This is a genomic window from Halomonas sp. (assembly GCF_014859505.1).
Taxonomy (GTDB): Bacteria; Pseudomonadota; Gammaproteobacteria; order Pseudomonadales; family Halomonadaceae; genus Halomonas.
Genome location: NZ_JACUUD010000011.1, coordinates 1 through 46,678, shown reverse-complemented (window position 1 = coordinate 46,678; position 46,678 = coordinate 1). Strand labels below are relative to the sequence as shown.

General features: G+C 66.9%; 48 protein-coding genes. 23 read left to right on the top strand and 25 right to left on the bottom strand.

The window, feature by feature from the left end:
* Positions 1-195 precede the first annotated feature (195 nt).
* The 4 genes from IBX53_RS03165 (at position 196) to IBX53_RS03150 (ending at position 3,193) form a co-directional block, all read left to right on the top strand.
* The gene (locus tag IBX53_RS03165; RefSeq protein WP_290905243.1) at positions 196-1,221 is read left to right on the top strand and encodes a DUF3549 family protein; all 1,026 of its coding nucleotides are present in this window, start codon (positions 196-198) and stop codon (positions 1,219-1,221) included.
* Positions 1,222-1,246: 25 nt separating this feature from the next.
* A complete protein-coding gene (locus IBX53_RS03160; RefSeq protein WP_290905246.1) occupies positions 1,247-1,684 on the top strand; it encodes a RimK/LysX family protein in 438 nt (145 codons plus the stop codon).
* Positions 1,685-1,724: 40 nt separating this feature from the next.
* Positions 1,725-2,633 carry a 30S ribosomal protein S6--L-glutamate ligase gene (rimK, locus tag IBX53_RS03155; RefSeq protein ID WP_290905239.1) on the top strand — a complete coding sequence of 303 codons (909 nt, stop codon included), beginning with the start codon at positions 1,725-1,727 and terminating at the stop codon, positions 2,631-2,633.
* A 113-nt stretch (positions 2,634-2,746) separates the two neighbouring features.
* Positions 2,747-3,193, top strand: coding sequence for a hypothetical protein (locus IBX53_RS03150; RefSeq protein WP_290905237.1), 447 nt, complete (start codon positions 2,747-2,749; stop codon positions 3,191-3,193).
* Positions 3,194-3,226: 33 nt separating this feature from the next.
* On the opposite strand, the gene IBX53_RS03145 is transcribed toward IBX53_RS03150, so the two are convergent.
* From IBX53_RS03145 to IBX53_RS03110, 8 genes are all read right to left on the bottom strand, one after another.
* Positions 3,227-3,964: an ElyC/SanA/YdcF family protein gene (locus IBX53_RS03145; RefSeq protein ID WP_290905234.1), complete on the bottom strand. Its 738-nt coding sequence runs from the start codon at positions 3,962-3,964 to the stop codon at positions 3,227-3,229.
* A 14-nt stretch (positions 3,965-3,978) separates the two neighbouring features.
* Complete coding sequence (gene sufT, locus IBX53_RS03140; RefSeq protein WP_290905231.1) at positions 3,979-4,551, bottom strand: putative Fe-S cluster assembly protein SufT; 573 nt, start codon at positions 4,549-4,551, stop codon at positions 3,979-3,981.
* A gap of 8 nt (positions 4,552-4,559) precedes the next feature.
* Positions 4,560-5,816: a cysteine desulfurase gene (locus tag IBX53_RS03135; RefSeq protein WP_290905226.1), complete on the bottom strand. Its 1,257-nt coding sequence runs from the start codon at positions 5,814-5,816 to the stop codon at positions 4,560-4,562.
* 26 nt (positions 5,817-5,842) lie between these two features.
* The gene (gene sufD / locus IBX53_RS03130) at positions 5,843-7,213 is read right to left on the bottom strand and encodes a Fe-S cluster assembly protein SufD (RefSeq protein WP_290905221.1); all 1,371 of its coding nucleotides are present in this window, start codon (positions 7,211-7,213) and stop codon (positions 5,843-5,845) included.
* The gene (gene sufC, locus IBX53_RS03125; RefSeq protein ID WP_290905217.1) at positions 7,210-7,962 is read right to left on the bottom strand and encodes a Fe-S cluster assembly ATPase SufC; all 753 of its coding nucleotides are present in this window, start codon (positions 7,960-7,962) and stop codon (positions 7,210-7,212) included. Before sufC ends, sufD begins: the two co-directional genes overlap by 4 nt.
* Before the next feature lie 81 nt (positions 7,963-8,043).
* On the bottom strand, positions 8,044-9,486 hold the full coding sequence (gene sufB / locus IBX53_RS03120; RefSeq protein WP_290905213.1) for a Fe-S cluster assembly protein SufB: 1,443 nt from the start codon (positions 9,484-9,486) through the stop codon (positions 8,044-8,046).
* A gap of 68 nt (positions 9,487-9,554) precedes the next feature.
* On the bottom strand, positions 9,555-10,019 hold the full coding sequence (locus IBX53_RS03115; protein ID WP_290905211.1) for an SUF system Fe-S cluster assembly regulator: 465 nt from the start codon (positions 10,017-10,019) through the stop codon (positions 9,555-9,557).
* Between the two features lie 203 nt (positions 10,020-10,222).
* Positions 10,223-10,567: a zinc ribbon domain-containing protein YjdM gene (locus IBX53_RS03110; protein ID WP_290905208.1), complete on the bottom strand. Its 345-nt coding sequence runs from the start codon at positions 10,565-10,567 to the stop codon at positions 10,223-10,225.
* A 180-nt stretch (positions 10,568-10,747) separates the two neighbouring features.
* On the opposite strand from IBX53_RS03110, the gene IBX53_RS03105 reads away from it, so the two are divergent.
* The 3 genes from IBX53_RS03105 to IBX53_RS03095 are packed head-to-tail and all read left to right on the top strand — an operon-like array spanning position 10,748 to position 13,420.
* The gene (locus IBX53_RS03105) at positions 10,748-11,668 is read left to right on the top strand and encodes a complex I NDUFA9 subunit family protein (protein WP_290905205.1); all 921 of its coding nucleotides are present in this window, start codon (positions 10,748-10,750) and stop codon (positions 11,666-11,668) included.
* A 56-nt stretch (positions 11,669-11,724) separates the two neighbouring features.
* A complete protein-coding gene (locus tag IBX53_RS03100; RefSeq protein WP_290905203.1) occupies positions 11,725-12,768 on the top strand; it encodes an SO_0444 family Cu/Zn efflux transporter in 1,044 nt (347 codons plus the stop codon).
* A gap of 13 nt (positions 12,769-12,781) precedes the next feature.
* Positions 12,782-13,420 carry a DsbA family protein gene (locus IBX53_RS03095; RefSeq protein WP_290905201.1) on the top strand — a complete coding sequence of 213 codons (639 nt, stop codon included), beginning with the start codon at positions 12,782-12,784 and terminating at the stop codon, positions 13,418-13,420.
* A gap of 30 nt (positions 13,421-13,450) precedes the next feature.
* Here the strand turns inward: IBX53_RS03095 and gloA are convergent, their stop codons facing one another.
* The 3 genes from gloA to IBX53_RS03080 all read right to left on the bottom strand — a co-directional run bounded on the left by gloA (position 13,451) and on the right by IBX53_RS03080 (position 16,270).
* Positions 13,451-13,984 carry a lactoylglutathione lyase gene (gene gloA, locus IBX53_RS03090; protein ID WP_290905199.1) on the bottom strand — a complete coding sequence of 178 codons (534 nt, stop codon included), beginning with the start codon at positions 13,982-13,984 and terminating at the stop codon, positions 13,451-13,453.
* A gap of 76 nt (positions 13,985-14,060) precedes the next feature.
* A complete protein-coding gene (locus tag IBX53_RS03085) occupies positions 14,061-15,644 on the bottom strand; it encodes a GMC family oxidoreductase (RefSeq protein WP_290905197.1) in 1,584 nt (527 codons plus the stop codon).
* A gap of 59 nt (positions 15,645-15,703) precedes the next feature.
* Positions 15,704-16,270, bottom strand: a complete 567-nt coding sequence (locus IBX53_RS03080; protein WP_290905194.1) for a twin-arginine translocation signal domain-containing protein — start codon at positions 16,268-16,270, stop codon at positions 15,704-15,706.
* Between the two features lie 251 nt (positions 16,271-16,521).
* On the opposite strand from IBX53_RS03080, the gene IBX53_RS03075 reads away from it, so the two are divergent.
* Positions 16,522-16,806: a ribbon-helix-helix domain-containing protein gene (locus IBX53_RS03075; RefSeq protein ID WP_290905191.1), complete on the top strand. Its 285-nt coding sequence runs from the start codon at positions 16,522-16,524 to the stop codon at positions 16,804-16,806.
* A gap of 101 nt (positions 16,807-16,907) precedes the next feature.
* Positions 16,908-18,065, top strand: coding sequence for a histone deacetylase (locus IBX53_RS03070; protein WP_290905189.1), 1,158 nt, complete (start codon positions 16,908-16,910; stop codon positions 18,063-18,065).
* A gap of 111 nt (positions 18,066-18,176) precedes the next feature.
* Here IBX53_RS03070 and IBX53_RS03065 read toward each other — a convergent pair whose 3' ends face one another.
* Both IBX53_RS03065 and IBX53_RS03060 read right to left on the bottom strand, forming a co-directional pair.
* Entirely contained in the window at positions 18,177-18,689 is a 513-nt protein-coding gene (locus tag IBX53_RS03065; protein WP_290905187.1) for an Hsp20/alpha crystallin family protein, read from the bottom strand.
* Positions 18,690-18,938: 249 nt separating this feature from the next.
* Complete coding sequence (locus IBX53_RS03060; protein WP_290905184.1) at positions 18,939-19,697, bottom strand: VIT1/CCC1 transporter family protein; 759 nt, start codon at positions 19,695-19,697, stop codon at positions 18,939-18,941.
* A gap of 159 nt (positions 19,698-19,856) precedes the next feature.
* Between IBX53_RS03060 and IBX53_RS03055 the strand changes: the two genes are divergently transcribed.
* Both IBX53_RS03055 and IBX53_RS03050 read left to right on the top strand, forming a co-directional pair.
* Positions 19,857-20,306 (top strand): GNAT family N-acetyltransferase, encoded by a 450-nt coding sequence (locus tag IBX53_RS03055; protein WP_290905182.1) that lies wholly within the window; start codon positions 19,857-19,859, stop codon positions 20,304-20,306.
* Positions 20,307-20,441: 135 nt separating this feature from the next.
* A complete protein-coding gene (locus IBX53_RS03050) occupies positions 20,442-21,686 on the top strand; it encodes a M20/M25/M40 family metallo-hydrolase (RefSeq protein ID WP_290905179.1) in 1,245 nt (414 codons plus the stop codon).
* A 57-nt stretch (positions 21,687-21,743) separates the two neighbouring features.
* On the opposite strand, the gene IBX53_RS03045 is transcribed toward IBX53_RS03050, so the two are convergent.
* Together IBX53_RS03045 and IBX53_RS03040 are read right to left on the bottom strand one after the other, a co-directional pair.
* Complete coding sequence (locus tag IBX53_RS03045) at positions 21,744-22,637, bottom strand: ribose-phosphate diphosphokinase (RefSeq protein WP_290905177.1); 894 nt, start codon at positions 22,635-22,637, stop codon at positions 21,744-21,746.
* Positions 22,638-22,664: 27 nt separating this feature from the next.
* Entirely contained in the window at positions 22,665-24,242 is a 1,578-nt protein-coding gene (locus IBX53_RS03040; RefSeq protein WP_290905175.1) for a thymidine phosphorylase family protein, read from the bottom strand.
* 179 nt (positions 24,243-24,421) lie between these two features.
* On the opposite strand from IBX53_RS03040, the gene IBX53_RS03035 reads away from it, so the two are divergent.
* On the top strand, positions 24,422-25,366 hold the full coding sequence (locus IBX53_RS03035; RefSeq protein WP_290905172.1) for a 2-dehydropantoate 2-reductase: 945 nt from the start codon (positions 24,422-24,424) through the stop codon (positions 25,364-25,366).
* Positions 25,367-25,372: 6 nt separating this feature from the next.
* Here the strand turns inward: IBX53_RS03035 and IBX53_RS03030 are convergent, their stop codons facing one another.
* Positions 25,373-25,852 carry a YbhB/YbcL family Raf kinase inhibitor-like protein gene (locus tag IBX53_RS03030; protein ID WP_290905170.1) on the bottom strand — a complete coding sequence of 160 codons (480 nt, stop codon included), beginning with the start codon at positions 25,850-25,852 and terminating at the stop codon, positions 25,373-25,375.
* 71 nt (positions 25,853-25,923) lie between these two features.
* Between IBX53_RS03030 and IBX53_RS03025 the strand changes: the two genes are divergently transcribed.
* Positions 25,924-26,388 carry a flavodoxin family protein gene (locus IBX53_RS03025; protein WP_290905168.1) on the top strand — a complete coding sequence of 155 codons (465 nt, stop codon included), beginning with the start codon at positions 25,924-25,926 and terminating at the stop codon, positions 26,386-26,388.
* A 79-nt stretch (positions 26,389-26,467) separates the two neighbouring features.
* Here IBX53_RS03025 and fadA read toward each other — a convergent pair whose 3' ends face one another.
* A complete protein-coding gene (gene fadA, locus IBX53_RS03020) occupies positions 26,468-27,646 on the bottom strand; it encodes an acetyl-CoA C-acyltransferase FadA (RefSeq protein ID WP_290905165.1) in 1,179 nt (392 codons plus the stop codon).
* A 31-nt stretch (positions 27,647-27,677) separates the two neighbouring features.
* Positions 27,678-29,858 carry a fatty acid oxidation complex subunit alpha FadB gene (gene fadB, locus IBX53_RS03015; RefSeq protein WP_290905162.1) on the bottom strand — a complete coding sequence of 727 codons (2,181 nt, stop codon included), beginning with the start codon at positions 29,856-29,858 and terminating at the stop codon, positions 27,678-27,680.
* 151 nt (positions 29,859-30,009) lie between these two features.
* Here fadB and IBX53_RS03010 point away from each other — a divergent pair, with 151 nt between their 5' ends.
* Complete coding sequence (locus IBX53_RS03010; RefSeq protein WP_290905159.1) at positions 30,010-31,158, top strand: DUF5924 family protein; 1,149 nt, start codon at positions 30,010-30,012, stop codon at positions 31,156-31,158.
* A gap of 72 nt (positions 31,159-31,230) precedes the next feature.
* Complete coding sequence (gene slyA / locus IBX53_RS03005; RefSeq protein WP_290905156.1) at positions 31,231-31,680, top strand: transcriptional regulator SlyA; 450 nt, start codon at positions 31,231-31,233, stop codon at positions 31,678-31,680.
* 3 nt (positions 31,681-31,683) lie between these two features.
* Here the strand turns inward: slyA and IBX53_RS03000 are convergent, their stop codons facing one another.
* Positions 31,684-32,214, bottom strand: a complete 531-nt coding sequence (locus tag IBX53_RS03000; protein WP_290905153.1) for a preprotein translocase subunit YajC — start codon at positions 32,212-32,214, stop codon at positions 31,684-31,686.
* A 130-nt stretch (positions 32,215-32,344) separates the two neighbouring features.
* On the opposite strand from IBX53_RS03000, the gene IBX53_RS02995 reads away from it, so the two are divergent.
* On the top strand, positions 32,345-32,803 hold the full coding sequence (locus tag IBX53_RS02995; RefSeq protein ID WP_290905151.1) for a universal stress protein: 459 nt from the start codon (positions 32,345-32,347) through the stop codon (positions 32,801-32,803).
* A gap of 54 nt (positions 32,804-32,857) precedes the next feature.
* Here IBX53_RS02995 and IBX53_RS02990 read toward each other — a convergent pair whose 3' ends face one another.
* Positions 32,858-34,789: an ATP-binding cassette domain-containing protein gene (locus tag IBX53_RS02990; protein WP_290905148.1), complete on the bottom strand. Its 1,932-nt coding sequence runs from the start codon at positions 34,787-34,789 to the stop codon at positions 32,858-32,860.
* A 138-nt stretch (positions 34,790-34,927) separates the two neighbouring features.
* Between IBX53_RS02990 and IBX53_RS02985 the strand changes: the two genes are divergently transcribed.
* Together IBX53_RS02985 and IBX53_RS02980 are read left to right on the top strand one after the other, a co-directional pair.
* A complete protein-coding gene (locus IBX53_RS02985) occupies positions 34,928-35,818 on the top strand; it encodes a TatD family hydrolase (RefSeq protein WP_290905144.1) in 891 nt (296 codons plus the stop codon).
* 2 nt (positions 35,819-35,820) lie between these two features.
* Positions 35,821-36,309 (top strand): hypothetical protein, encoded by a 489-nt coding sequence (locus IBX53_RS02980; protein WP_290905140.1) that lies wholly within the window; start codon positions 35,821-35,823, stop codon positions 36,307-36,309.
* A 7-nt stretch (positions 36,310-36,316) separates the two neighbouring features.
* On the opposite strand, the gene IBX53_RS02975 is transcribed toward IBX53_RS02980, so the two are convergent.
* Both IBX53_RS02975 and IBX53_RS02970 read right to left on the bottom strand, forming a co-directional pair.
* Positions 36,317-38,509, bottom strand: coding sequence for an alpha-ketoacid dehydrogenase subunit alpha/beta (locus tag IBX53_RS02975; RefSeq protein ID WP_290905137.1), 2,193 nt, complete (start codon positions 38,507-38,509; stop codon positions 36,317-36,319).
* A gap of 68 nt (positions 38,510-38,577) precedes the next feature.
* Positions 38,578-39,141, bottom strand: a complete 564-nt coding sequence (locus IBX53_RS02970) for an elongation factor P hydroxylase (RefSeq protein ID WP_290905133.1) — start codon at positions 39,139-39,141, stop codon at positions 38,578-38,580.
* A gap of 115 nt (positions 39,142-39,256) precedes the next feature.
* Here IBX53_RS02970 and IBX53_RS02965 point away from each other — a divergent pair, with 115 nt between their 5' ends.
* From IBX53_RS02965 to IBX53_RS02955, 3 genes are all read left to right on the top strand, one after another.
* Entirely contained in the window at positions 39,257-40,723 is a 1,467-nt protein-coding gene (locus IBX53_RS02965; RefSeq protein WP_290905128.1) for an MATE family efflux transporter, read from the top strand.
* Positions 40,704-41,735, top strand: coding sequence for a DUF3080 family protein (locus tag IBX53_RS02960; protein ID WP_290905124.1), 1,032 nt, complete (start codon positions 40,704-40,706; stop codon positions 41,733-41,735). Before IBX53_RS02965 ends, IBX53_RS02960 begins: the two co-directional genes overlap by 20 nt.
* 146 nt (positions 41,736-41,881) lie before the next feature.
* Positions 41,882-42,595, top strand: coding sequence for a hypothetical protein (locus tag IBX53_RS02955; RefSeq protein ID WP_290905121.1), 714 nt, complete (start codon positions 41,882-41,884; stop codon positions 42,593-42,595).
* A 16-nt stretch (positions 42,596-42,611) separates the two neighbouring features.
* Here the strand turns inward: IBX53_RS02955 and tusA are convergent, their stop codons facing one another.
* Positions 42,612-42,875: a sulfurtransferase TusA gene (tusA, locus tag IBX53_RS02950; RefSeq protein ID WP_290905118.1), complete on the bottom strand. Its 264-nt coding sequence runs from the start codon at positions 42,873-42,875 to the stop codon at positions 42,612-42,614.
* Between the two features lie 44 nt (positions 42,876-42,919).
* On the opposite strand from tusA, the gene IBX53_RS02945 reads away from it, so the two are divergent.
* Positions 42,920-43,210 (top strand): antibiotic biosynthesis monooxygenase, encoded by a 291-nt coding sequence (locus IBX53_RS02945; RefSeq protein WP_290905115.1) that lies wholly within the window; start codon positions 42,920-42,922, stop codon positions 43,208-43,210.
* A gap of 62 nt (positions 43,211-43,272) precedes the next feature.
* On the opposite strand, the gene rlmM is transcribed toward IBX53_RS02945, so the two are convergent.
* Both rlmM and IBX53_RS02935 read right to left on the bottom strand, forming a co-directional pair.
* Complete coding sequence (rlmM, locus tag IBX53_RS02940; protein WP_290905112.1) at positions 43,273-44,343, bottom strand: 23S rRNA (cytidine(2498)-2'-O)-methyltransferase RlmM; 1,071 nt, start codon at positions 44,341-44,343, stop codon at positions 43,273-43,275.
* Positions 44,340-44,756: a DUF2721 domain-containing protein gene (locus IBX53_RS02935; RefSeq protein WP_290905109.1), complete on the bottom strand. Its 417-nt coding sequence runs from the start codon at positions 44,754-44,756 to the stop codon at positions 44,340-44,342. Before IBX53_RS02935 ends, rlmM begins: the two co-directional genes overlap by 4 nt.
* Before the next feature lie 297 nt (positions 44,757-45,053).
* Here IBX53_RS02935 and gdhA point away from each other — a divergent pair, with 297 nt between their 5' ends.
* The gene (gene gdhA / locus IBX53_RS02930; RefSeq protein ID WP_290905107.1) at positions 45,054-46,406 is read left to right on the top strand and encodes an NADP-specific glutamate dehydrogenase; all 1,353 of its coding nucleotides are present in this window, start codon (positions 45,054-45,056) and stop codon (positions 46,404-46,406) included.
* Positions 46,407-46,678 lie beyond the last annotated feature (272 nt).

Genomic DNA, 46,678 nt, shown 5'->3' with positions numbered 1-46,678 from the left:
CGGCATTGTGCATCGTTCACAGTTTCCCTGAACGGGGCTGTGGATAAACTCTGGAAAGGACGCTCGAACCCACGCCCCATGGGCCTCTGGCTCCATCGTTCAAGAATTGACCAAACACAGGCGTCGATCACTCAGAAGCTGCTGACAGCGGCGCAGCGCCAAGGTAGAGTGCACGGTTCGAAGACGGGAGAGAGCATGCAGCCCATCAACACCTTACATGACTTCTTCGTGCACAGCGGCGCCGTGGTTCGCCTCTATCACCTGGGCCGGCGCGTCGAACCCTGCGAGATGGCGACCCTGGCGGCCTTCGAGGCCGGCGAGCGGGCCTGGCCGGCTCCCTGGCAGGGCCAGGCACGCCTGGGCCTGGTGTTCCGCCTGGGCGACATGCACGACCCGCTGATCTGGTTCCTGGCCCTGCCGCTCGACGAGCAGGGCCTGCTGGTACCGGCGCCCCGCGACGCCTTCCTGCAGCGCCTGCTGGAGACCCTGGGTCGCAGCGTGGCCAGCGTCGGGCGGGAGGAAGGCGATGCCGAGGACAACCTGATGAAGGACAACCCCCTGGCCTTTACTCCCTCGCTGCCCTTCCAGGCCCTGCTGCACGCCCGGGCCAGCCGGGATCTGGGCATGACGGCCAGCCAGCACCTGGAGCCGGCGGAGGCCTACCTGAGCGGTCAGCAGGAGATCGACTGGCAGGCCCTGGGCCTGCAGGGGTTGGCCGATTTCGTCGTGCGCATGGATGCCGATGACCAGGTCCACCTGGCCAATCGGCTGCCGGCTCTGCCTGGCGAAGTGCTCACCTCGCTGTGCTACTGTCTGGAGCATGTGGCCATCGGTGCCGACCTTGCCCGGGCGCTCCGCGATCGGGGCGAAGCGGCGGCACGATCCGGCGACATCGAGGCGTTCTCCGCCTGCGTCCGCGCCGTCGCCGGTGCCGAGGGCCAGCTGGCCGGAGCCTGGTACGACGAACTGCTGGCCGATGCCGACGCCTGCGGCCCCGATCTGCTGGCGGCCATGGCCGGGCGCGGCTGGCATCATCTGGAGGACGCCGAACGGCTGCCGAGCTTCCTGGCGCGGCTCGCCGGCTGCGAGTGCGCCGACTTCATGAGCGTGGCCCGCGACCTCGCGCTGGTGCCGCGGCTGCGGCTGCCGGTGCTGATGACCCTGCGCGAGGCCGCCCCGGAGAGCCCCATCGGCCGGCGCCTGGCCTCCCTGACCCGCTGACAGGCCTGGAAGGATTCCCATGAGCATAAAAGAACTGCCCTACACCCCCAAGGCGGTGATTGGCCGCCGTGAGATGGTGGAACTGCCGGAGATGCACCTGACTCTGTGCGCCAAGGCGGATACCGGCGCGCGCACCTCTGCGCTGCACGCCGAGGATATCGAGTCCTATGAGGAGGAAGGCCACCTCTGGGTCAGCTTCACCACCCGCAGCGGCGGCCCGGACACCCCTCCCCATGTGTTTCGCATGCACCTGCATGATCGCCGCAAGGTGCGCAGTTCCAACGGCCAGGAGGAGTGGCGCTACGTGATCCGCACCACCCTGTGCCTTGGCGACCTGGAGTTCCCCGTGGAGTTGAGCCTGACGGACCGTCGCAACATGCGTCACCCCATGCTGCTGGGCCGCCGTGCCCTGCGCCGCCTGCTGGTGGCGCCCGGCGCCGCCTTCCTGCACGGCGAACCCTGAAGCGAACGCCACCCCGACCCCCGGCCACTGGAGCCCTTCGATGCATATCGCGCTGCTGTCACGCAATCGCAATCTCTACTCCACCCGCCGCCTGGTGGAAGCCGCCGAACAGCGGGGCCACAGTGCTCGGGTGGTCGACACCCTGCGCTGCTACATGAGCATCACCTCCCATCACCCCTCGATCCATCTCAAGGGCGAGGAGCTCGAGCCCTTCGATGCGGTGATCCCACGCATCGGCGCCTCGGTGACCTTCTACGGCTGCGCGGTTCTGCGCCAGTTCGAGATGATGGGCACCTATGTGATCAACGACAACGTGTCCATCACGCGTTCCCGAGACAAGCTGCGTTCGCTGCAGCTGCTGTCGCGCAAGGGGCTGGGCCTGCCGATCACCGGCTTCGCCCACTCGCCCGACGACATCCCCGACCTGATCACCATGGTCAAGGGAGCTCCGCTGGTCATCAAGCTGCTGGAGGGCACACAGGGCATCGGCGTGGTCCTGGCCGAGACCAACCAGGCCGCCGAGAGCGTGATCCAGGCCTTCATGGGGATGAAGGCCAACATCATGGTGCAGGAGTACATCAAGGAGGCGAAGGGGGCCGATATCCGCTGCTTCGTGATCGGCGACAAGGTCGTGGCGTCCATGAAGCGCCAGGCCGCCGAGGGCGAGTTCCGCTCCAACCTGCACCGCGGTGGCACCGCCAGCGTGATCCGCATCACCCCCGAGGAGCGCTCCACAGCGATCCGAGCCGCCAAGGCCATGGGCCTGCGCGTGGCCGGCGTCGACCTGCTGCGCTCCAACCACGGGCCGGTGATCATGGAGGTCAACTCCTCTCCCGGTCTGCAGGGCATCGAGGCCGCCACCGGCAAGGACATCGCCGGGCTGATCATCGAGCATATCGAGAAGAATGCCGCACCGAGCCGCAAGGCGCCGCCTAAGCCCAAGGGGTAATTGCCAGGTCGGCGCCAGCCAGGCCCAATAGTGGGAAGCTTTATTCCTCTCCGGGGGTAGTAAAACAGTGTTTTCCCGGCCACAATCTGCGTCACCGGAGGAGGTGACCGCTCATGTTTCTCGATAATCGCCAGGTGGCGATGGACAGCGCCCTCGAGGCGCTTGCCGACAGCATCGACTATTTCCAGGACAACCTGGAGCGTCTGCGTCCCACCCTGCGTGACGCCCTGAAGCCCCACTATGAGGTCAGGAGCCGGTCGATGCGCGAGTTGCAGGAGCTGTCGCGCAAGCACCTCAGCATGCTGCCCCGCGACGCCGATGTGGAGCGCGACGACTACATGTGGCTATGGAGCCGACTGAAGAGCTTCGTCGGCAACGAGAGTCAGGTGGTGATCGGCGAGCTCCTCGAGCAGGAGCGGGTGCTGATGCAGGCCCTCTCGACCCTGTACACCCATCCCCTGCCCGACGAAATCGAGCCGGTGATCGAGGAGTGCCTGAAGGGCTGCCGCGCGCTGATCCGCGAGCTCTACACCCTGCAGAAGCAGCGCCAGCGCAGCTGATTCACTCGCTCCTCCCTGCCGAAGCTTCGCTGTTTACCCCTCTCTATCGCCCGCTGCCGGGTCGCCTGCAGCAGGAAATAGCCAGGCCTCCCAGGAGCGCGGCGCAATCTCCAGCGGTTCCAGTGGACCCAGGAAGTAGGGCTCGCGCCCCCAAAGATAGAGATCCCCCAGGGTCGCCACCCGCGCCACCCACTCCCGTGCCTGAAGGCGCCACTCTCCGCTCAAGGTTCGCGAGGGCGACGGCACCGCGCAGCCGGCGACTTCCAGCCCCAGGGCATCGGCGATGAACAGCGCCCGCGGCAGATGCCAGGCCTGGGTGATCAAGAGCGCTTGGTCCACGCCGAACACCTCCCGGGCCCGGGCCAGGGTATCAAAGGTACTGAAGCCGGCATAATCGAGGGTCATGTCCGAATCGGGGACCTGACGGCCACGCAGGTCGCGCCACATGGTGACGGGTTCATTGTAGAAGCGGGTGCGGTTGTCGCCGGAGAGCAGCAGATGGTCGACGCGCCCCAGGCGCAGCAGCCGCGCCGAGGCGCTCATTCGCGCATCGAAATAGGGGTTTCGCACGCCGCTGCGGGTCCAGTGGGAGGTGCCGAAGACGATGCCCACCCGATTGCCGCCGCACAGCGGAAGCGTATGCTCGATGCGCGAATGGGTCTGCCCCAGCACCCATAGATTGGCTATCACGAACAGCAGGGCCGCCAGCAGCGCGGAGGCCCCAAGGGTCATCAGCAGGCCTCGAAAGGCCTTCCCCACCGCCTGCTTCATGACAGCTCCCCAGACTAGAACATGCCGAGCTCGAGCCTGGCCTCGTCGCTCAGCATCTCGCGGCTCCAGGGCGGGTCGAAGACGATCTCGGTATGCACCTTGCTGATCTGCGGAGCGCCGAGGATCTTGTTGCGGGCGTCGGCGGCGATGACGTCACCCATGCCGCAACCCGGTGCGGTGAGCGTCATGCGAATGGTGACGATGCGCTCGCCGGTGATCAGCCGCTCGATGCGGCAGCCGTAGACCAGCCCCAGGTCGACGATGTTGACCGGAATCTCCGGGTCGAAGCAGGTACGCAGCTGGTCCCAGACGAACTGCTCGATCTCCTCCTCGGAGGCGTCCTCGGCGAGGGTCGGCCGCGGCAGAGCCTCGAGCCCCAGGGCGTCGAGGTTGGCCCCCTCGATCAGGTAGAGCCGCCCCTCGAAGCCCACGCTGACCGAGCTGCCCTTGGCCTGCATCACGCTGACGATGCTGTCCTCGGCCAGGGTCACGGTCTTGCCGAAGGGGATGGAGATTGCCTCCACGTCCCGCTGGAGTGGCAGGGTCTGTCCCTTCTCGAGGGTGGCTATCTGCTCGATATCGCTCATGGGGGTCCTTATCGCACCATGCCGATGACGCGGGTGAGCGCCTCGGCAAAGACATCGATCTCGTCCAGGGTGTTGTAGGCAGCAAACGACGCCCGGCAGGTGGCATCCACCCCGAACTGGGCCAGCAACGGCTGGGCGCAGTGGTGGCCGGTACGGATCGCCACGCCGAGTTGATCGATCAGCAGGCCGATATCCTGGGCGTGGGCCCCGTCCACCACGAACGACAGCACCCCCGCCTTGCCGGGAGCAGTGCCGAGGATGCGCAGGCCGTCGATGCGCGACACCGCTGCGGTGGCGTGCACCAGCAGGCGATGCTCCCAGGCGCCGATGGCGTCGAGGCCCACGCCGGACACCCACCTGAGCGCCTCGCCCAGGGCGATCACCTCGGCGATGGCCGGGGTGCCGGCCTCGAACTTGTGGGGAATCTCGGCGAAGGTGGAGCCATCCTCGAAGGAGACCGTCCTGATCATCTCGCCACCGCCCTGCCAGGGAGGCATCGCCTGGAGCAACACCGCCCTGCCGTAGAGCACGCCGACCCCTGTCGGCCCGTAGACCTTGTGGCCGGAGAACGCATAGAAGTCGGCGTCGATATCGCGCACGTCCACCGGCTGGTGGGGCGTGGCCTGGGCGCCGTCGACCAGGATCAGGGCACCCTGCGCGTGGGCGATGGCAGCCATCTCCTTGACCGGGTTGACAGTGCCGAAGGCGTTGGAGATGTGGTTCACCGCCACCAGCCGGGTGCGCTCGCTGAAGAGCTCGCGGTATGCCGCCATGTCCAGCACGCCGCGCTCGTCCACCGGGATCACCTTGATCACGAACCCCAGTTCGCTGGCCAGCAGCTGCCAGGGCACGATATTGGAGTGGTGCTCCAGGCGCGAGATCAGCACCTCGTCGCCGGCCTTCAGGTTGGCGCGGCCCCAGGCGTTGGCCACCAGGTTGATCGCCTCGGTGGTGCCGCGAGTGAAGATGATCTCGCGGCTATCCGCAGCATTCAGGAAACCGCGCACCGTCTCCCGGGACCCCTCGAAGGCAGCGGTGGCCTCATCGGCCAGGGTGTGCAGCCCGCGATGAATGTTGGCGTTGTAGCGACCGTAGTAGTCGTCGAACGCCGCGATCACCCGGCGAGGGGTCTGGCTGGTGGCCGCGTTGTCGAGATAGACCAGCGGCCGGCCGTGCACCTGGCGGGCGAGGATCGGAAACTCCTCACGGATTGCCGCCACGTCCAGGGTGGGCGCGTCGACGTCGCGGGTAGCCAGTTCGTTCATGGCATGTTCCTCCTCAAGGGGCGCGCTCACTCATCACCCAGGGCCACGGCGGTTTCCACCAGCCCCGCCAGGTTGAAACGCTCGGGCAGCTTGCCGGCCACCGCCAGCTCGACTCGCTCGGCCACGGCGTCCAGGTCGACCTCCTCGAGCACCTCCCCGGCGAAGGCCAGGGTCAGCAGGCCACGGGCGGTCTGGCGATCGATGCCGCGGGTGCGCAGGGCGAAGATCGCCTCCTCGTCGAGCTGGCCGGTGGTGGTGCCGTGGGAGCACTTGACGTCGTCGGCGTAGATCTCGAGCTCCGGCTTGGCATCGATCTCGGCGCGATCGGAGAGGAGCAGGTTGGCGTTGCTCTGGTAGCCCTCGATCTTCTGGCTGTCTCGCTTGACCACCACCTTGCCATTGAACACGCCATGGGCGCGGTCATCGAGGATGCCCTTGTAGTTCTCGTTGGAGTAGGTGTGCGGCGCGTTGTGGTTGGCCAGGGTGTGGCTGTCCACGTGCTGGCGGCCCTGGCCGTAGAACAGCCCATAGAAGTTGGCGGTGGCACCCTGGCCGTTGAGCTCGCTGATCAGGTCGGTGCGAACCAGGCCACCGCCGAGGTTCAGGTTGAACGAGGTATAGGTGCTGTCGCGGCCCTGCTCCACGTGGATGCTGGCCACGTGCAGGTCGGCCAGCGGTGCTTCCTGCAGCTTGTAGTGGGTGAGGATCGCTCCGCGGTCGAGCATGATCTCCTCCACCAGGTTGGTGAAGTTGGCCGCCGACTCATCGCCGATGTGGTGCTCGATCACGGTGACCTGGCTGCGCCCGGCCGCCTGGATCAGGATGCGTGGGTGGCTCATCACCGGCCGCTCACCGGCGCGGGAGAGGAACTGCAACACGATCGGCTTCTCCACCACGGTGCCCGGCGCCAGGCGCAGCACGGCGCCCTCTTCCATGAAGGCGGTGTTGAGCGCCGAGAAGGGTGAGAACTCCACCCCGGTGAGACGGCCCAGGGGACCCCCCACCGTCTCGTGGTTCTCCTCCAGCGCCCGGGAGAGCGGCAGCAGCGCCACACCCGCCGGCAGCTCCTCGAGCTGGGAGAGAGGCGCCGAGAACACTCCGTCGACGAAGGTCAGCCGATGGGCCTCGATGGGCAGGGTCAGTGCCGCGGCAGACGCCGGCGAAAACTCGGCGCTGGTGGCCAGGGCGAAGTCGCCCCGGGCGATGGCACGCACGTCGGTGTACTTCCAGGCCTCGTCGCGGCGGGTCGGAAAGCCCAGCGCCTCGAAGCGCGCCGCGCCGGCCTGGCGCCGGGCAGCGATCCAGGTCGGCTCGGGGCCTTGTGTCTCGCGGCGCTCGGCGTTCCGTTCGGCCAGGCGATCGAGAAAGGTCTTCACTTCGCTCTGAACGTCACTCATGCAGCGGACTCCTCCTGTACCCAGTCGTAACCGTGCGCCTCGAGCTCGCGGGCCAGCTCGGCATCACCACTCTTGACGATGCGACCGTCGACCAGCACGTGGACGCGATCCGGGACGATGTAATCGAGCAGGCGCTGGTAGTGGGTCACCAGCAGGATGGCGCGGTCGGCATCACGCAGGCTGTTGACGCCATCGGCCACCACCTTCATGGCGTCGATGTCCAGGCCGGAGTCGATCTCGTCGAGCATGGCGAGCCTGGGCTGCAGCACCAGCATCTGCAGGATCTCGTTGCGCTTCTTCTCGCCACCGGAGAAGCCCTCGTTGACGGAGCGCTGCAGGAAGCTGGCGTCCATCTTCATCTCGGCGATTTTCTCCTTGATCAGCTTCATGAACTCCGGCGCCGGGATATCCTCCTGGCCATTGGCGGCACGCTTGGCGTTGAGGGCCGCCTTGAGCAGGTAGATGTTCTTCACCCCCGGGATCTCCACCGGGTACTGGAAGCCGAGCAGCATGCCGGCCAGGGCACGCTCCTCGACCTCCATCTCCAGCACGTCCCGGCCCTCGAAGGTGATCGAGCCTGACGTGACCTCGTAGCCCTCCTTGCCGGCGATCACCGCCGAGAGGGTCGACTTGCCGGCCCCGTTGGGGCCCATGATGGCGTGAACCTCACCGGCGTTGATGGTCAGGGTGAGGCCCTTGAGGATTTCGGTACCCTCGACGGTGACGTGCAGATCCTTGACTTCGAGCATCTTCATTACCTTTTCGATTCTGGTGAGCCGCCGCGGCGACCCGAAATACGTGTTCTGATCCGGAACGAGTGCAACGGCGCCTCAGCCCACGGCTCCCTCGAGGGTAACGCTGAGCAGCGCCTCGGCCTCGACCGCAAACTCCATCGGCAGCTCCTGGAAGACGTCCTTGCAGAAGCCGTTGACGATCATGCTCACCGCGTCCTCCTCGGAGATGCCCCGGCTCTGGCAGTAGAAGAGCTGGTCCTCGCCGATCTTGGAGGTGGTGGCCTCGTGCTCGACGGTGGCGGTGCTGTTGCCGATCTCCTGATAGGGGAAGGTGTGGGCGCCGCACGTGTCCCCGATCAGCAGGGAATCGCACTGGGTGAAGTTGCGCGCGCCGCGGGCCCGCGGGCCGATCTTCACCAGGCCACGATAGGACTGGTTGCTGCGGCCGGCGGAGATCCCCTTGGAGATGATGCTGGAGCGGGTACCCTCGCCGATGTGGATCATCTTGGTGCCGGTGTCGGCCTGCTGGCGGCCGTTGGTCACCGCCACGGAGTAGAACTCGCCGATGCTGTCCTTGCCCCGCAGCACACAGGAAGGGTACTTCCAGGTGATGGCGGAGCCGGTCTCGACCTGGGTCCAGCTGATGCGCGAGCGGTCGCCGCGGCAGTCGCCGCGCTTGGTGACGAAGTTGTAGATGCCGCCCTTGCCGTCCTCGTCCCCGGGGTACCAGTTCTGGACCGTGGAGTACTTGATGTAGGCGTCTTCCAGGGCCACCAACTCGACCACCGCGGCGTGGAGCTGGTTCTCGTCACGCATCGGCGCCGTGCAGCCCTCCAGGTAAGACACCTGGGCCTGTTTCTCGCAGATGATCAGGGTCCGCTCGAACTGGCCGGTATTGGCCTCGTTGATGCGGAAGTAGGTGGAGAGCTCCATGGGGCAGGTGACGCCTTCCGGAATGAAAACGAAGGAGCCATCGGTGAATACCGCCGAGTTCAAGGCTGCGAAATAGTTGTCGCTCTGAGGCACCACGGTACCCAGGTACTGCTTGATCAGCTCCGGGTAGTCGCGAATCGCCTCGGACATGGAACAGAAGATCACGCCCGCCTCATACAGCTTCTCCCTGAACGTCGTGGTCACGGAGACAGAGTCAAAAACGGCATCCACCGCCACGCCGGCCAGGGCCGCGCGCTCGTGCAGAGGAATCCCCAGTTTCTCGTAAGTCTCGAGCAACTTGGGGTCGACCTCATCGAGGCTCTGGGGACGATCCTCGTCACGCTTGGGCGCACTGAAATAGGAGATCGCCTGGTAATCGATGGGCGGATAATCAAGATGCGCCCAGGAGGGCGGTGTCATCTTCAGCCACTGATGGTAGGCCTTGAGGCGCCATTCGAGCATCCAGGCGGGCTCACCCTTCTTCATCGAGATGAACTCGATGGTACTTTCGTCGAGACCCGGTGGAACCGTGTCGCTCTCGATGTCGGTCACGAAGCCTTCCTTGTACTCGCGACGGACAAGCTCCTCCATTTCCTGACTTGCCATGATGTCTCCCCTCCCCGGGCGATTGGGCCAGCGAGCCGGGCTCGCCGCTGTGAATTCGGTATGGCGACTCAGGCCGTGTCGGCGGCCAGGGTCACGCTCTGGATGGGCATCTGCACCGGCAGCTTGATCGGTGCGGTATCGGCCAGATGGGCCAGGGTCACGCTGTCGAGGAGCGCACGCACGGCCAGCGACACCCGCTGCCAGTTGTCGGCGACGCCACAGGTGGCGGCCAGGTCGCAATCGCCTTCGGCGTGGCTGCACTCGGTCATGGCCACCGGCCCCTCGATGGCGGTGATGATGTCGATGGCAGTGATGCGCGAGGCCGGCCGCGCCAGGGAGTAGCCCCCCTGAACACCGCGCCGCGACTCCAGCAACCCCGCCTTGACCAGCATCTTGAGGGTCTTGGAGACCGTGGGGTGCGGCAGTTGCACCGCCTCGGCCAGTTCCCCTGCCGCCTGGGGCTGCTCGGGGTGGCGGGCGATCTGGGCCATCACCACGGCGGCATAGTCGGTCAGCCGCGAAAGCTTGAGCATGCCTGCCCTCCTCGGTGGTGCGCGGCCCGACAGGGGCCACGCCTCGATTGGGGACCATTTTAGTCCTGTATCGATCCGATGTGAAGAGCAGCGCAGGGTTTCCGGGGCCCGGCTGAGAGGATGCCGGCACGATCGCCGCCGATACCATCAATAACGACAATCGTTCTCATTGAGAGGGCTCATGGCTCACGCCTGCTTGACGCCTACGCCTTTTTCACAAACTCGGATTTAAGCTTCATGGGGCCGATACCGTCGACCTTGCAGTCGATGTCATGGTCGCCCTCCACCAGGCGGATGTTCTTGACCTTCGTGCCCACCTTCACGACTGACGACGAGCCCTTGACCTTGAGGTCCTTGATCACGGTGACGGTATCGCCATCGGCGAGCGGATTGCCGTTGGCATCGCGCACCTGGGGAGTCTCATCATCGGTGGCTCGGGTGTCGGCGGTGCGGGACCACTCGTGGCCGCACTCCGGGCAGACGTACTGCAGGCCGTCGTCATAGGTAAAGGCGGAATCGCAGGCGGGACAGTGGGGCAGGTCGCTCATGGTTGGCTCCGGCAAGGGCTGAGGAAGGCCGCCAAGCCTACACCGCGTCGCCGGCAGGCTCCAGCCAAGTCCCGCGCACATGACGCTACACCTCGAGCCTGGCAGGATAGAGCCATATCTTTCCTCCTTACCCGTACAACGCTTGACCGTAGAACTCTCAACAGTAAAAAAGGACGCGCCATGCACGAGGCCCCCACCACGGTATTCGGTGGCACCGGCTTTCTCGGCCGCGCCATCGTGCGCGAACTGGTGGAGGCTGGACGCCCGGTGCGCATCGCCGCACGGCGCCCGCGCCTGCCCGACTGGCTGGAAGCCGGGGACCGAGTGGAGACCGTGGCCTGCGACCTCCGCGATGAGCAGCAGGTCGCCACCGCCCTGGTCGGCAGCGGTGCAGTAATCAACGCAGCCAGCCTCTATACGGAGCGGCCCCGTGCCGGCCTGACCTTCGAGACGATCCACGTGACGGGCGCCGAACGCCTGGCCCGTCTCGCTCGGCAGGCCGGCGTTAGCCGACTGGTCCATGTCTCCGGCATCGGTGTCGCCGAGCACTCCCCCTCCGCCTATGTGCGCGCCCGCTTCGCCGGGGAGCGCGCCGTGATCAATGCCCTGCCCAAGGCGATCCTGCTGCGCCCCTCGGTGCTGTTTGGCCCCGAGGACGCCTTCCTCACGGCGCTGATGCACCTGGCAAGGCTGCCGGCCTTTCCCCTGTTCGGCCGCGGCAACACCCGGCTGCAGCCGGTGCATGTGGATGACGTGGCGCGGGCCGCGGTGCGCCTGAGCGAAGCCCGCCCACTGGAGCGTCGGCTGTTCGAGCTGGGTGGCCCGGAGCGGCTCAGCTACCGCCAGATCGTTGAGCAGGTCCTCGCCCACCTGGCGTGCCGACGCCCGCTGCTGCCGGTACCCTATGCGGCCTGGCGCCTCGCTGCCGTCCTGCTCGCTCCCCTGCCCTCACCGCCGCTGACCCGCGATCAGGTGATCCTGATGCAGCAGGACACCCTCGTCGGCGAGGACGTGGGTACCTTCGACGACCTGGGCAGCTTGCCGCGCACCCTCCACGACAGCCTGCCGACCTGCCTGGCCGGGCGCCGCACTCGGACCTGAGCCAGGCAGCAAGGCCATGCTAGGATGATGATCTCACCACGCTCAGGAGCCACCTAATGACGCTGCTGCTGGCCATCCTTGGTGTCGCCCTCTCGGCCGCTCCCTGGCTGCTGCTGGGGCTTGGCATCGCCGGGCTGATCAAGGGGCTGATCTCCGAGGCCGCCCTGACGCGCTGGGTCGGCGGGCAGGGCCTCGGCAGCGTGGCCCGCGCCGCGGTCATCGGCGCCCCCCTGCCGCTCTGCTCCTGCGGCGCCATCCCCACCGCCCTGGCGCTGCACCGCGGCGGGGCCGACCGCGGCCCCACCACCGCCTTCCTGATCGGCACGCCGGGCATCGGCATCGACTCCCTGACCATCAGCTACGCGCTGCTGGGTCCCTTCATGGCCCTGGCGAGGGGCGTCAGCGCGGTGCTGACCGCCATCGTCACCGGCCTGCTGGTGGGGCGCACCCGAGTCGCCGAGGCGGCGGCGCCCGCCTCGGCGCCGAGCTGCGGGACAGGCTGCGGCTGCGGGGCCAAGCCCGACTCGGCGCCGGCGGCCCTGGGGCGCCGGCTCCGCGCCGGGCTTGGCTACGCCTTCAGCGACATCCTCGATGACATCAGTCTCTGGCTGCTGGCCGGCCTGCTGGTGGCCGGCGCGCTGATTGCCCTGGTGCCGCCTCAGCAGCTTGCCGGCCTGGGCAGCGGCCTCGGTGCCATGCTGGTGATGGCGGTGATCGGCATTCCCATGTACCTGTGCGCCACCGCCGCCACGCCGATTGCCGCCGGCCTGCTGCTGGCCGGAGTCTCCCCGGGCACCGTGCTGGTCTTCCTGATCGCCGCACCTGTGACCAGCCTGGCGACCCTCGGCGTGTTCCGCCGCGAGATGGGCAACAGGGCGCTGGTGGCCTACCTGGCCGGCATCCTGGCAAGCGCCGTGGTGCTGGGCCTGTGCGTGGACCTCCTGGCGGGCTGGTGGGGGCTCGACATTCCGCACCAGGTGGCCCAGGTTCAGGAGCTGCTGCCTACCTGGCTGGAAGCGCTGGCGCTGATCGCGCTGGTGGCGCTTGCCGTGAGGCCGCTGCGTCGCCGCCTGGCCACCGGCCTTGTCCTGCCAACCTGAACAGGGAGCTTTCATGATCCAGCCGCGTATCGTGCTCGACGTCTTCAGCGACTATGTATGCCCCTTCTGCTACCTGGAAATGCCGGAGCTCAACGCCCTGGCCGAGCGCTTCGCCGACCGGGTGACAATCCGCTGGCGAGCCTACGAGCTGCGCCCCGCCCCCGAGCCGACCCTCGACCCGGACGGCGACTACCTGCATGACATCTGGGGGCGGGCCGTCTACCCCATGGCGGCCGAACGCGGCATGACCCTGCGGCTGCCACGCATCCAGCCGCGCTCACGGCTGGCCCACGAGGCCGCCGCCTGGGCCGAGGCCCAGGCGGCCCACCACCCGGGCGCCGGCGACGCCATGCGCACGGCCCTGTTCCGGGGGTTCTTCGAGGAAAGCCTGGATCTGGCCGACTCGCAGGCCCTCGCCGGTCTGGCCGATACACTGTCCCTGGACGGCAGCGCACTGCATCACTCGCTGGAGCAGGGCGACCATCGCCAGGCGGTGCTGGAGGACCAGCGAACCGCCCGCGACCTCGGCATCCATGGCGTGCCGGCACTGCGCTTCTGCGTGGATGGTGAGCACGCCGGCGTACTCGAGGGCGCCCAGCCGCGCCGCCAGCTCTTCCTGGCCATGGAGCGGCTGCTCGACGCCCTGGGGTGATCGGCCGCCGAGTGCCGATGGCGTCGAGGATCAATCTCCCAGAGAGGCGAGACGGTCAGCCTGGACCACCTCGATCCAGTAGCCGTCGATGTCCTTGACGAAGACCACGTCCTTCATCTTGCCTTGGTCACTGTGCTTGATGAACTCGACGCCGTTGCTGTCGAACCAGGCTTCTGCAGCCTCGAGGTCCGGCACCGAGAAGCAGATATGGCCGAAGCCCTGAGGCTGGGCGTTGCCGTCATGGTAGGCAAAATCGGCCTGGGTCTCGGTTCCCCAGTTATGGGTTAGCTCCAGCAGGCCGCGCTGGCTGAAGGTCCAGACCGTACGTTCGCCCACGCTCTCGGGGACCGCCTCGTCCGCCTCCAGCTTCGCCAGGAAGTAGAGGGAGAACTGCATCTCCTCGAAGTCCAGCCGGCGCAGGACGCACATGCCAAACACCCGGGAATAAAAGGCCAGTGCCTTCTCGGGATCTTTGACCCGCAGCATGGTGTGGTTGAGACGGAAGCCGTCGGAATCGGCAGTGGGGGCCTGCACGCCGGGATGCTGCTCGCCATGAAAGCTCATGGAGTCTCCTTCTGAAATCAAAATGGGTGCATGAAGGGGATGGGCAGCTCCCGGCCATGGCCGGGAGCAACAGGGATCAGACCTCGCCGCGCTGAATTAGCTGGCCGATGTGTTCGGCCTGGCGAATCGCCAGCGAGACGATGGTCAGGGTGGGGTTCTCCGCCGCCGAAGTGGTGAACTGGCTGCCATCCGAGATGAACAGGTTGGGGATCTCGTGAGCACGGCCATAAGCGTTGCAGACGCCATCCTCGGGGCGTTCGCTCATGCGGCAGGTGCCCAGGTTGTGGGTCGAGGGATAGGGCGGCACCTCGTAGACATCCTTCGCCCCCACCGAGCGGTAGAGCTCAGCACCCTGCCGATAGCCATGTTCACGCATGGCGACGTCGTTGGGGTGATCATCGTAGTGGACATTGGCCACCGGCAGGCCGAAGCGATCGGTGACCTCGGGGTTGAGGGTGATCCGGTTACCCTTCTGGGGCAGGTCCTCGCCCACCAGCCACATGCCGGCCATGTGATCGTATTGGTCCAGAGCCCCGGTGAAACGCGGCCCCCAGGCACCCGGATCGAGGAAGGCCGCCATGAAGGGCAGGCCCAGTGCCAGGGTCTCCATCTCGTAGCCTCCGACGAAGCCACGTGACGGGTCATGGCGCGCCTCATCGGCGATGATGCCGGCCATTGTGGTGCCCTTGTACATGTGTACGGGCTCATCGAAGGTGGCGTAGACCGACCCGGTCATGTGGCGCATGTAGTTTCGTCCCACCTGCCCCGAGCCATTGGCCAGCCCCGCCGGGAATCGGCTGCTGGCGGAGTTGAGCAGCAGCCGCGGCGTCTCGATGGAGTTGCCGGCCACCGCGACCAGCCGCGCCCTCTGGCGCTGCTCGTTGCCCTCGGCATCGTAATAGGTCACGGCTGTGACCCTGCCGTTGTCGTCATGCTCGATGCGCGCCACGTGGGACTCCGGGCGCAGCTCCAGGTGGCCCGTAGCGATGCCTTCGGGCAGTTCGGTATAGAGGGTCGACCACTTGGCTCCCGTCTTGCAGCCCTGGAAGCAGAAGCCCCGCTGCTGACAGGCAGCACGCCCGTCGCGCGGCTCGCTGTTGATGGCCATATGGCCGGTATCGCAGGAGTACCCCATCTTCTGGGCACCAGCGTGCATCACCTTGAAGTTGTTGTTACCGGGCAGCCCCTTGTTGCCGTTGGTGCGGGTCACGCCCATGCGCTGCTCAGCGCGCGCGTAGTAGGGGGCCAGGTCATCGTAGCCAAGCGGCCAGTCGAGCAGGTTGGCTCCTTCGACCTCGCCGTAGGTGGTGAGCGCCGCGAACTCATGGGGCTGGAAGCGCAGGCTGGCCCCGGCCCAGTGAACGGTAGTGCCGCCCACCGACTTGACGATCCACGCCGGCAGGTTGGGGAAGTCCCGTGCAAGGCGAAAGCTGCCCGAGGTGGTACGCGTGTCGAGCCAGGCGAGCTGGGCGAAGGATGCCCATTCGTCGGCCAGGAAGTCCGCGGTGGTGTGCAGCGCACCCGCCTCCAGCACCACCACATCGATGCCCTGCTGGGCCAGCTCGTTGGCCAGGGTGCCGCCCCCGGCGCCGGACCCGATCACCACCACTACGCTGTCATCGTCGTGGGCGAAGGTCTGCTGATTGTCGGTCATTGCCATCGTGGCGTCTCCGGATACGTTGTTGTTGTCGTGATCGTGGCAGGCAAACCGTCGGCGGCTCAGCCCACGCTCTCGTAGGGCAGGTAGCCACCCTGGGGCTTGGGCGGCTCGGGCAGCCAGGTCAGGTCGTTGAAGCCCTTGGAGAGGTAGCCTCCATCGCCTTCCGCCCCGCCATACCCGAAGTGGGCGTAGGCCAGCGGATTGTCATAGAGCGATACCACCGCGTCACCGCGGATGGTCTCAAAAAAGGGAGTGCCGACCATGGGAGCGAGATGCTCGAGCCGGGCCGTCTCGTCCAGAGCCAGCCAGTCGCCGCCGGCGGAAGCGTCCAGCGCGTCGATCCCCTCCTTCAGGAGGGCATGCATGGAAGCACCGGCCGCCTTGCGATCCAGGCTCTTAACGACCATGGCGTAGACGGCATCCTCCAGATCCGGATGCGGGAAGATCTGCCGGGTGATACCGAGAAGCATCTCGCCCTGACGCGAGCTGAGTGACTCAAGGGACAGCGCCCAGCTGCGGGAGGGCGCGAGCAGGGCAATCGGGCCGCTGGCAAAGGCCAGGGTACCGGCCAGGACACCGCCGCTAGCCTTGAGGAAGACGCGGCGGGAGAGGTTGGGGGAATGCATCGCTGGCTTCTCCAGAGTGAAGGCGAGGCCACCGGGAAGCGCCTGCGCCTGGTCTCTTGTTGTTGTCGGGGGTGCCTGAGGCTTCGGGCACCTCGCTCGAGAGTAGGCCCGCGATGCACGGCACGGGTAACAGTGGAGTACTACGTCGACGATGGTCTAATGCTCAAGGGCGACAACAGAGAGCAATGTCAAAGCATGGCGAAACCGGCATGTCGCCGGAACGAGGCCTTCGCCAGCGGAGAAGAGAATCCATGTGCCACGTCTATGCATCCACCGACCCCGAGCGCTACGAGTGCACCACCCGTTCGGTGCGCCTGCAGGGCAGCGTCACCAGTGTGCGGCTGGAGAACGAGTTCTGGGAAATCCTTGACCTGCTGGCCCGCGACCAGCAGCTTTCCACCGGCCAGTTCATCAGCGAGCTGTATGGAGAAGTGATGGCCACCAAGGGCGCCGTGCCCAACCTCGCCTCTATGCTGCGCGTCGCCTGCGCCGTGCATCTGCATATCCGGGCCGAACCCGCCGCACGCAGTGCCTGACGTCCTACCATCGGCGTGACAACGTTACACCGAGCTGGCTTAGTGGCTATGCTGGGTTTGGCGGCCCCGGGTGGGGTCCCATCAACCAGGGAGTCAGAGCCGTGAACCAGCAGAATCGGGTGATCGCCTTCTATGACGAGCGCATGCTGGCCCATGAACCGGACATCGAAGTGCCGTTCCTTCCGGGGCGCATGGACACACGTATCCGCTCGCTGCTGTCGGGGCTGGGCGTGCCTTGGAAGTACCCGGAACACCCCGCCAGGCTGACCGCCATCCGCCACCTCCTCGAGCTCGAACCGGTGCCCGGGGTGACCTTCGAGGCCGGGGTGGCCGCGACGCGGGAGCAGTTGGCTCGTGTTCACACCCTCTCCTACCTGGACCACATCTTGGAGCTAAGGGGCAAGAGCGCCTGGCTGGACGTGGACACCACCGCGGTATCACCTGGCAGCGTCGAGGCCGCCGAGGTGGCAGCCGGCACGGCGATCGCCGCGGTGGAAGCGGTCGTCAAGGGGCGGGCGGAGAGCAGCTTCGCGCTGGTGAGGCCGCCAGGCCATCACGCCGAACCGGTGCGCGCCCGAGGCTTCTGCCTGTTCAACAACGTGGCGGTGGCCGCTGCCCATGCCCACCAGGAACTGGGCTGCCAGCGGGTGATGATCGTCGACTGGGACGCGCACCACGGTAACGGCACCCAGGACATCTTCTGGGCCGACCCGGATGTGCTGTGCTTCGATATCCACCGCGCCGCGCCCTTCTACCCCGGCACAGGCACCCTGGAGGAGGTCGGGGTGGGCCTGGGAGAAGGCACCAACATCAACGTCCCAATGCCTGCCGATGCCGGTGACACCGCCTACCTCAAGGCGTTCCGCGAGATCCTGGTGCCGGCGGCGGAGTGGTTCAAGCCGGATCTGATCCTGGTCTCGGCCGGGTTTGACCCCCACAGCCATGATCTGGCGCTCAATGTCTCCTATGACGGCTTTGCCGCCATGACCGGCATCCTTCAGGAACTGGCCCGTCAGCAGTGCGGCGGCCGGCTGGTCTTTGTGCTGGAGGGCGGCTACAACCTCATCTCCCTGTCCCGCGGCGTGAGATCGGTGCTGCGCGTGCTGGCCGGCGAGGCGCCACCGGAACCCGGCCTGCGCGGCATCGCCGAGGTGGAGGCCGCCGCCGCCTTCCATCGAAGCGCCTTCGTCACCGAACCGGACGCTTCGACTGCTCCAGCCGATGCCGGCCAGAACAGTCAAGGACACGACGGGCAGTGATGCCGCACCGGGGCATGACATCCCCGGTCAGCCGCAGGGTCACGACGGCCAACCGGACCCCGCGTCAGTCATCTTGGCTACCCCTTCCTCGTGGGGTTGAAGGGAGGCTGGTTACTTGACCTCGACCTTGCGACGGTTGGCCTTCTTGTGTTTTGGCAGTGTCAGCTCGAGGACGCCGTTCTTGAAGCTGGCTTCCGCCTTGTCGGCATCGATCTCGCCGGGCAGTGCCACCGTGCGGGTGAAGGATCCGCGGGAGATCTCGGAATGGAAGTACTCGCCCTCCTCTTTCTTGCTCTCCTCGCGGTGGTCGCCCTTGATGGTCACCGCAGCGTCGGTCACCGTGACATCGAGTTCCTCGCTCTCGAAACCCGGGACCTCGGCACGCACTACCACCTCGGCGTCTCGGTCGATGACATCGACCTTCGGCATGCCCTTCTCGAAGGCGGCAAAGCGCTGCCAGAGGGGATGCTCCCAGCGTGACGGCATACCGCCACGATCGAAGAAGGTATCGAGCAGGCGATCGAACTCCCGGAACGGGCTCATCGCCCGGGACTCCTGCTGCGGTGCCGACTTCCCGGTCGAGACCGGGACCTCCTCGGTGTCCCTGGACGCTTTCTTGGCCATGATGATGGCTCCTCGAATGGAGTTGACGAATGGCGAGGCCCGCGGAACCCGAGATGTCAGGGCCGGGAAACAGCGACTGACGCGCTACGAGCGGGTTCGCCTCATCATCAAGGTAGCCCAACCCTGTCCGGCCCACTTGACACAGATCAGCATGATTCTCGTCATGCCCTCATGCCTCTAGCCGATGACCGCGTGCCTCGGCTCGGGAGAGACGGCGATCCTGGCCTCCATCCACGCGGACAAGGACGATTACATCCCCGCGCCGAACAGCGCCTGAGCCAGATGGCCGGTGAGGAAGGCCAGCCCCGCCGCGACCCCGCCGATCAACAGGGTCCGCAGCCCCGACTTCAGCACCGGCTGGTGGTAGACGAGGCTCTTGCCCATGCCGATCAGGAAGAACATCAGCCCGGCTATGGCAAGGCTGGAAAAGAACTGCTGCGTGATGCCCAGTCCCGACATGGCGTAGGGCAGCAGCGGCATGACACCCACCACCAGGAAGGCCGTGAAGGTCACCAGGGCCGAGCGCAGCGGACTCAGCCCATCGGACTGCAGGCCATGCTCCTCCATGACCATGGTCTCCACCCATAACTTGCGGTCACTGCAGATGGTCTCCACCACCCGCTCCAGGGTCTCGCCCGTGAGTCCCTTGCGCTGGAAGATCTGGCGGACCTCCTCGCGCTCGCCCTCAGGGACCACGTCGATATGGTGATTCTCGCTGCGACGCACCCCGTCGATATGCTCTCGCTGGGCCTTGATCGCTTCAAAGTTGCTGACCGCCATGCTGAAGCCATCGGCCAGCAGATTGGCAACCCCCAGCACCAGGGCGACGGTTGCCGAGAAGCCCGCCCCGAAGGCCCCGGAGACCACCGCGAAGGTGGTCACGCAACCGTCGATGCCGCCGAGGATGGCATCGGGCAGGTTGCGCACCGGGGAAGGCGCTCGCAGCCGCTGCTCGATCACTTCGGGGCGATGCTCGTGCTCCAGCGCTTCGCGCCGCCGGTCGTTCATGGGCCACCTCGCTGTGTCCTTCATCCTGCTTCCAGCTTGGCACAGCCGGCCAGTGACAGGTGAGGCCCGGCACCGGCGTCGCCCTCCCGAAGGATGCGCCATACTGACGGGGCAGCACGGCACGACGACAGGCGTGATGCCCAAAGCAAGGAGCATGCAATGGACGTAGCACTCAAGGCGGTCACCCGCGAGAACTTCGAGGCCGTGATTGCGCTGGAGGTAGCGACATCGCAGCGTGACTATGTCGCTGACAATATTTACTCCCTCGCCGAATCGAGCTTCCATCCGACCTATCGGCCCCGCGCCATCTATTGCGACGGAGAAGTGGTCGGCTTTCTCATGTACGAATCCTTCGACCACGAGGGCCGGCCACCTGCCTACAACATCTTCCGGCTGATGATCGACCGACACCATCAGGGAAGAGGCATCGGGCACAGGGCCATGCAGTGTGTGCTGGACGAGATCAGGGCACAGGGACCCTTCGAGCGGATCGCGATCTGCTATGTGCCCACCAATCGTGTCGCCCGGGACTTCTATGCCAGCCTCGGCTTCAAGGAGACGGGGCTGAGCGAGGAGACCGGCGAGGTCATTGCCGAGATCCGGGAATAACGCATAGTGGCGCAGGTCCAGCACGCTGCCGAGTTCGACATAGTCGCCGCCGTTGGCGGCCCCCGGACAGACCGCAGCCGCCCGGAATGGTAAGCTCGGGAGAGATGATCACCCCCTGTAGCGAGAGAGGACACGATGAGCGATACCCCCTGGACGAGCCCCATGCCCGAGGCGCAGTTCGAGCTGATGCGGCGCATCCTCGCGGCCCCCAGCCCGGTCGGCCTGGAGGCCGCCATGACCTATGGCGTCCTCAAGCCCCACTTCGAGGGCTTCGCCCCCGCGGGCTGGCAGTTGCACCAGTTCAAGGGTCATGCGGGAGTGGTGCTGGACACCCACCCCGGCCGCGACGACCTGTTCAAGGTGATGGTGATCGGCCACGCCGACAAGATCCGCATGCAGGTGCGCTCCATCGGCGAGGACGGCAAGATCTGGATCAACACCGACGCCTTCCTGCCGAACGTGCTGATCGGCCACGATGTCACGCTGTTCAGCGAGGACCCGAAGGCGCCCGGCAACTACCGGCGCATTGAGGGGGGCACCGTGGAGGCGCTGGGCGCCATCCACTTCTCAGACACGGCCCAGCGCGATGGCAGCAAGGGCATCAAGAAGGAGCAGATCTACCTGGACCTGCAGATCCACGGCGAGAACAAGAAGCAGCAGGTGGAGAAGCTGGGCGTGCGCCCCGGGGACTCGATCATCTTCAACCGTCCCATCCGCCACGGTTTCAGCCCGGACACCTTCCACGGCGCCTACCTGGACAACGGCCTGGGCTGTTTCGTCACCGCCGAGGTGGCAAGGCTGATCGCCGAGGCGGGCGGCACCAAGCAGGTCCGGGTGATGTTCGCCATCGCCAGCTACGAGGAGATCGGACGCTTCGGCAGCCGGGTGCTGGCCGGGGAGCTCCGGCCCGATGCCATCATCGCGGTGGACGTGAACCATGACTATGTGGCGGCTCCGGGCATCGGCGATCGCCGCATGCAGCCGCTGGAAATGGGCAAGGGCTTCACCCTGTCGGTAGGGGCCATCGCCAGCGAGCAGCTCAACCGCATCGTCGAGACCACCGCTCGCGAGCATGACATCCCCATGCAGCGCGACATCGTCGGCGCCGATACCGGCACCGACGGCATGGCCGGGGTACTGGCCGCCGTGGACTGCGTGTCCACCTCCATCGGTTTCCCGATCCGCAACATGCACACGATCTCGGAGACGGGCAACACCCGCGACGTGACGGCGGCGATCCACGCCATCACCCGCAGCCTCCAGGCGCTGGACGCCCTCCCCGACCCGCACCGGGAGTTCCTGGACAACCACCCGCGCCTCGACCAGGCCGATACGCTCGGCCATCAGGGCGCCGACCTGCCCGAGCCCGGCGAGAAGTAGCCCCGGACGACGGGCAAGCCACACCCGATGGGGCGAGCCGAGAGGCCCGCCCCGTTGTCATGCCAGGGTGTTCAGCGCCTCGGCCAGCACAGGCGCCATGGTAATGGCGTTGCTGTCGTGGGCGATGCAGTCGGTGCTCCAGATCTCGCCGACACCGGCGTCCCGGATCACCGCCAGGGCGTCACCGGCGAAGAGCGCATGGGTCAGCGCCACATCCACGGAGGCCGCTCCCGCGGCCAGCAGCGCCTCGGCGGCACGCGCCACGGTATGGCCGGAACTCGCCACGTCATCCATCAACACCACCCGCCGACCGGCCAGCTCGATATCGGGCAGGGAGATCGTCACGTCGCGGTCGCCGTGGCGCACCTTGCGGCAGGTGGCATGTTCGAAGCCGGTGGCCTCCGCGGCCTGGGCCACCCACTGCAGCGCCTCCTCGTCGGGGCCCAGCAGCAGCGCCCCGGGGCGCTTCTCCGCGATCAGTTCGGCCAGCCGCGGGGCACCCGAGAGGGCGATGGCATGTTCGATGGGAATCGCCTGGTCGAGACGCTCGATGCGGTGCAGGTGGGGGTCCACGGTGATCACCGCATCGAACAGCTCGCCGAGAAAACCGCCGACGAGGGTCTGGCTGACGATCTCACCGGCGTGGAAGGCGATGTCCTGGCGCATGTAGGCGAGATAGGGCGCCACCAGGACCAGGCGGCTCACCCCCTGTCCGCGGGCGTGGCGCGACAGCAGCAGCAGCTCGACCAGCTTGTCGTTGGGCCGGTCCAGGCTGCGATAGATCACCAGAGTCTCGGGGAAGGCCTCTTCCTCGGCGAAGGGCAGGGTGAGCTTGAGTTCCTCGTCGGGGAAGCGGTGGCGCTCGACCTCGCGAGCGGCAAGGCCACAGGCCTCGGCGAGCCGCCGGGCCGGTGAGGCCTCGTCGGGAAAGTGCAGCAGTACGCTGGTCATCGGACCTCCCTATTCAGAACCCGCTGTTCAGAACTCGACGTTGAGCCGGGTGATCTGGTCGGCCTGCCCGAGACTGAAGCCGCTGTCCCGCTCGCTGGACTGGTGGGCGAAGGCCAGCTCATTGCGATAGGCCGCATGGACCCGATAGAGCGGCTGGCCCGCCTCGATGCGATCGCCGATGCGCGCCAGCAGGTCGACGCCCGCCCCCGTGGCCTTGGGCGCGCCGGCCAGGCGGGCGATCCTGGCCAGCTTGAGGTTGTCGATGCCAATCACCACGCCCGCCTCCGGGGCCACCACCTCGAAGGCGTGGGGCGCCAGCGGAGGCGCATCGGGGTCGAAGGGCTTGCCGCCCTGGGCGGCGATGATCGCCTGCATCTTCTCCAGGGCCCGGCCGGAATCGAGGATGTCCCGGGCGATGCCGAAGCCGTCGCCGCCGCGCACGTCGGGATCGAACTCCAGCATGCGCCCGGCCAGGCGCAGCGCCTTAAGGCGCAGGTCCATGGGTGCGTCGGGGTGGTTGGTAAGCACCTGCATCACGTCGCGGGCCTCCAGCACCGGGCCGATCCCCCGTCCTACCGGCTGACTGCCGTCGGTGATCACCACGTCCAGGGTCAGGCCCATGCGCCCAGCCACGAACTCGAACAGCTTGCGCAACTGGCGGGCCTCCGGCATGGAACGCACCTTGGCGTGGGGCCCCACGGGGATGTCGAGCAGCAGGTGAGTGGAGCCGGCGGCCACCTTCTTGGAGAGGATAGAGGCGACCATCTGTCCCGGAGAATCGATGGAGAGCGGGCGCTCCACGGAGATCAGCACGTCATCGGCCGGCGAGAGCTGACTGGTACCGCCCCAGGCCAGGCAGCCGCGGTGGGTGCGCACGATGTCGCCCAGTTCGTCGAACGGCAGGTCGACGTTGGCCAGCACCTCCATGGTGTCCGCAGTGCCCGAGGGCGAGGTGATGGCCCGCGACGAGGTCTTGGGGCAGAGCAGGCCGTGGGCGGCCACGATGGGCACCAGCAGCATGGAGGTGCGGTTGCCGGGAATCCCGCCGATGCAGTGCTTGTCGACCACCGGGTGCTCGTGCCAGTCGAGGCGGCGCCCGACGCGGCCCATGGCATCGCTCAGGTAGAAGACCTCCTCACGGTCGAGCTCGCCACGGTCGCACGCCACCACGAAGGCGGTCAGCTCGATCTTCGAGTAGCGCAGGTCGGCGATGTCGCGAATGATGTCGCGAAAGTCGTCGCGAGAGAGGCGCTCGCCCGCCAGCTTGCGGCGCAGGGCCGGGATCGAGGCCGGCGGCTCGGCCTGGGAGACGCTGACCGGATGGCCCTCCTCCACCCCCAGGGAGCCGTAGGCATCCTCGGAGAGGCCGAGCTGATGGGGGTCGACGATCCCGCTGTCATCCACCACGTTGAGGCTGGCCAGGATGCGCCGGCCATTGGCGCGCACCTCGACCTTGGAGAGCGCCTGGAAGCCCTCGGCGCGATAGAGGTCGCACTCGCGGTGCAGGTAGGCGACGTTCTCGCGGTAGGTGTCGATGCCCACGCGCTTCAGCGCAAGCGGTGAGAGAACATCGTCCAGAATGGCTGGCGTCTTGGATCGTGTCATGGGCTCTTCCCTGCGGCGTGGCCGAGCGCGCCGAGGCATCCTGCCACGCGGTATCGAGATGGCCCAATCCTAGCAGTCGCCCTGAGGGGCGTCACCGGCGCAAGGCCAATGTCGCGATGTGACACCCTCGGAATCGGGTGTAGGCTGACAGTCGATCAAGCTGACAAAGAGGAATGACCATGCGATTGGCGATCATGGGGTGCGGCGGCGTGGGCGGCTACTTCGGGGCACGCCTGGCCGAGGCCGGACACGACGTGACCTTCATCGCTCGAGGCGAGCACCTTGCCGAAATGCAACGCAGCGGCCTGCGGGTCTCCAGCATCGAGGGCGACGTACACCTGCACGAGGTGAAAGCCACCGACGACCCGACCCGGGTGGGCGCCGTGGATGCCGTTCTCGTGGCCGTGAAGGCCTGGCAGGTGGGCGAAGCGGCCAAGGCAATACGCCCGATGATCGGCCCCGACACCTTCGTGGTGCCGCTGGAGAACGGGGTCGAGGCCGCCGACGAGCTGGGCTCGGTGCTTGGCCAGGCCCACGTGCTCGACGGTCTGTGCGGCATCCTCGCCTGGCGGGAGGACCCCGGACATATCCGCCACGCGGGCGTGGACCCCTTCGTGCGCTTCGGCGAGCGCGACAACCGCCGCAGCAAGCGCGCCGAGCGCCTCAAGGAAGCCTTCGACGCGGCCCGGGGCGTTGCCGCCGAGATCCCCGACGATATCCAGGTGGCGGTGTGGAGCAAGTTCCTGTTCATCTGCGCCATGAGCGGCATCGGCAGCATCACCCGCGCCACGATCGGCGTCACCCGCACCCTGCCCGAGACCCGCACGCTGATCGAGCAGATCCTGACCGAGATCGCGGCGGTGGCCCTGGCCCGGGGCGTGGCGCTGCCCGAGGATGCCGCCTCCCGGGCCCTGCGCTTCATCGACGCCCTGCCGGCGAAGAGCACCGCCTCCATGCAGCGCGACATCGTGGCCGGCCGGCCCTCGGAGCTGGAGGCCCAGAACGGCGCCGTGGTCCGTCTGGGTCGCGAGGCCGGTGTGGCCACGCCGGCCAATGCCATGATCCACGCCGCCCTGCTGCCTCAGGAACGGGCCGCCCGAGGCGAGCTCCCTGACGCTGGCTGACGCCGCTCAGCCGCGCCGATAGGTGCCCACCAGGCGGTTCATGCCGAGCAGATGAGGCTCGATCTTGACCAGCAGGTCGTGGAGCTTCAACCCCTCGGGCAGGTCGTCGGTGGGCTTGTCCAGCGCCAGCACCCAGAAATAGTAACGGTGGGAACCGTGACCCTCCGGCGGCATGGGGCCACCGTAGCCCAGCTTGCCGAAGTCATTCTTGCCGCGCCGCCCCGCCGAGGTTGCCTCCTCCAGGGTGGTGGTAGATGCCGGGATATTGTAGAGCACCCAGTGCACGAAGCCGTAGGTACCGTTCTGTACCAGCGGCGCATCCGGGTCGTGGCAGATCAGGGCGAACCCCTTGGTGCCCTCCGGGGGGTCCTGCCAGACCAGCGCCGGGGAGAGATCCTCGCCCTCACCGGTGTATCTGGCGGGGATGACGCCGCCGTCATCGAAGGCGGGGCTGGTGAGCTGCAGGGTCGACAGGGCAAAGGCCATCGGTGATTCTCCTGATATAAAGCGCTAGTCAGTGCCGGTTCAGCGTGGGAAACAACCAAGGAGCTGTCAACATGCCCAGGCGTCTGCTGATCGTCGTCCATGCCCCCTCCCCCAACACCCAGGCGCTCCGGGAGGCCGCCGAACGCGGCGCCCGCCATCCCGAGATCGAGGGCGTGGAGGTGGTGGTCAAGGCGCCACTCGACGCCGGGCCCGACGATATCCGCGCCTGCGACGCCCTGCTGCTCGGCACCACCGAGAACCTGGGCTACATGGCAGGATTGACCAAGGACTTCTTCGATCGCTGCTATTACCCGGTACTGGAGGAGAAGCAGGGACTGCCCTGTGCGCTCTATGTGCGCGCCGGCCATGACGGCACCGGCACCCGCCGGGCCGTGGAGTCGATCGTCACCGGGCTGCGCTGGCGATGGGTCCAGGAACCGCTGATCCTGCGCGGCGAGTGGCAAGAGGCCTTCGTCGAGCAGGTGGAGGAGCTCGCCATGGCCATGGCCGCGGGGCTTGAGGTCGGCGCGCTCTAGGGAGGCAACTCACGAGCCCCCAAGCGAAAGCGGCGGCGCCCGAGGGCGCCGCCGCTGACTTGCTGGAGAGGCCAAAAGCCTACTTCAGGCGCTCGAACACCGTGGCCACGCCCTGCCCCATGCCGATGCACATGGTGGCCAGGCCCAGGGTGGTGTCGCGCTGCTGCATCACGTTGAGCAGGGTGGTGCAGATCCGCGTGCCCGAGCAGCCCAGCGGGTGGCCCAGGGCGATGGCGCCGCCGTTGAGGTTGACCTTGTCGTCCATGGCCTCCAGGAAACCGAGATCCTTGAGCACCGGCAGCCCCTGGGCGGCGAAGGCCTCGTTGAGCTCCACGGTCTGGATGTCGTCGGCGATCAGGCCAGCGGCCTTGAGCGCCTTCTTGGAGGCCGGCACCGGGCCGTAGCCCATGATCGAGGCGTCGCAACCGGCCACGCCAGTGGAGAGCACCCGGGCGATGGGCTCGAGGCCCAGCGCCTGGGCACGCTCGTGGCTCATCACCAGCATCGCCGAGGCGCCCACGGAGAGCGCGGAGGAGGTGCCCGCGGTCACGGTGCCGCTCCTGGGGTCAAAGACCGGCTTGAGCTCGGCCATCTTCTCCAGGCTGGCGTCACTGCGGATCACCTCGTCGCGCTGGAACATCACCTTGAAGCCGCGCTCGTCATGGCCCTCCACGCCGATGATCTCGTTGTCGAAGTAGCCCTTCTCCATGGCGGCCTGGGCGCGCTGGTGGGAACGCACGCCGAACTTGTCCTGATCTTCGCGGGAGATGCCGTGCATCTTGCCCAGCAGTTCCGCGGTCAGGCCCATCATCATCGCCGCCTTGGCCGCATGCTTGCTGGCCGCCGGGTTGACGTCGACGCCGTGGGTCATGGCGACGTGCTCCATGTGCTCCACGCCCCCCACCAGGTAGACGTCCCCCATGCCGGCCCTGATGTTGGCCGCGGCGGTATGCAGGGCGCTCATGGAGGAGCCGCACAGGCGGTTGACCGTCTGGGCCGGCACGCTGCGCGGAATGCGGGTCAGGATCGCCGCGTTGCGCGCGATGTTCATGCCCTGCTCCAGGGTCTGGTTGACACAGCCCCAGAGGATGTCATCGATCTCACCGGGGTCGACGCCGGGCGAGCGCTCGAGCAGCGCCTCCATCACCGCGGCTGAGAGGTTCTCGGCACGCACGTGGCGGAAGGCGCCGTTCTTGGCCTTGGCCATGGCGGTACGCACGCCGTCGACCACCACGATATCTCTCGGGTTCAAGCTCATCGTTCTGTTACTCCTGTTCGTGGTGGTGGGCTCAGGCCTGTGCCGTGGCGGCGTAGAAGGTCTCGCCGGCAGCGGCCATCTCGCGCAGCTTGTCGGTGGGGGCGTAGAGCGGACCCAGCTCCTCGGCCAGGCCATCGGCCAGCTTGACGAAGGCCTCCACGCCCATGGCGTCGATGTAGCGCAGCGCACCGCCGCGGAACGGGGGGAAGCCGATGCCGTAGATCAGCGCCATGTCCGCCTCGGCGGGGGTGCCGACGATGCCGTCCTCCAGGCAGCGCACGGTCTCAAGGCACAGCGGCACCATCATGCGACTGATGATCTCCTCGTCGGAGAACTCGCGGGCCTCCCTGGCCACGCCCTTGACCAGCGCGATGGCGGCCTCGTCGCTGACCTTCTTCGGCTTGCCCTTGCGATCTTCCTCGTAGGCGTAGAAACCCCTGGCGTTCTTCTGCCCCAGGCGCTCGTTCTCGAACATCGCCTGGATGGCGCTCTTGTCATCGCCGCCACCGCCCAGGCTGCCCATGCGCTCCGGGAAGCCCTCGGCCATCACCTCGCCGGCGTGCACCGCGGTATCCATGCCCACCACGTCGAGCAGGTAGGCGGGGCCCATGGGCCAGCCGAACTTCTCCATGATCTTGTCAACGCGCTGGAAGTCCGCGCCCTGCTGCATCAGCAGGCTGAAGCCGCCGAAATAGGGGAAGAGCACGCGGTTGACCAGAAAGCCCGGGCAGTCGTTGACCACGATAGGCGTCTTGCCCATGGCGCGGGCATAGGCCACGGTGGCGGCCACCGCCGCGTCAGAGGTCTTCTCGCCGCGAATCACCTCCACCAGCGGCATGCGGTGCACCGGGTTGAAGAAGTGCATGCCGCAGAAGTTCTCGGGGCGCTTGAGGTTCTGCGCCAGCCGGGTGATGGAGATGGTGGAGGTGTTGGAGGCCAGGATGGTCTCCTCCCCCACCAGGCCTTCCACCTCGGTGAGCACCGCGTCCTTGACCTTCGGGTTCTCGACCACCGCCTCGACCACCAGGTCGACGTTGCCGAAATCGCCGTAGGAGAGGGTCGGGCGGATGTTGGTCAGCTTCTCGGCCATCTGCTCGGTGGTGAGCTTCTTGCGTTCCACCTGCTTGGCGAACAGCTTGCGCGCCTCCTTGAGCCCCAGCTGGATGGCCTCATCCTTGATGTCCTTCATCAGGATCGGGGTGCCCTTGGAGGCGCTCTGGTAGGCGATGCCGCCGCCCATGATGCCGGCACCGAGCACCGCGGTCTGCTTGACCGGGCGGGCCTGCTTCTCGTACCGACCGCCCTTCTTCTTGACCACCTGGTCGTTCATGAACAGGCCGACCAGGTTGAAGGCCACCTCGGTCATGGCCAGCTTGGCGAAGGCCTTGGCCTCGATGGCCTGGGCCCGGGCGCGCTCCTCGCCGGCGCCCTTCTGGATCACCTTGATCGCCTCGACCGGCGCCGGGTAGTGCGGCCCTGCCTTGCCGGCCACGTAGCCCTTGGCCGTCTCGAAGGCCATCATCTGCTCGATGGGGTTGAGCTTGAGGGGCTGCATCTTCTCTTCGCGGCGGGCCCGGTAGTCGAGCTCGCCGGCAATGGCGCGGGCCAGGATGTCACGGGCGGCGTCCTCGAGCTGATCGTTCGGCACCACCGCGTCCACGGCGCCCACCTTGAGGGCGACATCGGCCCGGTTCTGGGTGCCGCCGGCGATCCACTCGATGGCGTTGTCGGCGCCGATCAGGCGCGGCAGGCGCACACAGCCGCCCCAGCCCGGCAGGATGCCCAGCTGGGTCTCGGGCAGGCCGATCTGAGCCTTGTCGCCCATCACCCGGAAGTCGGTGGTCAGCAGCACCTCGCAGCCGCCCCCCAGCGCCAGGCCGTTGATGGCGGTCACCGTCGGAAACGGCAGGTCCTCGATGGCATTGAAGATGCCGTGGACCCGATGGAGCATCGACTCCAGGAACTCGGCGCCCTTGCCGAACATGCCCTGGAACTCGGTGATGTCGGCACCGACGATGAAGGCTTCCTTGGCGCTGGCCAGCACCAGGCCCTTGAGATCGCTCTCGGCCTGGATGGCCTTGACCGCCTCGTCCAGCTCACGGATCACCGCGCTGGAGAGCTTGTTGACCGACTCGCCCTGCAGGTCGAAGGTGAGCGTGGCGAGGTCGTCGTCACCGCGCGCCACCGTGATGGCATTGCCCTGATAGATCATCCGCGAATCTCCCGATTTCATACGGCCGTTTGAATGCACACAGCTTGGGTCACGAACGCCGGCTCGTCAACCCCTCACGTCGATGCCTCGATGCCCCTCGCTGCCAGGTGTTAGGCTTGCACGTTGTCACCACTCAGCGTAGCCCCGCCCCATGCCCCCACCCACACCTCGATCTGACGAACAACCGGACGCACCTCGGCTGAGCCAACTGCAGGCGCGTATCGAGTCACTGGTCGAGCGCCTGCGACCCTGGAGCTGGCTGTGGCCACCCGTGGCCTTCGGTGCCGGGCTGGGCAGTTTCTTTCTCGTGGAGCGCCAGCAGTGGCTGGGAGCCCTGCTGGCCCTGGGCATGCTCGCCGCCTGGTTGCTGCTGCTTTCCGAGAGCCTGATCGGCCGGCTGCTGGCCCGCCGCGGCTACCCCACCCTGCCCCATGCCGCGACCCTGTTCATCGCCCAGATGATCCACCAGGAGACGCTGTTCTTCTCGCTGCCCTTCCTGCTGGCCACCACCGTATGGAGCAGCGGCCAGGCGCTGTTCACCCTGCTGCTGATCGGGCTGGCGGTGTTCTCCATCATCGATCCGCTCTACTACCGGGTGGCGGACCGCTATCGCTGGCTCTATCTGGCCTTTCACGCCCAGTGCGTCTTCCTGGTGGTGCTGGTGACCCTGCCGATCATGCTGCAGCTCACCACCGGCCAGAGCCTCAAGCTGGCGCTGGGTGCCATGCTGCTCTTCAGTCTGCCGAGCCTGCTGCACCTTACCGCCCAACAGCGAGGCAGGCGCTGGCTGATGATGGCGGCCCTGCTGCCGATGCTCGCCGGGCTGGCCTGGACGGGCCGCATCTGGGTGCCGCCGGCCAACCTGTGGCTGGGCAGTGCCGCACTCTCACCCGCCTTTGATGTGGAGGCCAGGAGCCCGCAGGGCGAGCTGCGCCTGACCCCCGAGGCACTGGCAGGCAGCGGACTCTACGCCTACACGGCGATCCGCGCGCCGCGGGGGCTTCGGGAAGAGGTCTTCCATGTATGGCGACAGGACGGGGAGGAGGTCGACCGCATCGCGCTGGCGATCGAGGGCGGGCGAGAGGAGGGCTACCGGGCCTGGAGCCACAAGCAGAACTTCCCGGATGACAGCGTGGGGCGCTGGCGAATCGACGTGATGACCGACAGCGGCCAGCGCATCGGAGTGGTGCGCTTCAGGGTCGCCGACGGCGATGACGCCACCCTGGCCGATGGGCGGGAACTGCTGACCGGCATCAAGGGGCTGCGCCGGCTGGTGCCAGGGGGGCGTGGTAACGAGTGAAATGATAAGCCGGCTTGCATTTCACGCGCCGGATTCACAGAATCCAGCCAACGCCAATGGAGCCCCTAGCCCATGTACGAGAATATCGGTTTTCAGCTCAGCCGCCTGCCGCGTCTGTGGCGCGCCATCATCGACGAGCGCCTGGCTCCGCTGGGGCTGACCCAGACGCGCTGGGTGACGCTCTATCACCTGTGGCGACTCGGCGACGGCCAGCCCCAGTGCGACCTGGCACGTGCCATCGGCGTCGAGGCGCCCTCGCTGGTGCGCACCCTCGACCAGCTCTCTCGCCAGGGACTGGTGGAGCGACGCCCCTGCGACCAGGACCGCCGGACCAAGCGTGTCTTCCTGACGCCCGCTGCCACTCCGCTGCTCCAGCGCATCGATGCCGTGGTGCGCGCGGCGCGCGGCGAGATGCTCGCCGGGCTGAGTGAGCAGGACGTGGCAACCCTGGCCGAGTTGCTCTCCCGCATCGAGGGCAACGGCCTGGCCATCCAGGCGCGCGACGCCGAGACCCAGGCCTGATGCCTAGACCTTCGGCTGTCTGAAGGGTGCCGTGATCGCATTGTCATCCGGACGTCCGGCCAGGCCATCGCGCAACGCCACGAAATCCTCGAGGTAGGTAGAGAAGCGCGGAAAATCCTGGGACTCCCACCACCACAGGGCCAGCGCATGGCGGTGGGACTCCACCACTATCGCATCCTGGGGCAGCCGCTCCAGCAGTCCCCTGAGGCGAGATTCCAGCGGCTCGGGCAGCGGACGAAGTGGCTCCCGCCGCCAGCGCCAGCCGTGGGCGAAGGACTTCAGCGCCGCACTCGCGTGGTCGTCACGCACCAGCACGAAATCGGGGCCCGGCCGCTCCTGGGGGTAGCGCCAGCGATAGGCCGGCATGGCCGTCTCGATGCCGTGCAGTGGCGGCTTCTCCAGCTTGACGGTGAGTCCGGTCCTGATGGCCGCCGTGCGCAGCGCCGAGATGCGGCGCTGCCGTGGACTGGGCTTGAGCCACATCACCGGCGAGACCACCAGTAGCAGGATGAACAGGATAAACAGCCAGGTCATCGCCATCTCCAGGTAGGGTTGATGCTTGGGGTTGATGCGTGAGTCTTGATACAGGTCGTTGTCTTGCCGAGTCAGCCGGCCTAGAGTGAAGACATCTCTCTTCTGCTCGATGCCACTCAGGAGCCCTACCATGAGCAACGAATACCGCCACGTACTGGTCGCCGTGGACCTGACCAAGGACTCCCACAAGGTGCTGGAGCGCGCGGCCCAGATTGCCGAGCGCAACAACAACGCCAAGGTCTCCATCATGCACACCCTGGAGCCGCTGGGCTTCGCCTACGGCGGCGATATCCCCATGGATCTGACCAGCATCCAGGACCAGCTCGACGAGCACGCCAAACAGCGCCTGGCCGAGATCGCCGACCCCCACGTGGCCAAGGAGAACCAGCATGTGCTGGTGGGCATGCCCGACACCGAGATCCACCGCTTCGCCGAGGAGAACGACGTGGACCTGATCGTGGTCGGCTCCCACGGCCGTCACGGCTTCGCCCTGCTGCTCGGCTCCACCTCCACCGGCGTCCTGCACGGCGCCCAGTGTGATGTGCTGGCCGTGCGGGTGGGCTCGAAGGGCGAGAAGAGCGCCGAATAACGCTTCTCTGCACGACCCCGAAGGCGCCCACCGGGCGCCTTTTTCATCTCGCCTTCATGACTCCCCGGCCGCCATGGCCTCCAGTTCCATCCAGCGCTCCATGGCGGCATCCAGCTCGGCCTGCCTGGCACCCAGCGCTTCCAGCGTGGCGGAAACCGTGTCGGCGTCCTGCTGGTAGAAGCCCGGGTCCCCCACCGTGGTCTCGAACCGGGCTATCTCGCTCTCGAGCCGCTCGATCTCGGCCGGCAGCGCGTCGAGTTCACGCTGCAGCTTGTAGGAGAGCTTGACGGCCTTCCTGGCCGGGATGCCGGCACCGGGCGATGCCGGTGCTGGCGCGACCGGCTCGTCGTCGGCCACCGGCTCGACCCGCTGACGAGCCGCCCCCTCCCAGGGCGCCGGTGGCAGCTTGCCGCCCTGGCGCACCCAGTCGCTGTAGCCGCCCACGTATTCCCGCACGCGGCCCTTACCCTCGAAGGCCAGCACGCTGGTCACCACGTTGTCCATGAAGGCGCGGTCGTGGGAGACCAGCAGCAGGGTACCGTCGAAGTCCAGTAGCAGATCCTCGAGCAGTTCCAGGGTCTCGACGTCCAGGTCGTTGGTCGGTTCATCCAGCACCAGCACGTTGGCGGGCTGGGTGAACAGCTTGGCCAGCAGCAGGCGGTTGGACTCGCCCCCGGAGAGCGCCTTGACCGGCTGGCGGACCCGTTCCGGGGTGAACAGGAAGTCCTGCAGGTAACTCATGACGTGACGGTCGCGGCCGCCCACCGTGACCCGGTCGCTGCCCTGGGCCACGTTGTCGTAGACGGTCTTCTCGGGCTCCAGCCCGCCACGGAGTTGGTCGAAGTAGGCGACCTGAAGCTTGGTCCCGAGTTGCACCTTGCCTTCGGTGGGCGCCAGCTCGCCAAGGAGGATCTTGAGCAGGGTGGTCTTGCCGGCGCCGTTGCGACCGATGAAGCCGATCCGGTCACCGCGCTGGATCTCCAGGGAGAGGTCATCGATCACCACCTCATCGCCGAAGCGCTGAGTGACATGCTCCAGGGCCACCACCCGCTTGCCGCTGCGCTCGCCGCTGTCCACGCTGAGGTTGGCCTTGCCCTGGCGTTCGCGACGTTCGCTGCGCTCGCGGCGCAGCTGCTCCAGCGCCCTGACCCGCCCCTCGTTGCGGGTACGCCGCGCCTTGATGCCCTGGCGGATCCAGGTCTCCTCCTGGGCCAGCTTCTTGTCGAACTCGGCGTGCTCGCGGGCCTCGACCTCCAGCTCGTGGGTCTTCTGGGCCTGGTACTTCGCATAGTCGCCCGGATAGCGCCCGAGGCGACCGCGGTCGAGCTCGAGGATGGCCGTGGCCAGCTTGGACAGGAAGGCGCGGTCGTGGGTGATGAAGAGCACCGCACCGTTGAAGGCGGCCAGCTGCTCCTCGAGCCAGGCGATGGTATCCAGGTCCAGGTGGTTGGTCGGCTCGTCGAGCAGCAGCAGGTCGGGATCGCCGACCAGCGCCCGGGCCAGCGCCACACGCCGCCGCCAGCCGCCGGAGAGCTCGGCCATCTCGGCCTCCTCGGGCAACCCCAGGCGGGTCAGCACCACATCGATGCGCTGGTGGAAGGACCAGCCGTCGATGGCCTCGATACGGGTCTGCAGCTCGGCCATGCGGTGCATGTCGGGCTCATCCTCGTGGATCAGGTGGTGATACTCTGAGAGCAGCTCGCCGGCCTCGGGCAGGCCGCCGGCGACCACGTCGAAGATGGTCTGGCCGGAGGCCTCGGGCAGATCCTGGGCGAGCACGCCGATCTTCAACCCAGGGGCCCGCCAGATGTTGCCACCATCGGCCAGGATCTCGCCGGCCACCAGCTTGAGCAGCGTCGACTTGCCGGTGCCGTTGCGCCCCACCAGGGCCAGGCGCTCACCCTTTTCCAGCACCAGGTCGGCACCGTTGAGCAGCACATGGGTACCATAGGCCAGTTGCAGCTGTTCCAGACGTAGCAGGGTCACGCGCGCACCTCATCCGATCTCGAAGGCGGCTAGTGTATCGCAACTGAGACCCGCCGTGGCCCTGCCGCCATGGTGACGGCCGTCGATCCCGAGTAAACTTCGCCGCGCCCCGGCCATCATGACCAAAGGAGTTGCGCCTTGGCTGCACCGACCGACACCTTCGATGACGTCCTGCCCGAAGCGTTGCGCTTGCGCGCCGCGGCCCCGCTGGTCGATATCGGCGCCAACCTGACCCACGAGAGCTTCGCCCGCGACCTCCCGGCGGTACTCGGCCGCGCCCGGGCGGCCAATGTCACCACCCTGATCCTTACCGGTACCGACCGCGAACATGCCGAGCAGGCGGTGGCGATGGCCCGCCAGTTCACCGAACCAGGTCTGGCCCTGTTTGCCACCGCCGGGGTGCATCCCCACGACGCCAGCCGCTGGGATGCCGGCCTGGCGGCCGCCATGGCCGGCCTGCACCGCCAGCCCGAGGTGGTGGCGGTAGGCGAGTGCGGGCTCGACTTCAATCGCAACTTCTCCCCCCCCGCCGAGCAGGAGCAGGCCTTCGAGGCCCAGTTGGCCCTCGCGGTGGAGAGCGGCAAGCCGCTGTTCATCCACGAGCGCGACGCGGGCCGACGCATGCGCGAGATGCTGCACGCCTGGCGGGACGACATCGGCGACGCCGTGGTGCACTGTTTCACCGCCGACCGCGATACCCTGTTCGGCTACCTGGATCTCGACCTGCATATCGGCCTGACCGGCTGGCTGTGCGACGAGCGCCGCGGCCATCACCTGCGCGAGCTGGTCGGCGAGATTCCCCTGAACCGCCTGATGGTGGAAACCGACTGCCCCTACCTGCTGCCGCGCAATTTACCTGCCAAACTCAAGGGCAGGCGCCATGAACCTGCGCTGCTGCCGTGGATCGTGCGGGAGATCGCCCACTGGCGCGGCATCGGCGAGGAAGCACTGGCTAACGCCACCAGCGACACCGCGCGAACCTTCTTTCGTCTGCCGGCCGCCCCGCAACCGATACACCAGGAGAACTGATCATGTCCGACCTGCCCGGCTTTATCGCCGTGGAGACCGGCGAGGATGGCGGTCTACCGTTGGCCATCGCCTGGACGCTGCCCGACGGGCGCGTCAAGCACACCCTGATCCAGCCCGAGGACGACTGGCTGGACGCCGAGCTGATCTCGCTGGGGGAGTACAGCCTGGAGGAGCTCAACAGCATGGGCGTGAGCCCGCTGGACGTGATCCGAGAGCTGGAGAACGACCACTTCAGCGCCACCCTCTACACGGCGGGCGTCAGCGACGACGAGGCCGCCCTGTCGCGGCTGTTCGACACCTATGGGCTCGACCCCTTCGTGGAACTGGCCCCCGCCGAGAGCCTCTACAACGGCATCCCCCCCGGCGACTGGTCCCGGGCCCGCGGCGAGCTGTTCGGCGAGCTGGGGTTGGAGCCGCTGCGACCGGAGCACGAGGTGGAGGTGATGCTTCACCTCCACCAGCGAATGAGCGGCACCGACGACGAGGCCTGAGGCGGCGTCACGCGTCCCCCAGCAGCGCCCTGGCGCGTTCGACGATCTGAACCCGGGAGGGCAGCGTCAGGGTGGCCGCCGGCCCCAGCGGAATGAAGCTGTCTTCCGCCGTCAGCCGATGCAGGCGCTCACCGGCCACGCCCCGCTCCACCAGTCCGGTGATCAGCTCCTCGCTCGGCGAGCCCGAGCGACGACACTCGTCGACGATCAGCACCCGCGCGCTGCCGGCCACCGCCCGGTGCACGGCGTCGTGGTCGATGCCGGTCAGCCAGCGCAGGTCGATGATGCGCAGCCTCTGCCCCACCGGGTCGAGCTCCGCCGCTGCCTGACGAGCCAGGTAGACACCATTGCCATAGGTGACGATGGCCAGGTCGACGCCCTTTCCCCACTGCCCGAGTTCCCCCGGGGGCAGCCGATGTTCGGGCCCCGGATCGCTGAAGCACCAGCCATCATCGCCCTGCTCCAGCAGGTCGCGGGTGTGGTAGAGCGCGATCGGCTCGATGATGACCACCACCCGCTGCGCCTCGTCGGCCAGGCGTACCGCCTCCTGCAGCAGCCCCACGGCGTCGGCGGCATTTGACGGGCAGGCCACCAACAGCCCGGGGATGTCGCGCAACACGGCGATGGCGTTGTCGTTGTGAAAGTGGCCACCGAAACCCTTCTGATAGCCCAGCCCGGCGATGCGCACCACCATGGGGTTGGTGAACTGGCCACCGGAGAAGAAACTTAACGTGGCCGCCTCGCCGCGCAGCTGATCCTCGGCGTTGTGCAGGTAGGCCAGGAACTGGACCTCCAGAATCGGCACCAGACCGTTGTGGGCCAGGCCGATGCCGAGCCCCAGAATGCTCTGCTCGTCGAGCAGGGTATCGATCACCCGGTGAGGGCCAAATCGGGCCTGCAGCTTCTGTGTCACGCCGTAGACGCCCCCCTTGCGGCCGATGTCCTCGCCGGCCATCACCAGGTGGGGATGGCTGGCCATCAGACGCTGCAGGGCCTGGTTGAGCAGCTTCGCCAGGGGGCCCGGGACGGACGCCGTCTCGACCTCGACGCGGCCCGTCAGTCGGCGCCCGGGACGCGAGGGCGGCACGATGCTGGCCATCACCTCGGCGGCCGAGACCAGCTTCGGGCGGCATATCGCTTCCTCGGCAAGCCTGGTCACCTCCTCGCCGATTCGACGATAGCGAGCGGCGATCTCGTCCCGCGACAACACCCCGTGGCGGCGCAGCAGCCCGGCGCTGAACAGCAGCGGGTCGCGAGCCTCCTCGGCGGCGATGCGCGACGCGGAGAGATAGGCCTGCTGGGCATCGGAGCCCGCATGGCCGAACAGCCGCACGCAGCGCATATGCAGGAACACCGGCTGCTTGCGGTGGCGCGCGATGTGAACGGCCTCCCGGGCAGCGCGCCAGGTGTCGAGCAGGTCGAGGCCATCGCAGGCCAGGTAGTGGAAGCCAGGGCGGGCTCGCATGCTGGCCTCGATCCAGCCGGCCGGCGTCGGCGTGGAAATGCCGATGCCGTTGTCCTCGCAGACCATCACCAGCGGCAGCGGCGCCCCCTGGAAGGCCGCCCAGCCAGCGGCATTCAGCGCTCCCTGGGCGGTGGAGTGGTTGAAGGAGGCATCGCCGAAACTGCACAGCACCAGGCTGTCAGCGGGCCACTCGCCGCCGCCCCCCAGGCGCCGCCACAGCCCCAGGCTGTGGGCCGCCCCCACTGCCTTGGGCAGGTGGGAAGCGATGGTGCTGGTCTGGGGCGGCATGTTGAGCGTCCTGGAACCCAGCACCTTGTGGCGCCCGCCGGAGATCGGGTCATCGCGGGACGCCACGAAGCTCAGCAGCAGGTCCCACAGCGGCGTCTGGCCGGCCACCTGACGGCTGCGCTCGATCAGGAAGGCAGCATCGCGGTAGTGCAGGAAGGCGGGATCACTCGGGCGCAGGGCGCGGGCGATCGCCGCATTCCCTTCATGGCCGGCGCTGCCGATGGTGTAGAAGGCCTCACCCCGGGCCTGCAGCCGGCGAGCCTGGAGGTCCAGGTGGCGGCTCATCAGCTGGGACTCGAACAACTCGGCCAGCGCCTCGGCAGGCAGAGCCACCTCGTCGAGACTTCGGTCGCGCTCGGTCGCGGGCCAGCGGTCCTGGTCGAGGGCGTCGAGAAAGCGCTGTTCCTGGGGCAGCGGGTCGAGGGAAGCGAAGGAGGAGGTGGCCACGGCGGACTCCGGCTGCCAGGGGGAACGCCTTCAGCCTAGCCGACTTCTCCCGGCACGGTCGACAACGCTCATGCCGGCACTTCGCCCGCGGGCGCCAAGAGGCACCCTCCCGCGGCGATGGCGGCCTCGAGGCTGGCGCCCTCCCAGTAGAACGCCTGCAGGGCAAGCCGGAAGGCGGCGGCGCGGCGCGGCAGCCCCTCGCGCTCATAGCGCTCGGACCGAGCCTCGACCCGCGCACGGAAGGCCTCGCGGCCAACCTCGACGCCGCCGAGGTTGTCGACGCTGACATGGAAGACCCGCCCGCAGGCCTCGGTGAACAGCCTCTCCAGCGCCTGGGGGGCCACCTCCACCGCCTCGAAATCCCGCTGTTCATCTGCATCACGCCCGTCGGGCAGGTACCAGTAGCCGTAATCCTCCCACTGACGGCGACGCTCGCCGGCGATGCACCAGTGGCTGATCTCGTGCAGCGCGCTGGCGTAGAAGCCCCGCGCGAAGACCACCCGGTGGAAAGGGGTGATGGCATCGGCCGGCAGGTAGAGGGGCTCGTCGGCGCCGCGCACCAGACGAGTGGCGAAGGTCTCGTGGAAGAGGCCGTCGAACAGGGCGATGACATCCTCGAGTCGGTGAGTCACGCAGGCTCCATGGGCGAAGGGTGGACACCATTATAGGCGCCTGGCGGTGCGGGCCAAACCCCCTGCGCATTGCTATAGTGAGCGGCTTCCCCGACCTGTCCGAAAGATCGACCGCATGGAGCGCCCGACCTTGTTCAGTCCTATCGCCCGCCTGCTCGCGACGGGCCGCGGGGAAACCCGCCCACTGCTGGCCCTGACGCTGCCGATCTGCGGCGCCCAGCTGGCCCAGGCCGGCATGAGCGTGGCGGACGTGATGATGACCGGCCGGCTCAGCGCCACCGACCTGGCTGCCGTCTCGGTGGGCTCGAGCGTGTGGATGCCGCTGATGCTGTTCATGACCGGCACCCTGATGGGGCTGACGCCCATCGTCGCCCAGCTGATGGGGGCCCGGCGCCTGACCGAGATTCGACCCAATGTGCATCAGGCGCTTTGGGTGGCACTGGTCCTGGGCGTGGTCGCGGCGGCCCTGCTGTGGTTTGCCGTCCAGCCGATCTTTGTGCTGATGGCGGTACCCGAAGAAGTAGCCAGGCGCTCGACGGCCTACCTGGCGGCCGTCGCCTTGGGCATGCCCGGTGCAGCGCTGTTCCAGGCGCTGCGCGCCTTCTCCGACGGCATGAACCACACCCGCCCCTCGCTGTGGATCAGCCTGGTCGGTCTGGCGGTCAATATTCCCAGCAACTACGTGCTGATCCACGGGGGCGACGGCCTCACCGCCCTGTTCGGTGACTGGCTGCCGGCCTGGGTGCAAGCGCTGCCGGCGCTGGGCGCCCTGGGCTGCGGTATCGCCACGGCGCTGTCGCTGTGGATCATGTGCCTGGCCATGGTCCTCTACACACGCCGCGCCCGGGCTTACCGCGAGGTGTCGCTGTGGCACTCCCCCTCCCTGCCGCACCTGAAGGTGATCGGTGAACTGCTCCATGTGGGCGTGCCCATCGGCGTGGCGATCTTCGTCGAGGTCACCCTGTTTACCGTGATCGCGCTGCTCATCGCCAGCCTGGGCGAGATCACCGTGGCGGCCCACCAGATCGCGCTCAACTACACCTCGATCCTCTTCATGCTACCGCTCTCGCTGAGCATGGCGCTGACGGTAAGGGTCGGCAACACCTTGGGGCAGCAGCGGCCGGCCCATGCCCGCCAGGTGGCCGCCTTCGGCATCGCCGCAAGTGTGCTGGTGGCACTGCTCAACAGCGCCCTGCTCTGGGTTACTGCGGAATCGGTGATCGGCCTCTATACCCTCGACACGGCCGTGCAACGTCTGGCCCTTTCACTGGTCCTACTGGCCATGATCTTCCAGCTTTCGGATTCCTTGCAGGTGAACCTGGCCGGCGCCCTGCGCGGCTATCGGGACACCCGCATTATCATGTTGATCACCTTGGCCTCCTACTGGCTGGTCGGTCTGGCAGGTGGCCACTGGCTGGGGACCCGCGGGTTTCTCGGGATCATCGAACCAATGGGCGTTCACGGCTACTGGATCGGCCTGATCGGCGGCCTCACCGTAGCGGCGGCTCTGCTCGGCGAGCGTCTCAGGCGGATCAGCCGAGCAGCGGAGGAGGGCAGACACGATGCGCTGGGCATCCGTTAACAGAGGCCTCGTCACTCTGCTGATCGCGGGACTAGGTGGCCTGCTGACCGCCTGTGGCAGCGGCGGCGACAGCAATGACCTGCTCATCGACTACCAGCGCGACCTGGCCCGGCGCCTGGACCTGGCGCCCCCCTCACCGGCCAGCCCCGACAATATCGGCGCCTTTCCCGGCCAGCGTGAACGCCTCGTGACGATCCCCGAGACCCGCGAGGGCATGCTCAACGTCTTTGCCCTGCGCGAGTGCCATATCACCACCCTCGTCGCGGAGCGCAACAGCACCCTGGGCAGGGTCGCACCGGCCAGCCAGGTGTGGCGCTATGAGCTGACGCTGTGGCAGCGCCTGACCGATTGTCTGGCGAGCGAGGTGCCCGAGCGACTTGCCGAGGCGGACCGCGAGAGACTCGAACGCCTGGCTGCCACCAAGACGGAGCAGCTTCCCCGGGCGGCCTGGAACGGCCTGTTCGGTTCCGACGAGTGGGCAGGCAGCTTCTCCCGGGTGAGTTCGCCCCTGCCCCTGGACGCCCTGGCGCCACCCGAGGCACAGCTGGAATCGCTCGTCTATCTGCAGGCGTTGACCAAGGCCGCATCGCATGACGCTCCGACACCCGACCTGGAGGCCCTGGAGAGACACCTGCGCGCCCTCGACCAGCGCCCCTACACCGCCGAGTTGCTGCGCACCCTGACGCTGGCGACCCAGCGCCTGGACGAGGCCTCCTCCCTGGCTGAGCGTGCCCTAGCGCGCCATGACGGCTGCCTCACGCCCGCCCTGGAGGAGGTCGAGCACGATAAGTCCCTCGCTCGGTGGCTCGAGGCGCTCGAGGGCGCGGCACATGTCTGGCTGGCCGGGCTCGAGCCTCTCTTCGACTCGCTGGACTCCCCCCCCGATGCGGTCAGCGCCTACCAGCGAGAATGGCTCTCGCGTGAGTATCCGCCCGCCCCCCTCCCCGCCTTCGAGGCCGCCCGGCACCACCACCAAGCGCTGCGTCAGGCCCTGGCATTCCGCTGCCGTTGAGAGTACGGGAAACGCCGCAGGGTTTAACCTCCCCCACCGTCTGTGCTATTGGTGAGAGCGAGAGTGACGCAGTGCGCTTCCGTGCGGTCCGTGGAGCCCGGCTCCTCGCGCCGATGCCGTGATCACGCAGCATGTGGAGAGACGTCATGGGAATCCCGCTGTCAAACCGCCCCGCCCAGGTCATCGACCTGGAAACGATGCGCCAGCGTCTGCTGGCCAGGCGTCGCCTGATTCGCCTGGCTCCCGAGTTGGATGGCCTCGAAATGGTCTATCGCCTCGCCTCGAGCCCAGATACCCTCTACGGCATGCCACTGCTGGCCTGGGGGCTGAGCGAGGATGGCGAAGTGGTCGGAATGGTGCCCTGGATGGAGGCGCTGACCGCTTGCCATCGCCTGGATGACCCGGAGCACGGCAGCTTCGTCGGCTATCGCGACCCCGAGACCGAGGAACTGTTCGAACAGGCCCCGGAACACAAGGTGTTCGAACTCGAGCACGCCGCGGCCTACTTCGACTACGAGGAGACAGAGCAGGTCACCCTCATCCAGCAGATCCCCGAAACCCAGGGCACTCACGCCCTGTGCATGGACGAGGGGGATGCACCCTGGCAGCTCAAGCAGGTCTTCGGCTGGCGGCTCTACAGCGATGGCGCCGTCGAGGCGTTGCTGGCCGACGAACGGCTGATCGAGTCGACCCCGATCCTGCCCGGCGACCCCTGCCTCTACCCCGGCCATAGCCGCCACCGCGTGGTCTACTTCTTCCAGCGCCAGATCGCCAACCGCATCCGTCGCGAGGATCCCGCCACACTCGAGGCGCTGGCCCTGATGGTGATGCCGGAGGCCGACGACCCTTTACGGGGCTGATCCCCGCGGGACAGGATTAGCCCAAACGGATAAAGTAGCGGTAGCTGCCCTCGAGCTCCTCCTGGCGAATCAGCTCATGGCCCAGAAACTGGCAGAATTTCGGCACGTCTCGGGTCGTTGCCGGATCGCTGGCAATGACCTTGAGTACTTCACCTGCGCGCATGTCACGCACCTTGTTGTGCATCAGCATGATCGGCTCGGGGCAGTAGAGCCCGGTGGTGTCGAGCTCGACCTGAAAGTCGGGAGCCGCCTCGGGCAGGACGTCACGGGAATCAACCATCGATGGCCTCGTCGTTGGGATCAACACTGTTGGGAGCAAGCTAGATGATCAAGATCATTATCGAACGTCGGATCATGCCGGGGCTCGAGGAGGAGTACGAGCAGGCCGCTCGTGAAGCCATGCGCCAGTCCCTCGGCGCGCGGGGCTTCGTGGGTGGCGAGAGCCTCGTCGAACTCGGCCACAGCGACCGACGTCTGATGATCACCAAGTGGCGCGACCTTCGCGCCTGGAAGGAATGGTACACCAGCGAGGAACGTTCCCGGGTGATGCAGCGCCTGCTGCCGCTGCTCACCGAGGAGGAGCGCATTCGCATCTACGAGCCCACCACTCACTGACCCGGGCGGCGAGCGACATCCGGGCGCTCGCCGAGCAATCCATGGGCGGGAGCCCAAGGGGACTAATCCCGCAGCCGCACATGAACCGTCACCTCCTCCCGGTCGTGGTAGAGGTGACGGCAGCCAACCTCCGCGGCCACCCCCGTACTGTCCAGCGCCTCCTCCAGGCGAGCCAGACAGCTCGCCACTTCTGGCCAGCGGCGCTTCATCGGCAGCTTCAGGTTGAATACCGCCTCGCGGCACCAGCGCCGCACCAGCCAGCGCTCCACCATGGCCTCCACCCGCGACGGCTTGTCGACGATATCGCACACAAGCCAGTCGAGCCGATAGGGCGGCTTCCATACGAAGCCATCCTCGCGCAGGTGTTCCACCTGCCCGGTGGCCATCAGCGCCTTGTCCATGGGACCGTTGTCGATGGCATAGACATGCATGCCTCGATGCACAAGCTGCCAGGTCCAGCCGCCGGGAGCCGCTCCCAGGTCGGCGGCCTGCATCCCCTCTGCCAGGCGGGTGTCCCATTCCGGCCGCGGTACGAACTCGTGCCAGGCCTCCTCGAGCTTCAGGGTCGAGCGACTCGGGGCCGACCTGGGAAAGCGCAGGCGACGGATTCCCCCCGGCTGCTCGCTGCGATTCCCGGGGAAACTGATGCCGAGCTGGACGCAGTCACCGGCGCTCCACAGCAGGTGCAGGCGTCGCCCGCCGGCCTTTCGGCGCAACGCACCGCGCTTGGTGAGCAGCGACTCCAGCGGGCGTGACAGCGCCTTGGCCAGGCCGACCAGCGCCTTGCCGTCGTTGGTGTCCGGCGTCTCATGCCAGATGCTCTCGAAGCTCCAGGCGGACTCGACCACCTGCTCGGTGATCGGTGAGAGACGGTCTTCCCGCTCCAGCGACAGCGGCGGCATCGCCACCAGACTCTGGCGAGCGAAGACCAGCCCGCGAAGTGGCAGGGCCCGATGCAGGCCGTTGGCCGGCTCCTCATCCGCCAGACAGAAACGCACGAAGCCGCCTCCCATCCCCAGGATGACCTTGCCTGTCCAGCCTGTCTCACCGGCCTTGTCGGCGACCTCCTCGGCCAGGTCACGCTCGAATCCGGGACGGCAGTAGAGCAGCAGCTCCGACGGCACCCGGCTCAAGCGCCACCTCCCTGTCGCCCGTCACGCAACTTGTCCTCGACGTCCTGAAGCTGCACGTTCAAGGCGTTGGTGGAGATCTGGATTTCCCAGAGGGAATAGACCAGCGACACCGAGAGCGTCACCAGACTGACGCCGAACAGGACCATGCCGGTGAGCTCCAGCGACAGGAAGAGAGCAAACATCGACAGGGTGCAGAGCAGGAAACTGAGGACACCGGCCAGCTGCATTCGCTTGGTCAAGGAGATCCGCCGGCGCAGCAACAGGATCTGACGCGTGTTGGCCTCCTGATGCCGGTTACGCTCCTCATCGGCCAGCTTGCGAATCAACTGGGCAAGCACCAGGAAGCGATTGGTATAGGCCAGCAACAGCAGCGAAATGGCCGGAAACAGTAGCGCCGGCGTTGTCAGGGTCAAGGGGGAGTCTCCGCAGCGAATCGAGTCGTCCATGATACCAGCGGGGCGGCTCCCGGCACGAGGCACACTTATCGTTTAATTATCATCTATGAGATTTAATTAATGCTATTATTTGGTGCGCACCAATCCATCAATTTCAAGCCTGTTCGGTTCATATCAATGTCTAACCAGCGCATAGCCCATACAGTTGCTGCATAATGGTGCATTGCTTTATATTGTCACCCCATTGGAAATCGCTTCCAGGCTGTCCGCCCGATCGGCGGACACGGAGTCACCTTGTCACACAGGAACATACCGATGCCCTACGTTCATGACACCCTCGAAGGCCTTCGCAAGAGTAGTCCCGCCCAGAACGAGTTCTACCAGGCCGCCGAGGAAGTCCTCGAGTGTCTGCGCCCACTATTCCAGCGCAGCCCTTACTATCATGACCACAGCATCATCGAGCGCATCGTCGAGCCCGAGCGCCAGATCATGTTCCGTGTCTGCTGGACCGACGACGATGGCAAGGTGCAGGTCAACAAGGGTTACCGCGTGCAGTTCAACTCCGCCTTGGGCCCCTACAAGGGCGGCCTGCGCTTCCACCCCAGCGTCACCTCGGGCACCATCAAGTTTCTGGGCTTCGAACAGATCTTCAAGAATGCCCTGACCGGCCTTCCCATCGGCGGCGGCAAGGGTGGCTCCGACTTCAACCCCAAGGGCAAGTCCGACGGCGAGATCATGCGCTTCTGCCAGTCCTTCATGACCGAGCTGCATCGCCATATAGGCCCGACCACCGACGTTCCCGCCGGCGACATCGGCGTGGGCGCCCGCGAGATCGGCTACCTGTACGGTCAGTATAAGCGCCTTACCGGCCGCTATGAGGGTGTGCTCACCGGCAAGGGCCTGAACTGGGGCGGCTCACTCGGTCGCAAGGAAGCTACAGGCTACGGTGCGGTCTACTTTGCCCAGAGCATGCTGGAAGCACGCGGCGAAAGCATCGAAGGCAAGACCTGCCTGGTCTCCGGTGCCGGTAACGTGGCCACCTACACCATCGAGAAGCTCTACGAACTGGGCGCCAAGCCGATTACCTGCTCCGACTCCCGCGGCACCATCCACGACTCACGCGGCATCGACCTGGACCTGCTCAAGGAGCTCAAGGAGGTCAAGCGTGCCTCTCTCGAGGAGTACCTGGCCAAGCACCCAGAGGCCAGCTACATCCCCACCAGCCACTACCCGGAGGATGGCCATGCCGTCTGGCGCATCAAGGCCGATGCTGCCTTCCCCAGCGCCACACAGAACGAACTGACCGTGGCCGACGCCCGTGCACTGCTGAACAACGGCGTGACCTGCATCAGCGAGGGCGCCAACATGCCGTCTACCGCTGACGCCGTCGACCTCTTCCTGGAAGCCAGGATTGCCTATGGCCCCGGCAAGGCCGCCAATGCCGGCGGCGTAGCCACCAGCCAGCTCGAGATGGCCCAGAACAGCAGCATGGAGCAGTGGCCGCTGGAGAAGGTGGACGCCAAGCTCAAGGAGATCATGGCCAACATCCACAGCCAGTGCGCCGACACCGGCGAGGAGTTCGGCGAGCCGACCAACCTGGTGCTGGGCGCCAATATCGCCGGCTTCCGCAGAGTGGCTGACGCCATGATCGAACAGGGAGTGGTGTAACCCCTCCCCTTCACGGCAAGTCATCAGAACAAAAAGGCCCGGGCTATAAAGCCCGGGCCTTTTCCCTGGTTGCCCTCCAACAACTCTGGTTGGGACGACCTGGCAGTGATCCCAGATACACCGACAGCCGGTCTCTAGCGAGCCCCGGGCCGAAACGCGAAACGCCCCGCGCCCTTTCGGCAGCCCAGAAACGACGAAACCCCAGCCATTGGGCTGGGGTTTCTGAAAAGGTGCCTGACGATGACCTACTCTCACATGGGGAGACCCCACAC

What these genes read in the sequence shown, in the direction of transcription:
- sufT (WP_290905231.1), bottom strand. Translation starts at nt 4,551, where the DNA reads ATGAGCGATATCGAGCAGATAGCCACCCTCGAGAAGGGACAGACCCTG.
- IBX53_RS03040 (WP_290905175.1), bottom strand. Translation starts at nt 24,242, where the DNA reads ATGACACGATCCAAGACGCCAGCCATTCTGGACGATGTTCTCTCACCG.
- IBX53_RS03095 (WP_290905201.1), top strand. Translation starts at nt 12,782, where the DNA reads ATGATCCAGCCGCGTATCGTGCTCGACGTCTTCAGCGACTATGTATGC.
- IBX53_RS03105 (WP_290905205.1), top strand. Translation starts at nt 10,748, where the DNA reads ATGCACGAGGCCCCCACCACGGTATTCGGTGGCACCGGCTTTCTCGGC.
- IBX53_RS03030 (WP_290905170.1), bottom strand. Translation starts at nt 25,852, where the DNA reads ATGGCCTTTGCCCTGTCGACCCTGCAGCTCACCAGCCCCGCCTTCGAT.
- IBX53_RS02995 (WP_290905151.1), top strand. Translation starts at nt 32,345, where the DNA reads ATGAGCAACGAATACCGCCACGTACTGGTCGCCGTGGACCTGACCAAG.
- IBX53_RS03000 (WP_290905153.1), bottom strand. Translation starts at nt 32,214, where the DNA reads ATGACCTGGCTGTTTATCCTGTTCATCCTGCTACTGGTGGTCTCGCCG.
- IBX53_RS02945 (WP_290905115.1), top strand. Translation starts at nt 42,920, where the DNA reads ATGATCAAGATCATTATCGAACGTCGGATCATGCCGGGGCTCGAGGAG.
- tusA (WP_290905118.1), bottom strand. Translation starts at nt 42,875, where the DNA reads ATGGTTGATTCCCGTGACGTCCTGCCCGAGGCGGCTCCCGACTTTCAG.
- IBX53_RS03085 (WP_290905197.1), bottom strand. Translation starts at nt 15,644, where the DNA reads ATGGCAATGACCGACAATCAGCAGACCTTCGCCCACGACGATGACAGC.
- IBX53_RS03145 (WP_290905234.1), bottom strand. Translation starts at nt 3,964, where the DNA reads ATGAAGCAGGCGGTGGGGAAGGCCTTTCGAGGCCTGCTGATGACCCTT.
- IBX53_RS03135 (WP_290905226.1), bottom strand. Translation starts at nt 5,816, where the DNA reads ATGAACGAACTGGCTACCCGCGACGTCGACGCGCCCACCCTGGACGTG.
- gloA (WP_290905199.1), bottom strand. Translation starts at nt 13,984, where the DNA reads ATGAGCTTTCATGGCGAGCAGCATCCCGGCGTGCAGGCCCCCACTGCC.
- gdhA (WP_290905107.1), top strand. Translation starts at nt 45,054, where the DNA reads ATGCCCTACGTTCATGACACCCTCGAAGGCCTTCGCAAGAGTAGTCCC.
- IBX53_RS03110 (WP_290905208.1), bottom strand. Translation starts at nt 10,567, where the DNA reads ATGAGCGACCTGCCCCACTGTCCCGCCTGCGATTCCGCCTTTACCTAT.
- IBX53_RS03080 (WP_290905194.1), bottom strand. Translation starts at nt 16,270, where the DNA reads ATGCATTCCCCCAACCTCTCCCGCCGCGTCTTCCTCAAGGCTAGCGGC.
- IBX53_RS03025 (WP_290905168.1), top strand. Translation starts at nt 25,924, where the DNA reads ATGCCCAGGCGTCTGCTGATCGTCGTCCATGCCCCCTCCCCCAACACC.
- IBX53_RS03045 (WP_290905177.1), bottom strand. Translation starts at nt 22,637, where the DNA reads ATGACCAGCGTACTGCTGCACTTTCCCGACGAGGCCTCACCGGCCCGG.
- rimK (WP_290905239.1), top strand. Translation starts at nt 1,725, where the DNA reads ATGCATATCGCGCTGCTGTCACGCAATCGCAATCTCTACTCCACCCGC.
- IBX53_RS02955 (WP_290905121.1), top strand. Translation starts at nt 41,882, where the DNA reads ATGGGAATCCCGCTGTCAAACCGCCCCGCCCAGGTCATCGACCTGGAA.
- IBX53_RS03115 (WP_290905211.1), bottom strand. Translation starts at nt 10,019, where the DNA reads ATGCTCAAGCTTTCGCGGCTGACCGACTATGCCGCCGTGGTGATGGCC.
- IBX53_RS03075 (WP_290905191.1), top strand. Translation starts at nt 16,522, where the DNA reads ATGTGCCACGTCTATGCATCCACCGACCCCGAGCGCTACGAGTGCACC.
- sufB (WP_290905213.1), bottom strand. Translation starts at nt 9,486, where the DNA reads ATGGCAAGTCAGGAAATGGAGGAGCTTGTCCGTCGCGAGTACAAGGAA.
- fadB (WP_290905162.1), bottom strand. Translation starts at nt 29,858, where the DNA reads ATGATCTATCAGGGCAATGCCATCACGGTGGCGCGCGGTGACGACGAC.
- IBX53_RS02965 (WP_290905128.1), top strand. Translation starts at nt 39,257, where the DNA reads ATGGAGCGCCCGACCTTGTTCAGTCCTATCGCCCGCCTGCTCGCGACG.
- IBX53_RS03100 (WP_290905203.1), top strand. Translation starts at nt 11,725, where the DNA reads ATGACGCTGCTGCTGGCCATCCTTGGTGTCGCCCTCTCGGCCGCTCCC.
- IBX53_RS03065 (WP_290905187.1), bottom strand. Translation starts at nt 18,689, where the DNA reads ATGGCCAAGAAAGCGTCCAGGGACACCGAGGAGGTCCCGGTCTCGACC.
- IBX53_RS03055 (WP_290905182.1), top strand. Translation starts at nt 19,857, where the DNA reads ATGGACGTAGCACTCAAGGCGGTCACCCGCGAGAACTTCGAGGCCGTG.
- sufD (WP_290905221.1), bottom strand. Translation starts at nt 7,213, where the DNA reads ATGAGTGACGTTCAGAGCGAAGTGAAGACCTTTCTCGATCGCCTGGCC.
- slyA (WP_290905156.1), top strand. Translation starts at nt 31,231, where the DNA reads ATGTACGAGAATATCGGTTTTCAGCTCAGCCGCCTGCCGCGTCTGTGG.
- fadA (WP_290905165.1), bottom strand. Translation starts at nt 27,646, where the DNA reads ATGAGCTTGAACCCGAGAGATATCGTGGTGGTCGACGGCGTGCGTACC.
- IBX53_RS02960 (WP_290905124.1), top strand. Translation starts at nt 40,704, where the DNA reads ATGCGCTGGGCATCCGTTAACAGAGGCCTCGTCACTCTGCTGATCGCG.
- IBX53_RS03010 (WP_290905159.1), top strand. Translation starts at nt 30,010, where the DNA reads ATGCCCCCACCCACACCTCGATCTGACGAACAACCGGACGCACCTCGG.
- IBX53_RS03050 (WP_290905179.1), top strand. Translation starts at nt 20,442, where the DNA reads ATGAGCGATACCCCCTGGACGAGCCCCATGCCCGAGGCGCAGTTCGAG.
- IBX53_RS03165 (WP_290905243.1), top strand. Translation starts at nt 196, where the DNA reads ATGCAGCCCATCAACACCTTACATGACTTCTTCGTGCACAGCGGCGCC.
- IBX53_RS03150 (WP_290905237.1), top strand. Translation starts at nt 2,747, where the DNA reads ATGTTTCTCGATAATCGCCAGGTGGCGATGGACAGCGCCCTCGAGGCG.
- sufC (WP_290905217.1), bottom strand. Translation starts at nt 7,962, where the DNA reads ATGCTCGAAGTCAAGGATCTGCACGTCACCGTCGAGGGTACCGAAATC.
- IBX53_RS02980 (WP_290905140.1), top strand. Translation starts at nt 35,821, where the DNA reads ATGTCCGACCTGCCCGGCTTTATCGCCGTGGAGACCGGCGAGGATGGC.
- IBX53_RS03035 (WP_290905172.1), top strand. Translation starts at nt 24,422, where the DNA reads ATGCGATTGGCGATCATGGGGTGCGGCGGCGTGGGCGGCTACTTCGGG.
- IBX53_RS03060 (WP_290905184.1), bottom strand. Translation starts at nt 19,697, where the DNA reads ATGAACGACCGGCGGCGCGAAGCGCTGGAGCACGAGCATCGCCCCGAA.